The organism is Pseudomonas sp. FG-3G (assembly GCF_901007645.1).
GTDB classification, from domain to species: Bacteria; Pseudomonadota; Gammaproteobacteria; order Pseudomonadales; family Pseudomonadaceae; genus Aquipseudomonas; species Aquipseudomonas rhizophila.
The window spans coordinates 1-54,607 of the sequence record NZ_CAAKGZ010000037.1 but is presented as its reverse complement, the minus strand read 5'-3'; the positions used below and the strand labels follow the sequence as shown (position 1 = coordinate 54,607).

General features: G+C 61.1%; 53 protein-coding genes (1 of these 53 cut by a window edge). 29 read left to right on the top strand and 24 right to left on the bottom strand.

Features of this window, described 5'->3' with window-relative positions:
- From hrpB to PSEUDOMOFG3G_RS23885, 3 genes are all read left to right on the top strand, one after another.
- A protein-coding gene (gene hrpB / locus PSEUDOMOFG3G_RS23895) for an ATP-dependent helicase HrpB (protein ID WP_139051217.1) crosses the window boundary here: on the top strand, positions 1-1,673 show its 3' portion. Its footprint begins 844 nt before the window's first position; 1,673 of the gene's 2,517 nt are visible here — the last part of the coding sequence; its start codon lies off the left edge, out of view; it ends in the stop codon at positions 1,671-1,673.
- Between the two features lie 110 nt (positions 1,674-1,783).
- A complete protein-coding gene (locus PSEUDOMOFG3G_RS23890; protein ID WP_139051216.1) occupies positions 1,784-2,836 on the top strand; it encodes a LacI family DNA-binding transcriptional regulator in 1,053 nt (350 codons plus the stop codon).
- A gap of 162 nt (positions 2,837-2,998) precedes the next feature.
- On the top strand, positions 2,999-4,159 hold the full coding sequence (locus PSEUDOMOFG3G_RS23885) for a mandelate racemase/muconate lactonizing enzyme family protein (RefSeq protein ID WP_139051215.1): 1,161 nt from the start codon (positions 2,999-3,001) through the stop codon (positions 4,157-4,159).
- A gap of 59 nt (positions 4,160-4,218) precedes the next feature.
- Here the strand turns inward: PSEUDOMOFG3G_RS23885 and PSEUDOMOFG3G_RS23880 are convergent, their stop codons facing one another.
- Entirely contained in the window at positions 4,219-5,298 is a 1,080-nt protein-coding gene (locus PSEUDOMOFG3G_RS23880; RefSeq protein ID WP_139051214.1) for an endonuclease/exonuclease/phosphatase family protein, read from the bottom strand.
- Between the two features lie 91 nt (positions 5,299-5,389).
- Positions 5,390-6,052 (bottom strand): hypothetical protein, encoded by a 663-nt coding sequence (locus PSEUDOMOFG3G_RS23875; protein ID WP_076386444.1) that lies wholly within the window; start codon positions 6,050-6,052, stop codon positions 5,390-5,392.
- Between the two features lie 178 nt (positions 6,053-6,230).
- Here PSEUDOMOFG3G_RS23875 and PSEUDOMOFG3G_RS23870 point away from each other — a divergent pair, with 178 nt between their 5' ends.
- The 3 genes from PSEUDOMOFG3G_RS23870 to PSEUDOMOFG3G_RS23860 all read left to right on the top strand — a co-directional run bounded on the left by PSEUDOMOFG3G_RS23870 (position 6,231) and on the right by PSEUDOMOFG3G_RS23860 (position 8,231).
- Positions 6,231-6,992 (top strand): DUF2076 domain-containing protein, encoded by a 762-nt coding sequence (locus PSEUDOMOFG3G_RS23870; protein WP_139051213.1) that lies wholly within the window; start codon positions 6,231-6,233, stop codon positions 6,990-6,992.
- A gap of 125 nt (positions 6,993-7,117) precedes the next feature.
- Positions 7,118-7,597: an NYN domain-containing protein gene (locus tag PSEUDOMOFG3G_RS23865; RefSeq protein ID WP_003185707.1), complete on the top strand. Its 480-nt coding sequence runs from the start codon at positions 7,118-7,120 to the stop codon at positions 7,595-7,597.
- Positions 7,598-7,619: 22 nt separating this feature from the next.
- Entirely contained in the window at positions 7,620-8,231 is a 612-nt protein-coding gene (locus PSEUDOMOFG3G_RS23860) for a PolC-type DNA polymerase III (RefSeq protein WP_139051212.1), read from the top strand.
- Between the two features lie 123 nt (positions 8,232-8,354).
- On the opposite strand, the gene PSEUDOMOFG3G_RS23855 is transcribed toward PSEUDOMOFG3G_RS23860, so the two are convergent.
- A complete protein-coding gene (locus tag PSEUDOMOFG3G_RS23855) occupies positions 8,355-8,807 on the bottom strand; it encodes an Lrp/AsnC family transcriptional regulator (RefSeq protein ID WP_047229544.1) in 453 nt (150 codons plus the stop codon).
- Between the two features lie 161 nt (positions 8,808-8,968).
- Here PSEUDOMOFG3G_RS23855 and yedA point away from each other — a divergent pair, with 161 nt between their 5' ends.
- A complete protein-coding gene (gene yedA, locus PSEUDOMOFG3G_RS23850) occupies positions 8,969-9,871 on the top strand; it encodes a drug/metabolite exporter YedA (RefSeq protein WP_076386438.1) in 903 nt (300 codons plus the stop codon).
- 57 nt (positions 9,872-9,928) lie between these two features.
- The gene (locus PSEUDOMOFG3G_RS23845; RefSeq protein WP_139051211.1) at positions 9,929-11,266 is read left to right on the top strand and encodes a DEAD/DEAH box helicase; all 1,338 of its coding nucleotides are present in this window, start codon (positions 9,929-9,931) and stop codon (positions 11,264-11,266) included.
- A 112-nt stretch (positions 11,267-11,378) separates the two neighbouring features.
- Here the strand turns inward: PSEUDOMOFG3G_RS23845 and PSEUDOMOFG3G_RS23840 are convergent, their stop codons facing one another.
- The 7 genes from PSEUDOMOFG3G_RS23840 to PSEUDOMOFG3G_RS23810 form a co-directional block, all read right to left on the bottom strand.
- On the bottom strand, positions 11,379-12,620 hold the full coding sequence (locus tag PSEUDOMOFG3G_RS23840) for a TIGR03862 family flavoprotein (protein ID WP_139051210.1): 1,242 nt from the start codon (positions 12,618-12,620) through the stop codon (positions 11,379-11,381).
- 161 nt (positions 12,621-12,781) lie between these two features.
- On the bottom strand, positions 12,782-14,020 hold the full coding sequence (locus PSEUDOMOFG3G_RS23835) for an OprD family porin (protein ID WP_076386434.1): 1,239 nt from the start codon (positions 14,018-14,020) through the stop codon (positions 12,782-12,784).
- 152 nt (positions 14,021-14,172) lie between these two features.
- Positions 14,173-15,912, bottom strand: coding sequence for a biotin carboxylase N-terminal domain-containing protein (locus tag PSEUDOMOFG3G_RS23830; protein WP_139051209.1), 1,740 nt, complete (start codon positions 15,910-15,912; stop codon positions 14,173-14,175).
- Positions 15,909-17,525 carry a 5-oxoprolinase/urea amidolyase family protein gene (locus PSEUDOMOFG3G_RS23825; RefSeq protein WP_139051208.1) on the bottom strand — a complete coding sequence of 539 codons (1,617 nt, stop codon included), beginning with the start codon at positions 17,523-17,525 and terminating at the stop codon, positions 15,909-15,911. The genes PSEUDOMOFG3G_RS23830 and PSEUDOMOFG3G_RS23825 overlap by 4 nt, the downstream gene beginning before the upstream one ends.
- Positions 17,526-17,534: 9 nt before the next feature.
- Positions 17,535-18,341, bottom strand: a complete 807-nt coding sequence (locus tag PSEUDOMOFG3G_RS23820) for a putative hydro-lyase (protein ID WP_076386428.1) — start codon at positions 18,339-18,341, stop codon at positions 17,535-17,537.
- Positions 18,338-19,108, bottom strand: a complete 771-nt coding sequence (locus PSEUDOMOFG3G_RS23815; RefSeq protein ID WP_076386426.1) for a LamB/YcsF family protein — start codon at positions 19,106-19,108, stop codon at positions 18,338-18,340. Before PSEUDOMOFG3G_RS23815 ends, PSEUDOMOFG3G_RS23820 begins: the two co-directional genes overlap by 4 nt.
- Positions 19,109-19,136: 28 nt before the next feature.
- Positions 19,137-20,369: an NRAMP family divalent metal transporter gene (locus tag PSEUDOMOFG3G_RS23810; RefSeq protein ID WP_047229583.1), complete on the bottom strand. Its 1,233-nt coding sequence runs from the start codon at positions 20,367-20,369 to the stop codon at positions 19,137-19,139.
- 276 nt (positions 20,370-20,645) lie between these two features.
- Between PSEUDOMOFG3G_RS23810 and PSEUDOMOFG3G_RS23805 the strand changes: the two genes are divergently transcribed.
- The 4 genes from PSEUDOMOFG3G_RS23805 to PSEUDOMOFG3G_RS23790 all read left to right on the top strand — a co-directional run bounded on the left by PSEUDOMOFG3G_RS23805 (position 20,646) and on the right by PSEUDOMOFG3G_RS23790 (position 23,643).
- Positions 20,646-21,311, top strand: a complete 666-nt coding sequence (locus PSEUDOMOFG3G_RS23805) for a GntR family transcriptional regulator (RefSeq protein WP_139051207.1) — start codon at positions 20,646-20,648, stop codon at positions 21,309-21,311.
- Between the two features lie 200 nt (positions 21,312-21,511).
- Entirely contained in the window at positions 21,512-22,081 is a 570-nt protein-coding gene (locus PSEUDOMOFG3G_RS23800) for a GNAT family N-acetyltransferase (RefSeq protein WP_047229555.1), read from the top strand.
- Positions 22,082-22,183: 102 nt separating this feature from the next.
- Entirely contained in the window at positions 22,184-23,053 is an 870-nt protein-coding gene (gene tesB / locus PSEUDOMOFG3G_RS23795) for an acyl-CoA thioesterase II (RefSeq protein WP_047229556.1), read from the top strand.
- Complete coding sequence (locus PSEUDOMOFG3G_RS23790) at positions 23,050-23,643, top strand: HAD family hydrolase (RefSeq protein ID WP_139051206.1); 594 nt, start codon at positions 23,050-23,052, stop codon at positions 23,641-23,643. Before tesB ends, PSEUDOMOFG3G_RS23790 begins: the two co-directional genes overlap by 4 nt.
- A 144-nt stretch (positions 23,644-23,787) precedes the next feature.
- Here the strand turns inward: PSEUDOMOFG3G_RS23790 and PSEUDOMOFG3G_RS23785 are convergent, their stop codons facing one another.
- A complete protein-coding gene (locus PSEUDOMOFG3G_RS23785) occupies positions 23,788-24,735 on the bottom strand; it encodes an alpha/beta hydrolase (protein ID WP_107322971.1) in 948 nt (315 codons plus the stop codon).
- Positions 24,735-25,622: a neutral zinc metallopeptidase gene (locus tag PSEUDOMOFG3G_RS23780; protein ID WP_047229559.1), complete on the bottom strand. Its 888-nt coding sequence runs from the start codon at positions 25,620-25,622 to the stop codon at positions 24,735-24,737. Before PSEUDOMOFG3G_RS23780 ends, PSEUDOMOFG3G_RS23785 begins: the two co-directional genes overlap by 1 nt.
- A 233-nt stretch (positions 25,623-25,855) precedes the next feature.
- Between PSEUDOMOFG3G_RS23780 and PSEUDOMOFG3G_RS23775 the strand changes: the two genes are divergently transcribed.
- Together PSEUDOMOFG3G_RS23775 and PSEUDOMOFG3G_RS23770 are read left to right on the top strand one after the other, a co-directional pair.
- Positions 25,856-26,632 carry an IclR family transcriptional regulator gene (locus PSEUDOMOFG3G_RS23775; RefSeq protein WP_047229560.1) on the top strand — a complete coding sequence of 259 codons (777 nt, stop codon included), beginning with the start codon at positions 25,856-25,858 and terminating at the stop codon, positions 26,630-26,632.
- 51 nt (positions 26,633-26,683) lie between these two features.
- Complete coding sequence (locus PSEUDOMOFG3G_RS23770) at positions 26,684-27,562, top strand: DMT family transporter (protein ID WP_047229561.1); 879 nt, start codon at positions 26,684-26,686, stop codon at positions 27,560-27,562.
- A 136-nt stretch (positions 27,563-27,698) separates the two neighbouring features.
- On the opposite strand, the gene PSEUDOMOFG3G_RS23765 is transcribed toward PSEUDOMOFG3G_RS23770, so the two are convergent.
- The gene (locus PSEUDOMOFG3G_RS23765; protein WP_107322969.1) at positions 27,699-29,036 is read right to left on the bottom strand and encodes an MFS transporter; all 1,338 of its coding nucleotides are present in this window, start codon (positions 29,034-29,036) and stop codon (positions 27,699-27,701) included.
- A 272-nt stretch (positions 29,037-29,308) separates the two neighbouring features.
- Here PSEUDOMOFG3G_RS23765 and quiC point away from each other — a divergent pair, with 272 nt between their 5' ends.
- Both quiC and PSEUDOMOFG3G_RS23755 read left to right on the top strand, forming a co-directional pair.
- On the top strand, positions 29,309-31,210 hold the full coding sequence (quiC, locus tag PSEUDOMOFG3G_RS23760; RefSeq protein ID WP_139051205.1) for a 3-dehydroshikimate dehydratase QuiC: 1,902 nt from the start codon (positions 29,309-29,311) through the stop codon (positions 31,208-31,210).
- 104 nt (positions 31,211-31,314) lie between these two features.
- A complete protein-coding gene (locus PSEUDOMOFG3G_RS23755) occupies positions 31,315-31,992 on the top strand; it encodes a TetR/AcrR family transcriptional regulator (protein WP_047229564.1) in 678 nt (225 codons plus the stop codon).
- A 110-nt stretch (positions 31,993-32,102) separates the two neighbouring features.
- Here the strand turns inward: PSEUDOMOFG3G_RS23755 and PSEUDOMOFG3G_RS23750 are convergent, their stop codons facing one another.
- The 4 genes from PSEUDOMOFG3G_RS23750 to PSEUDOMOFG3G_RS23735 form a co-directional block, all read right to left on the bottom strand.
- Positions 32,103-32,954, bottom strand: a complete 852-nt coding sequence (locus PSEUDOMOFG3G_RS23750; RefSeq protein WP_370695173.1) for a shikimate dehydrogenase — start codon at positions 32,952-32,954, stop codon at positions 32,103-32,105.
- A gap of 5 nt (positions 32,955-32,959) precedes the next feature.
- On the bottom strand, positions 32,960-33,400 hold the full coding sequence (aroQ, locus tag PSEUDOMOFG3G_RS23745) for a type II 3-dehydroquinate dehydratase (RefSeq protein ID WP_139051204.1): 441 nt from the start codon (positions 33,398-33,400) through the stop codon (positions 32,960-32,962).
- 295 nt (positions 33,401-33,695) lie between these two features.
- Entirely contained in the window at positions 33,696-34,775 is a 1,080-nt protein-coding gene (gene trmA, locus PSEUDOMOFG3G_RS23740; protein WP_139051203.1) for a tRNA (uridine(54)-C5)-methyltransferase TrmA, read from the bottom strand.
- Positions 34,772-36,067, bottom strand: a complete 1,296-nt coding sequence (locus PSEUDOMOFG3G_RS23735) for an NCS2 family permease (RefSeq protein WP_047229568.1) — start codon at positions 36,065-36,067, stop codon at positions 34,772-34,774. Before PSEUDOMOFG3G_RS23735 ends, trmA begins: the two co-directional genes overlap by 4 nt.
- 204 nt (positions 36,068-36,271) lie before the next feature.
- Here PSEUDOMOFG3G_RS23735 and PSEUDOMOFG3G_RS23730 point away from each other — a divergent pair, with 204 nt between their 5' ends.
- On the top strand, positions 36,272-36,727 hold the full coding sequence (locus PSEUDOMOFG3G_RS23730) for a DUF4879 domain-containing protein (RefSeq protein ID WP_076386416.1): 456 nt from the start codon (positions 36,272-36,274) through the stop codon (positions 36,725-36,727).
- Positions 36,728-36,802: 75 nt separating this feature from the next.
- Positions 36,803-37,369, top strand: coding sequence for a DJ-1 family glyoxalase III (locus PSEUDOMOFG3G_RS23725; protein WP_139051202.1), 567 nt, complete (start codon positions 36,803-36,805; stop codon positions 37,367-37,369).
- A 6-nt stretch (positions 37,370-37,375) separates the two neighbouring features.
- On the opposite strand, the gene PSEUDOMOFG3G_RS23720 is transcribed toward PSEUDOMOFG3G_RS23725, so the two are convergent.
- Together PSEUDOMOFG3G_RS23720 and PSEUDOMOFG3G_RS23715 are read right to left on the bottom strand one after the other, a co-directional pair.
- The gene (locus tag PSEUDOMOFG3G_RS23720; RefSeq protein WP_139051201.1) at positions 37,376-37,663 is read right to left on the bottom strand and encodes a HigA family addiction module antitoxin; all 288 of its coding nucleotides are present in this window, start codon (positions 37,661-37,663) and stop codon (positions 37,376-37,378) included.
- 14 nt (positions 37,664-37,677) lie between these two features.
- Positions 37,678-37,956: a type II toxin-antitoxin system RelE/ParE family toxin gene (locus PSEUDOMOFG3G_RS23715; protein ID WP_139051229.1), complete on the bottom strand. Its 279-nt coding sequence runs from the start codon at positions 37,954-37,956 to the stop codon at positions 37,678-37,680.
- A gap of 203 nt (positions 37,957-38,159) precedes the next feature.
- Here PSEUDOMOFG3G_RS23715 and PSEUDOMOFG3G_RS23710 point away from each other — a divergent pair, with 203 nt between their 5' ends.
- Genes PSEUDOMOFG3G_RS23710 through PSEUDOMOFG3G_RS23700 form a run of 3 tightly spaced genes read left to right on the top strand, consistent with a single transcriptional unit; the run spans position 38,160 to position 41,868 of the window.
- On the top strand, positions 38,160-38,681 hold the full coding sequence (locus PSEUDOMOFG3G_RS23710; RefSeq protein WP_047229571.1) for a (2Fe-2S)-binding protein: 522 nt from the start codon (positions 38,160-38,162) through the stop codon (positions 38,679-38,681).
- Complete coding sequence (locus tag PSEUDOMOFG3G_RS23705) at positions 38,678-39,667, top strand: xanthine dehydrogenase family protein subunit M (RefSeq protein WP_047229572.1); 990 nt, start codon at positions 38,678-38,680, stop codon at positions 39,665-39,667. The genes PSEUDOMOFG3G_RS23710 and PSEUDOMOFG3G_RS23705 overlap by 4 nt, the downstream gene beginning before the upstream one ends.
- Positions 39,667-41,868 carry a xanthine dehydrogenase family protein molybdopterin-binding subunit gene (locus PSEUDOMOFG3G_RS23700; protein WP_139051200.1) on the top strand — a complete coding sequence of 734 codons (2,202 nt, stop codon included), beginning with the start codon at positions 39,667-39,669 and terminating at the stop codon, positions 41,866-41,868. Before PSEUDOMOFG3G_RS23705 ends, PSEUDOMOFG3G_RS23700 begins: the two co-directional genes overlap by 1 nt.
- Here the strand turns inward: PSEUDOMOFG3G_RS23700 and PSEUDOMOFG3G_RS23695 are convergent.
- Positions 41,865-43,103 (bottom strand): MFS transporter, encoded by a 1,239-nt coding sequence (locus PSEUDOMOFG3G_RS23695; RefSeq protein WP_047229574.1) that lies wholly within the window; start codon positions 43,101-43,103, stop codon positions 41,865-41,867. The genes PSEUDOMOFG3G_RS23700 and PSEUDOMOFG3G_RS23695 overlap by 4 nt on opposite strands.
- Before the next feature lie 504 nt (positions 43,104-43,607).
- Here PSEUDOMOFG3G_RS23695 and PSEUDOMOFG3G_RS23690 point away from each other — a divergent pair.
- Genes PSEUDOMOFG3G_RS23690 through PSEUDOMOFG3G_RS23680 form a run of 3 tightly spaced genes read left to right on the top strand, consistent with a single transcriptional unit; the run spans position 43,608 to position 46,244 of the window.
- A complete protein-coding gene (locus tag PSEUDOMOFG3G_RS23690; protein WP_047229575.1) occupies positions 43,608-45,047 on the top strand; it encodes a cytochrome ubiquinol oxidase subunit I in 1,440 nt (479 codons plus the stop codon).
- Positions 45,048-45,050: 3 nt separating this feature from the next.
- Positions 45,051-46,058 carry a cytochrome d ubiquinol oxidase subunit II gene (gene cydB / locus PSEUDOMOFG3G_RS23685; protein ID WP_047229576.1) on the top strand — a complete coding sequence of 336 codons (1,008 nt, stop codon included), beginning with the start codon at positions 45,051-45,053 and terminating at the stop codon, positions 46,056-46,058.
- 21 nt (positions 46,059-46,079) lie between these two features.
- Positions 46,080-46,244 (top strand): DUF2474 domain-containing protein, encoded by a 165-nt coding sequence (locus PSEUDOMOFG3G_RS23680; protein WP_076386412.1) that lies wholly within the window; start codon positions 46,080-46,082, stop codon positions 46,242-46,244.
- Positions 46,245-46,264: 20 nt separating this feature from the next.
- On the opposite strand, the gene PSEUDOMOFG3G_RS23675 is transcribed toward PSEUDOMOFG3G_RS23680, so the two are convergent.
- Both PSEUDOMOFG3G_RS23675 and PSEUDOMOFG3G_RS23670 read right to left on the bottom strand, forming a co-directional pair.
- Positions 46,265-47,404, bottom strand: coding sequence for a class I SAM-dependent methyltransferase (locus PSEUDOMOFG3G_RS23675; protein ID WP_139051199.1), 1,140 nt, complete (start codon positions 47,402-47,404; stop codon positions 46,265-46,267).
- Between the two features lie 182 nt (positions 47,405-47,586).
- A complete protein-coding gene (locus tag PSEUDOMOFG3G_RS23670; RefSeq protein WP_047229578.1) occupies positions 47,587-48,300 on the bottom strand; it encodes an autoinducer binding domain-containing protein in 714 nt (237 codons plus the stop codon).
- A 291-nt stretch (positions 48,301-48,591) separates the two neighbouring features.
- On the opposite strand from PSEUDOMOFG3G_RS23670, the gene PSEUDOMOFG3G_RS23665 reads away from it, so the two are divergent.
- Positions 48,592-49,368 carry a ferredoxin--NADP reductase gene (locus tag PSEUDOMOFG3G_RS23665; protein WP_047229579.1) on the top strand — a complete coding sequence of 259 codons (777 nt, stop codon included), beginning with the start codon at positions 48,592-48,594 and terminating at the stop codon, positions 49,366-49,368.
- A 56-nt stretch (positions 49,369-49,424) separates the two neighbouring features.
- Here PSEUDOMOFG3G_RS23665 and mscL read toward each other — a convergent pair whose 3' ends face one another.
- A complete protein-coding gene (gene mscL / locus PSEUDOMOFG3G_RS23660) occupies positions 49,425-49,838 on the bottom strand; it encodes a large-conductance mechanosensitive channel protein MscL (RefSeq protein WP_047229580.1) in 414 nt (137 codons plus the stop codon).
- Between the two features lie 282 nt (positions 49,839-50,120).
- Between mscL and katB the strand changes: the two genes are divergently transcribed.
- The 3 genes from katB (at position 50,121) to radA (ending at position 53,773) form a co-directional block, all read left to right on the top strand.
- Complete coding sequence (gene katB, locus PSEUDOMOFG3G_RS23655; protein WP_047229581.1) at positions 50,121-51,662, top strand: catalase KatB; 1,542 nt, start codon at positions 50,121-50,123, stop codon at positions 51,660-51,662.
- Positions 51,663-51,810: 148 nt separating this feature from the next.
- Positions 51,811-52,362, top strand: a complete 552-nt coding sequence (locus PSEUDOMOFG3G_RS23650) for an ankyrin repeat domain-containing protein (RefSeq protein ID WP_373685104.1) — start codon at positions 51,811-51,813, stop codon at positions 52,360-52,362.
- Between the two features lie 43 nt (positions 52,363-52,405).
- Positions 52,406-53,773, top strand: a complete 1,368-nt coding sequence (gene radA, locus PSEUDOMOFG3G_RS23645) for a DNA repair protein RadA (protein ID WP_030140305.1) — start codon at positions 52,406-52,408, stop codon at positions 53,771-53,773.
- Positions 53,774-53,804: 31 nt separating this feature from the next.
- Here the strand turns inward: radA and PSEUDOMOFG3G_RS23640 are convergent, their stop codons facing one another.
- On the bottom strand, positions 53,805-54,173 hold the full coding sequence (locus PSEUDOMOFG3G_RS23640; protein ID WP_107322961.1) for a PilZ domain-containing protein: 369 nt from the start codon (positions 54,171-54,173) through the stop codon (positions 53,805-53,807).
- Positions 54,174-54,333: 160 nt separating this feature from the next.
- Between PSEUDOMOFG3G_RS23640 and PSEUDOMOFG3G_RS23635 the strand changes: the two genes are divergently transcribed.
- Positions 54,334-54,607 (top strand): carbon starvation CstA family protein (locus PSEUDOMOFG3G_RS23635; RefSeq protein WP_306670308.1); only part of this gene is annotated, 274 nt, incomplete at its 3' end.

Genomic DNA, 54,607 nt, shown 5'->3' with positions numbered 1-54,607 from the left:
AAACCAGCCTGACCATCAATGGCGTGCGGGTGGTGATCGATGCCGGATTGGCGCGAGTGCCACGTTTCGATCCGGGCAGCGGCATGACCCGCCTCGACACCCAGCGGATTTCCCGGGCCAGCGCCACTCAGCGGGCCGGGCGGGCCGGGCGTCTGGAGCCGGGGGTGTGCTATCGGTTGTGGTCCGAAGACCAGCACGAACAACTGGCCGCTTATGGCAGCGCAGAGATTCTTTCGGCGGACCTGGCCGGGCTGGCTCTGCAATTGGGGCGTTGGGGCGTGACGCCGCAGCAATTGGTCTGGCTCGACATCCCGCCCACCGCCGCTTATGCCCAGGCGCAGGAGCTGCTGCAACGCCTGAGCGCGCTGGACGGCGAGCAACTGACCCGTCATGGCCAAGCCATGGCCGAACTGCCGGCTCACCCGCGCATCGCGCATTTGTTGCTGCGCGGGCAGTCGCTGGGGCTGGCGGACATGGCGTGCAACGTCGCGGCGCTGTTGGGTGAGCGAGACATTCTGCGTGGCGCCGGGGCGGACCTGCACACGCGCCTGGCGTTGCTGTCCGGTGAAGAGCGGGCGGCCCGTGGCGCCCAGGGCGGGGTACAGCGGGCGCGGCAACTGGCCCGGCAATATCGCGGTTACCTGCGGGGCAAAGCCGAAGACGCCGTCGCCGACCCCGAACATCCGCGCTGGCTGGGCGCTTTACTGGCGTTGGCCTACCCGGATCGCGTCGCTCAACAGCGGCGGCCCGGCGGGGCGGAGTATCGCCTGGCCAACGGCCGTGCAGCGTTGTTTGCCGAAGCGGACAGCCTGATGAAACAGCCGTGGCTGGTGATCGCCGACCTGGGCAGCCGACAGGGGCAGCGGGAAGAGCGAATCTACCTGGCGACGGATTTCGAGCCGGCGCTGTTTGATTCGGTGTTGGCCGAACAGGTGCGCACGGTGGATCAACTGGATTGGGACGAGCGTGAAGGCGTGCTGCGGGCCGAGCGCCAGCGCAAGGTCGGCGAACTGGTGCTCAGCCGTGAGCCACTGACCGGCCTGGATGAGTCGGCGCGCAGCCAGGCGCTGGTGAACCTGGTACGGCGCAAGGGACTGGAGTTGCTGCCCTGGACGCCGGAGCTGCGGCAATGGCAGGCGCGGGTGGCACTGTTGCGCCGGCTCGACCTGGAGGCCAAGAGCGAGAGTGATTGGCCAGATGTCAGCGACGGAGCGCTACTGAACACGCTTGAGCAATGGTTGATACCGTACCTGGGACGCGTGTCACGTCTCAGCCATTTCGCCAACCTGGACCTGTCGAGTATTGTCCACAACCTGCTGCCCTGGCCCTTGCCGCAACGGCTGGATGAATGGGCACCCCATCATCTGAGCGTGCCCTCGGGCTCGTCGATTCGCCTGGACTACAGCGAACACCCGCCGATTCTCGCGGTACGCTTGCAGGAACTGTTCGGCCTGGCCGACACCCCACGCATTGCCGGCGGCCGACAGGTCGTCAAACTGCACCTGTTGTCACCGGCGCGGCGACCGGTGCAGGTGACCCAGGATCTGGCGAATTTCTGGCGCAGCACCTATGCCGAAGTAAAGAAAGACCTCAAGGGACGTTATCCCAAGCATTACTGGCCGGACGATCCGCTGGTGGCCGAAGCCACGGCCCGGATCAAACCCCGCAAGTGATAAACCGCCGGTTTGGCCCGCCAGCACGGGGGCGCAAATGGTAGATTCACCGACCCATCAACTGCTTTATACGCAGTCCCGGTTACTTGGCTTCAGATTCGGAACAGTTCATGGCAAAGAAACCAGCAGCGCCCACCTCCCAGGCACCGATGACCTTGGCCACCAGGGGTTCGAGCCTGACGTTGATCGATGTGGCAAAGATTGCAGGCGTCTCGCCAATGACCGTTTCCAGGGCTTTGCATCGCCCGGAACTGGTGAGCGAGAACACGCGGGAGAAGGTCCGCGAAGCGGTGCGCCAATCGGGCTATGTGCCGAACATGCTGGCGGGTAGCCTGGCGAGCAACAAAAGTCGTCTGGTGGCGATTTTCCTTCCAACCATCGCTAACTCCATTTTTGCAGACACCGTGCAATCGCTGATGGACCGCCTGACCCAAGCGGGCTATCAAACCCTGCTCGGTCTGACCGGCTACAGCGCGGAGCAGGAAGAGAAACTGCTTGAAGCCGTACTCGGTCGTCGTCCGGACGGCATCGTATTGACCGGTACGCTCCATACCGAATCAAGTCGCTTGCGACTCGCCCAGGCGGGAATTCCCGTGGTCGAGGCCTGGGATCTGAGTGAAGACCCTTTGGACATGCTGGTTGGCTTCTCCCATGAAAAAGTCGGGCAAGAGACCGCGCGACATTTGCTTGAAAAGGGTTACCAGCGCTTTTCCGTGGTGACCATCAGCGACCCGCGTGGCCTGCGTCGCTGCAACAGTCTTATCGCCGAGCTGCAGCGCCAGGGCATTGAAGAGGTGCCCATGGAAGTCCTGGCGCCCCCCGCCACGCTGGAGGTGGGGCGCGAGGGGCTGCGGCGGCTGCTGGATCTGCCGGTGCGCCCCGACATCGTGGTGTGCAGCTCCGATACCGTGGCTCAAGGTGTGTTGGCGCAAGCCGCCAGCCTTGGCTTGAAGGTGCCCGCTGAGCTGGCCGTCATGGGCTTCGGGGATCTCAGCAGCGCGGCGCAGGTTTACCCGGCACTGTCGACCGTCAGCGTCGATGGCGGCAAGATTGGCCTGCAAGTGGCTGAGGCACTGCTTGAACGATTCGACAATCCCGGCGCCCATCTCAAACCCGTGCGAATTGACACCGGCTTCACGTTCATCGACCGCGCCAGTACCTGAGCCTGGCAGTCGATTTTCCGGGGATTTACGGGATTGAATGATTGCGCAATCAGTGTAGTATCGAGGCAAGAGACCTTCTGAAGCATCGACGAAGGTCTTTTTTATGTCTCGTGATGATTGCGCAATCATCGTCGCCTTCAGAGCCTGTCCAAGGAGAGCCCCATGCTCGTACAAGAACAATCGCTCAAGTCCTCCGATGACGACCGAATCGCCTGGGTTCGTGTCGCTTCGGTCATCCTGCCGCTGGCCAATCCCATCAGTGATGCCAAGGTCCTTACCGGACGGCAAAAGCCGATGACTGAAATCGCCATCCTGTTTGCCGAAATCGAGACCGTCGATGGGCATCAGGGCCTGGGTTTCAGTTACTCCAAACGTGCCGGCGGGCCGGGACAATTCGCTCATGCCAAGGAAATCGCCCCGGCGCTGATCGGGGAAAACCCCAGTGACATTGCCAAACTCTGGACCAAGCTGTGTTGGGCTGGCGCGTCGGTGGGCCGCAGCGGTATGTCGACCCAGGCCATCGGGGCGTTCGACGTGGCGTTGTGGGATCTGAAGGCCAAGCGCGCCAACCTGTCGCTGGCGCGCTTGCTCGGTGCTCAACGTGACTCGGTGCGTTGCTACAACACTTCCGGTGGCTTCCTTCACACCCCGCTTGATCAGTTGATGAAGAACACTGACCTCTCGCGAGAAAAGGGAATTGGCGGCATCAAGTTGAAGGTCGGGCAACCGGATTGCGCCATCGACATTGAACGGGTCAGTGCGGTGCGCAAGCACTTGGGTGACAACTTCCCGTTGATGGTGGATGCCAACCAGCAATGGGATCGCCCGACGGCCCAGCGCATGTGTCGGCAATTTGAAGCGTACAACCTGATCTGGATTGAAGAGCCGCTGGACTGCTATGACGCTGAAGGCCATGCCGCGTTGGCGCAGCAGTTCGATACACCGATTGCCACGGGTGAAATGCTCACCAGCGTTGCTGAACATGCCGAGTTCATCAAGCAGCGCGGCGCTGATTTCCTGATGCCCGACGCGCCACGAGTAGGCGGCATCACCCCTTACCTGAAGGTCGCATCAATGGCCGAGCAGGCGGGCCTGATGCTGGCTCCCCATTTCGCCATGGAACTGCACGTTCACCTGGCAGCCGCTTATCCGACCGAGCCCTGGGTCGAGCATTTCGAATGGCTTGAGCCGCTGTTCAACGAGCGTCTGGAAACCCGCGACGGTCGGATGTTGGTGCCCACTCGCCCCGGTTTGGGACTGACGCTGAGCGAACAAGTCAAACCCTGGACGGTTCAGGAAGCCGAGACAGGTACTCGTCCCTGATCAAGCGTGGGTGATTCGGACCAGCGCCACACTCGTCTGACGGCGAATGTGGCTTGGCATCACGGCGTGGCCGGCAACAGGAATCGGGCAATCACCGGCAAATGATCGGAGATACGCAAGGTATCGTCTTGCCGCACCCGAGCCTCGACCCGCTTGATCCGAGGGCTGTAGAACAGGTAGTCGACAGTGCGGTCAGGGCCGTTGAGGCCGGGGTCGTTCGGGTAGTGGGTCAGCCAGTGGCTGCGATCGATGCCGCTGGCTTCGTTGTTGGTGGGGATCATCGGGTATTTGTCCCACAGCAGGTGCAGAGGGCTGTCGGCGGAGTAGGGCGTGCGCTGCGCGGCTGGCAGGCGCCGGTATTGGCCCAGGGGTAGCAGATTGAAGTCGCCACCGATCAGCCAGGGTTTGCCTCGCGATTCAAGTTTGTCCAGTACCTTGCTCACGGCCTTGACCTGGTTCGGCAGGGTTTCATCCGGCTGCGTGGCCCGTTCCAGGTGGGTGTTGAGCACGACCAGGTGGCCACCACTGCTCAGCGGCAGGTGACTGACCAACAAAGCGTTTTTCGGCTGGAACTGACGGCTGATGAAATTGGCCCCGGCCACCGGCAACTGCACCCGTTCCGCTTGATCGATGCGGTAACGGCTCAACGTCGCCAACTGCCGGCCGACGCTGCCGAAGATATGCGGGTCGGGGATGAAATCGGCTTTCCAGTCAAAGGCGCTGGTGCTGCACGGATACAGGTCGGTCAATCGTTCCTGCAACAACTTGAGCTGGTTCTGGTAGTCGCTGGCCTTGGCGCCGTCGTCCAGTTCCTGGAGCAACACGACGTCCGGTTGCTCGTCGCGAATGACCCTTGCCACTTCGTCGAGGCTGAAGGCCATGTCTTCGAGGGTCGGGCTTTCATCGTCACCCTGGGCCAGGTCGTGCCAGAACACGTAGCGCTTGCCGGCCAGGAACTGGACGTTCCAGGTCATCACCTTCAAGGCCTGGCCAGGCACGAGCGTTGCGGTGTTGGCGGGGCAACTGACCGGCAGTGCTTCCCGGGATTGTGGGCGCCAGGTCAGGCTATAGATCGACAGGGCGGCCAGGCTGAGAATCAACAACAGGCCCAGCAAGGTGTAGCGCAATAGACGGGTCATGGCTCGACTTAAATGGGCAATACGCAAAAGTGATCCCGAGCATAACCGAGAGCAGTCGCCGAGCCCAAGCCCGTAACCTGCGCAGCAGTCGTCAACGGCTGTCAGGTTTTTCCGCGACCAGCATGAACATCCGGAACAGCACCACGGTGGTGAACAGCTGCAGGAAACTGTGAACGCTGTCGATCAGCAAGGTGATCAACGGGTTCTGGGGCGGCGGGTACACCGACAGGCTGGCGCCCTTGAGCAGCCAGAGCGGGACCATCACGCAAAGAATGCACAACAGGATGCGCCAGAAACTGCCGCGGCTCAGGCGCAGGCTTTCCTTCATTGCTGCCAGCGGAGTCAGGCCGCGCAGCACCAGCAGGTATTCGCCAAAGGCCAGGACCACCATCAGCCAAAGGCCCGGCAGGAAGTACAACGAAATGCCCACCAGAATCAGCAACGTATTGAGTGCGGTCAGCAGGGCAAAGCGTGGCCACAGGGTCAGGGCCGTGGCGAGAAGGTCACGGGGACGGGGCGATTCACCGCGACTGCGAGCGTCGAGAAACAGAATCAGCGCGGCGGTGTAGAGCGGGTATATCAGCAGCCCGACGATCAGGCTGTAGCCGGAAAAACCTTCGGGGCCCACGGCGCTGTCCACGCCTTGTTGCAGCACGGCCTCGAGGATCACCAGCGGCAGGCACAGCTGGGCGATCCGGCCAAGATGGCGTTTGAAGAAATACAAAGAGTCGCGCAGCACGTCAAACGGATTCATGAGTCGGTATCGCAGGTCAAAAAGCGGTCCGACACTTTAACCGATCAGGCGCCTGCACAAGCAAACGTAAACATCAGGTAAAGACCATTGAAACCTCTGTGCCCAGCCCCATTACTGGCTGGCATCGGTCCTGTAGGGCCGGCATGGTTTTTCTACCCGGCAATCTGATGAGGTCGCCATGAACAGCGAAGAACAAACCCTGATCGATGGACTGTTTTCACGGCTGCAACAGGCCGAAAAGGATGCAGCCCCGCGCGATGTCCAGGCCGAGGCGCGGATCAAGGAACATATGACCCGCCAGCCCGCGGCGGGCTATTTCATGACCCAGGCGATTCTGGTGCAAGAGACGGCGCTCAAAAGCCTCGACGAGCAGAACAGGCAACTGACCCAGCAGATCGAGCAGTTGCAAGCGGACCTGCAACAGGCCCGGCAACAGCCTCCAGCGCCCAGCGGTGGTGGTTTTCTCTCGAGTATTTTCGGTGGCAGCTCGCGCGACCCACGGCCAACGTCCGCTCCAGGCGCTTCGCCCGCCAGCGGTGGCGGCTGGCGCGAACCGGCGCGGCCTGGCTTCAATGCGCCACCCCAGCAGAACTACGCCGCGCCGCCCGCTAACTACGGCGCCGCGCAACAGCAGGCTCCAGGGGCCGGCAGCTTCATGAGCGGCGCGCTGAAAACCGCGGCTGGCGTGGCCGGGGGCGTGATGCTGGCCCAGGGCATCAGCAGTCTGTTCCACGGTGCCCAGCAGCCTCAGGAAGTCGTCGAGGTCATCGAGCCAGAGCCGGCCCAACCGGTCAACGACACGGCAAGCAGTGACAGCGGCTGGGGCAATGACTCAAACGTCGCTGGTAGCGATGCCTATGGCAACGACCAGAGCGGTTTCGCCGACGCCGACTACAGCGACGATTCATCCTTCTTCGGCGATGACGACTCCTTCGTCTGACCTGCCATTCGTCCGGGGCGCCCAGGTGCCTCGGACCGATTATTCGCGGAACATTCCTCTGGGCTGGCATACTGGGCAACTTTTCGGGCCCGCTCTGCCGGCTTGTGCATTCAAGAGGAAACGCGGTGAAAAAAATCGCAGTGTTCGCCGATGTCCAGAACCTCTACTACACCGTGCGCCAGGCTTATGGTTGCCATTTCAACTACGCGGCCTTGTGGGCCGATGTCAGCAAGCAGGGGCAGATCGTCGAGGCCTACGCGTATGCGATCGATCGCGGCGACAGCAAGCAGCAGCAATTCCAGCAGATCCTGCGCAACCTGGGGTTTGTCGTGAAGCTCAAGCCTTACATCCAGCGCAGCGACGGCTCGGCCAAGGGTGACTGGGATGTGGGCATCACCCTGGACATCATGGACGCCGCTGATCACGTTGACGAAGTGGTGTTGGCCTCCGGTGATGGCGATTTCGACATGCTGCTCGAACGCATCATCAGCAAACACGGGGTCCAGGCGGTGGCTTATGGCGTACCGGGGCTGACGGCCAACTCGCTGATTCGCGCCGCCAGCCGCTACGTGCCGATCGAAGGCGCGTTGCTGCTCAAGAATTGATTTTTACGGAGTTCAGACAGGTTTGGAACGCATCGCAGTCATCGACTTTGAAACCACCGGCATCACGCCGAGCAGCAGTTGCCGGGCCACCGAAATCGCCGTGGTGATTCTCGAACAGGGCCGGATTGTGGATCGCTATCAGAGCCTGATGAACGCCGGTGTGCGCGTGCCTGCGTTCATCGAGCAACTGACCGGCATCAGCAACGCCATGCTGCGCAGCGCCCCGCCGGCGGAAAAGGTGATGAACGAGGTCAACGAGTTCGTCGGCATCACGCCGCTGCTGGCCCACAACGCCGCATTCGACCAGAAGTTCTGGGATTTCGAGCTAGGCCGGATCAAACGCACCCGCTTGCAGAATTTTGCCTGTTCACTGCTGCTGGCCCGGCGCCTGATGCCGATGGCGCCGAACCACAAGCTCGGCACGCTCAACACCTTCGCCGGCCTGCCCCACACCGGCCAGGCTCACCGGGCCATGGCCGACGCCGAAATGGCCGCCAACCTCACCGCGCACCTGGCGACGCAACTGCGGCAACAGCACGGGCTGCGGGAGTTGTCCCACGATTTGCTGTGCAGTTTGCAGAAAGTGCCGGCGGCGAAGATCAACGAGCACCTCAAGCGGCATCGCGGGTTCTAAACACACCACAAAACAAAAACTGTGGGAGCGAGCTTGCTCGCGATTGCGGTGTGTCAGTCAACATGAATGTTGGCTGATCCAAAGCTATCGCGAGCAAGCTCGCTCCCACAGTTTCGATCAGTGTTACTTCCCGTTGCCTTCCAACTGCCCCAACGGCACCCGCTTTTCAATCGCGCTGGACAGCACGATCGAGGTCTTGCTGAAACCGAACTTGGCGATGCGGTTGATCAGCTCTTCCAGTTCCGGCATCGAGCCGACCGCCGCCTGCATGATCACGCACGGGTCGCCCGTCACCCGGTGGCATTCGGTCAGTTGCGGGATCCTGCACAGTTCATCGTAAGTCTTCTGGTTGCCGTGCTGGTTCATGCGCAGTTCGATGACGCACTGCACCGGCAAGCCGATCTTCGCCATGTCGACTTTCGCCTGGTAGCCGGTGATCACGCCGCTGGTTTCCAGCTTGCTGACCCGCTCGGCCACGGCCGGGGCCGACAGGTTCACTTTGCGGGCCAGTTCGGCATAGGACGCACGACCGTTTTCCAACAGGGCGCTGAGCAGCATGCGGTCGTATTTATCCACGGTTCGGGCTCCCAAGGGGCTGACTTTCGAAAGTACGGTTTATAACGCTGATCTCCGTGTTTTTAAAAGTGTACGGTTCGGATAAACAGGTTTTGTAACTTATTTTCCGCCTGTCGCCTTTCTAGAATAGCGTCTTTCATTGTCCTAACTTCGAGCTGACCATGCCTGGCCCACGCCGTTTCCCCTTGCCATTGATCGCTGCATTTTTTGCCTTGTACGTCATCTGGGGGTCGACCTACCTGGTGATTCGCATCGGTGTGGAGCATTGGCCGCCGCTGCTGCTGGCCGGGATTCGCTTCGTGATCGCCGGCTCGCTGATGTACGGTTTCCTGCGCTGGCGCGGGGCGCCGGCACCGACTTGGGCGCAGTGGAAGGCGGGGGCTGTCATCGGCGTGTTGTTGCTCAGTTTCGGCAATGGTGCGGTCAGTGTCGCTGAACACACGGGTGTGGCGTCCGGGGTGGCGGCGCTGGCCGTGGCGACGGTGCCGTTGTTTACCTTGCTCTGCGGATATTTCTGGGGCGCCCGTAATACCCGTCTGGAGTGGGCGGGGATTGTGCTGGGGTTGATCGGCATTGCCATGCTCAACCTCGGTTCCAACCTGCAATCGAGCCCATTGGGCGCGACCTTGCTGCTGTTCGCGGCGGCGTCCTGGGCCTTCGGTTCGGTGCTGAGCAAGCACTTGCCGCTGCCGGCGGGGGCGATGGCCAGTGCCGTGGAAATGCTGGTGGGCGGTGTGGTGCTATTGATCGGCAGCGTGGCCAGCGGCGAACACCTGGACAGCATGCCGCCGCTGGAAGGCTGGATCGCGCTGGCTTACCTGACCTGCTTCGGTTCGATCATTGCCTTCAACGCCTACATGTACCTGCTCAAGCACGTACGTCCGGCGGCGGCCACCAGCTATGCCTACGTCAACCCGGCGGTGGCGGTGTTGCTGGGCATTGTGTTCGCCGGTGAAACCATCGGGATCGAAGAGGCCCTGGCGATGTTGGTGATCATCAGTGCCGTGGTGTTGATTGGATTGCCCCAGTGGCGCAAACCCAAGCCTGCGCCGGCCGAATCCTGATTTAGGGTAAACTGCCGCGCATTGCACACCTTGCGCTGATTTTCCTACGGTACTTCCATGACTTTCGCCACCCTTGGCCTGATCGAACCCTTGCTGCGCGCCCTCGAGACGCTCGGCTACCAGACCCCAACCCCGGTGCAGGCCCAAGCCATGCCGGCGGTGTTGGCCGGTCGCGACCTGATGGCCGCGGCCCAGACCGGCACCGGCAAGACCGCCGGTTTCGCCGTGCCGCTGTTGCAGTTGCTGACTACCGAGGGGCCGAAGGTCAGCGCCAACTCGGTACGGGCGCTGATTCTGGTGCCGACCCGTGAACTGGCCGAGCAGGTCCACGAAAGCGTGCGCCAATACGCGCAAAACCTGCCGTTGAGCACCTATGCGGTGTACGGCGGTGTCAGCATCAACCCGCAGATGATGAAGCTGCGCAAAGGGGTTGATCTGCTGGTTGCCACGCCGGGACGCTTGCTCGACCTGTTCCGCCAGAGCGCGCTGAAGTTCAATCAGCTGCAGACCCTGGTGCTGGACGAAGCCGATCGCATGCTCGACCTGGGCTTCTCCGAGGAACTGGCGAGTATCTACAAAGCGCTGCCGAAGAAGCGCCAGACGCTGCTGTTCTCGGCAACCTTCTCCGACGCGATCCGCTTGCTGGCCGGGCAAATGCTCAACGACCCGTTGAGCATCGAAGTGAGCCCGCGCAACGTGGCCGCCAACACCGTCAAGCAATGGGTGGTGACGGTGGACAAGAAGCGCAAGCCAGAGTTGTTTGTGCACCTGATGCGCAAGAACAAGTGGAAACAGGTGCTGGTATTTGCCAAGACCCGCAACGGTGTCGATGCGCTGGTGGAAAAACTCCAGGGCATGAGTGTCAATGCCGACGGCATCCATGGCGATAAACCCCAGGCCACCCGCCAGCGCGCGCTGGACCGTTTCAAGGCCAGTGAGATCCAGATCCTGGTGGCCACCGACGTCGCCGCTCGTGGGCTGGATATCGAAGACTTGCCGCTGGTGGTGAATTTCGATTTGCCGATCGTCGCTGAGGATTACATCCACCGTATCGGTCGTACTGGCCGGGCGGGTTCCACCGGGGAAGCGATTTCCCTGGTCTGCGCCGATGAAGTGAATCTGCTGTCAGCCATCGAAACCCTGACCCGTCAGACGTTGCCACGGCAGATGGAACAGGACTTCGAGCCTGAACACCGGGTGCCGGAGACCGATGCCAGCGGCCAGGTTATCAAGAAGCCGAAAAAACCGAAGAAACCGAAAGCCTCGGGCGGTGGCGGCAAGCGCAACCTGGGCAAGTGGGTCGACAGCGGCGACGCATCACCCGTGGAACCGTCGGTCAAGCCTGTGCGTAAAGTGCCGGTGTTCAATACCGGGCCGCGCAAGCGTAAGCCTTGATGACCCGCAGCGTTTGATAGGCCGCCATCGCGAGCAGGCTCGCTCCCACATTTGATTTGTGTATACCGTCAATGTGGGAGCGAGCCTGCTCGCGATGGCCGCGCTTGGGTTTTCAAACCTTGCGCTGTAACCACTCCAACATTCCCAGCCCAGCCGCCCGGCCGCTGGCAAAGCAGGCCGTGAGCAGATAGCCGCCGGTCGGCGCTTCCCAGTCGAGCATTTCCCCGGCGCAGAACACGCCAGGCATCTGCTTGAGCATCAGGCGTTCGTCCAGGGCTTCGAAGGTCACGCCACCGGCACTGCTGATGGCTTCGTCCAGCGGGCGGGGTTTCACCAGGGTGATGGGCAAGGCCTTGATTGCCTGGGCCAGCCGCGCCGGGTCGCTAAAACAATCGGCGGGCGTGAGTTCGCGTAACAGCGCGGCCTTGACCCCGTCGATCCCCAACTGGCTGTGCAAGTGCTTGGCCATTGAGCGTGAACCGCGTGGCTTGCTCAGGGCTTGCTGGATTTTATCCACAGGCCGGCCCGGCAGCAGGTCCAGATGGATCGTCGCGCTACCGTGCTGGTTGATGGCTTCGCGAATCGGCGCCGACAGGGCATAGATCAGGCTGCCTTCGATGCCGGTGGCGGTGATCACGCATTCACCGAGGCGCGGTACATCGTCATTCAGGCCGATGGCGATATTTTTCAGCGGGGCGCCGGCGAATTTGCTGACCATCAGATCGCTCCAGGCCGGCACTTCGAATCCGCAATTGCTCGGCTGCAAGGGCGCAAGGCCTACACCGCGCTGTTCCAGTGGCAGCATCCAGGCACCATCGGAGCCCAGGCGTGACCAACTGCCACCGCCCAGTGCCAGCAATGTCGCAGTGGGGCGCAGTGTTTTTTCGCCGTCCGCAGCGGCGACTAGCAAGCTGCCGTCGGGGTTCCAGCCCAGCCAGCGATGGCGGGTATGGATCATCACGCCGGCATCGCGCAGGCGTTTGAGCCAGGCGCGCAGCAGCGGGGCGGCTTTCATGTCGGTAGGAAATACCCGCCCGGAACTGCCGACAAAGGTCTCGATGCCCAATCCGTGAATCCATTGGCATAACTCGTTGGCGCCGAATGCCCGCAGCAGCGGGGCGATATTGGGCGCGCGCTCGCCGTAGCGGGACAGGAACGGCGAGAAGTCTTCCGAGTGGGTGATGTTCATGCCGCCGACACCGGCCAGCAGGAATTTTCTGCCCACCGAAGGCATGCCGTCGTACAGGTCGACCTGTATCCCGGCCTGGCTCAACACCTCGGCCGCCATCAGGCCGGCTGGGCCGCCGCCGATGATGGCGACATTTGGGATATGGGGGCAGACGGTTGGGGTCATGGCGTGAGCTGCGGAGGACGGGAATAAGCGGGGTATTCTATCAGCACAGATCCCTGTGGGAGCGAGCTTGCTCGCGATAGCGATCTGTCAGCCAACATCCATGCAGGCTGATCAGCCGCCATCGCGAGCAGGCTCGCTCCCACAGGGGGATGCGGTGATTCTTAGAGCGCTAATGTGTAACTGACGATCAGGCGGGTTTCATCCAGGTCATTGCTGAAGTTCGAACGAACCGTAGCGTTTCTGAGTTTGACCCCGAGGTTTTTCAGCGAACCGCTTTGGACCACGTAACCGATATCCGTATCGCGCTCCCACTCTTTGCCCGTATTACTGCCCCCGACCAACGCGTTGTCACCCTGGACATAACGACTCATGAACGTCAGCCCGGGAATGCCCAGCGCGGCGAAGTTGTAGTCATAACGCAGCTGCCAGGAGCGCTCTTGGGTGTTGGCAAAGTCATTGATCTGGACGAAGTTGACCAGGTAAGGGTCGCTATTGGCAATGTACGGGAAGGGATCGTCACCGCTCATGCGCTGATAGGCGGCGGTGAACACGTTGGCGCCCAGGGTGTAGGCAACCAGTCCGTTCGCGGCGCGGTTATCGAGGGGGCGGAAGTTACCGTCATCGGTACTTTTCGAATAACGTAGATCGAACTTCAGCGACTGCTGCGCGGCAAGAGGGATTTCATAGACGACGCCGCCAAAGAACTGTCGGTAGACATTTTCCAGATTGCCGTAGAACAGACTTGTGCTAAGGGCCTTGTTGAAACTGTAAGTACCGCCGGCAAAGCGGAAGTCATCACTGACACCGCCGATGCGGTTACCCGTGAAGTCCTGATAGTTCGAGGAACTGTTGAACTTGATTTGCTCCAGCTTGCCGCCTTGCAGGACCAACTGATCAATGTCCTTGGAGGTCAGTAGCGCGCCTTCGAAGGTGGAGGGCAACAGGCGTGTGTCATTGCTCGATACCACGGGCGTACGGAAGGCGAGTGAGCCAACCTTTAGAGCGGTTTCCGACACCTTCGCCTTGGCCGTCAACTCAAGTTTGGAATATTCGTCCTGTGAGCCGCGGCCGTTTTTCGAACTAAGGTCAGCCGGCAACAGGCCCGTGCCACCGGAACCATCACCGCCGTCAAGCTTGAGGCCGAGCATGCCAACCGCGTCGATGCCCAGGCCCACGGTGCCGGCGGTATAACCTGACTCGAATCGCAACATGGCGCCCTGGGCCCATTCTTTTGCCGAGTCCCGCTGGGCCGTGGGAGGACCGTTGCGAAAGTCACGATTGAAGTAGAAGTTACGCAGTTCCACACTGGCCTTACTGTCGGCAATAAAATCTGCAGATGCCGTAAAAGGGAAAATCAACGCGCAAGTACCCGCAATAGCCAAAGTCTTATTGATTGACATGCTCTTTATGCTCCAGATAACAGCAGATTTATGTGTTGGGTTTTATCGTTATTTTGATTGCAAAGTTACATCTACAGTTTTCTGCGGGCAGCACGCGGCAACCGGGTTATTACCCCGTTGCGCGTACTGACTGCGAAAAGAAAAGTTTTAAATCAGAGAGCTGTTTTGATGCGGCCAATGACGGAGCCGGCTTCAAAATAGTCGCCGGCCTGTTTGGCGATCTGCACCTGGCCTTCACAAGGTGCGAGGACCGAGGTTTCCATTTTCATGGCTTCTACAACCGCGATCACTTGCCCGGTGCTCACCGACTCGCCGTCTTCGACGACCCAGGTATGCAGATTACCCGCCACGGGCGTCAGTACCGCCTGCGGATCAGTGACCTCGGAGGGGGCTGTGCTTTCGCTGGCGGTACCCGCTGCGTTCAGGCTGACGCCTCGCAGCAGCGCAGCCGGAAGGCCCAGTTCGTGGCGCTTGCCGTCGATCTCGACAAACGTGCGCAGGATGCCTGGGTCGGCCGATACCGCGGTACGTGGGGCGAGCGTGATCTGTTCGGCGAAATCGGTTTCGATCCAGCGCGTATGCACGGCGAATTTATCGGCACCGGTGAAGTCGTCATGGTCCATCACGGCCCGGTGGAACGGCAGCACCGAGGCAATGCCTTCAATGTTGAATTCCGCCAAGGCGCGTCGGGCGCGGACAATAGCCTGTTCGCGGGTGGCGCCGGTGACGATCAGTTTGGCCATCATCGAGTCGAAGGTGCTGGGCACTCGCGAGCCGCTTATCACGCCGCTGTCCAGGCGCACACCCGGGCCAGACGGTGGCAGGAAATCGGTGATCTGACCGGGGGTGGGCAGGAAGCCCTTGCCTGGGTCTTCCGCATTGATGCGAAATTCGAAGCTATGGCCACGTGGGGTCGGCGTCTCACTGAAGGACAACGGCAAACCGTCGGCGATCCGCAGTTGTTCGATCACCAGATCCACCCCAGTGGTCTCTTCGGTCACCGGGTGCTCGACCTGCAAGCGGGTATTGACCTCAAGGAACGACAGGGTGCCATCCTGGCTGAGCAGGAACTCCACCGTGCCGGCACCGACGTAGCCGGCTTTGGCGCAGATATCCTGAGCGGATTGATGAATACGCTGGCGCTGTTCGTCGCTGATAAAGGGCGCCGGCGCTTCCTCCACCAGCTTCTGATTGCGCCGCTGCAAGGAGCAGTCACGCGTGCCGATGACGACGACCTTGCCGTGTTTGTCGGCGAGGATCTGCGCTTCGATGTGCCGAGGGCGGTCGAGGAACTGCTCGACATAGCACTCGCCACGACCAAAGGCCGCTTGCGCTTCGCGCACGGCGGAGGCGAACAATTCAGCCACTTCATCCATGCGCCAGGCGACTTTCATGCCGCGTCCACCGCCGCCAAAGGCAGCCTTGATGGCAATTGGCAGGCCGTGCTGTTCGGCAAAGGCCAATACTTCGGCGGCGCTTTCGACCGGGCCAGGCGTACCGGCTACCAGAGGCGCCCCGACCAGTTGGGCAATTTTTCGCGCCTCGACCTTGTCGCCGAGCACGTCGATGGTCTGCGGGTTGGGACCGATCCAGATCAACCCTGCGTCGATCACCGCCCGGGCGAAATCGGCCCGTTCAGACAGAAAACCATAGCCGGGGTGCACGGCATCGGCGCCGCTGCGTTTGGCCACGGCAATCAGTTTGCCGATATCCAGGTAGGTTTCGGCCGGGCGCTGGCCATTCAGTGAGTAGGCTTCGTCGGCCTGGCGCACGTGCAGGGCGTCGATGTCCGCGTCGGCATAGACCGCGACAGACTGCACGCCGTAGTCGCGGCAGGCGCGGGCGATGCGGACGGCAATTTCACCACGGTTGGCAATCAGTAATTTTTTCATGGAATTTTTTTCACATCGGCAGTTGAAGAAGCTTGCGTAACGGGTTGAATCTCTTTGAAGCCGTCCACAGGGTTGAAGCGAATCTGCGCATTGATAGGGATCTGGCCAGCCAGGTCGAGATGGTAGCTGGCGACTGCGGCGATCACTGGATAGCCACCGGTCAACGGGTGATCGGCGAGAAACAGAACCGGTTGGCCGCTGGCCGGGACCTGAATGGCGCCCACGGAGGTGCCTTCGCTGGGCAACTCATGGTGGTTGCTGCGCGCTAGCGGTATTTCACCGGCCAGACGAATACCGACGCGGTTGGACTGTGAGGTGACGCGCCAGAGCTGGCTGCTCAGACGCTGGATGGCGTCTTCGGTGAACCAGTCGGTACGCGGTCCCATGACCACGTCAAGGGTGACGATGTTGGTAGCAGTAGGCAGCTCAAAGACTGGGGCTTCGTTCAGCGATACGCTGGTTCCCGTTGTCAGTGTCGTAAAGCCCAATAGGTCGCCGGCGGCGAGCGCCGGGGGGCCGACCTGGGCCAGGGTGTCTGTGGACAGGCTGCCCAGCACCGGAGTGACGTCAAAGCCGCCGCGAATCGCCAGGTAGCTGCGCAGCCCCGCGAGGGGGGAACCCAGGCTGACGCGGTCACCCGCGTCCAGCTCGATGGGCTGGTAGTGACTTGCCTGCCATTGCAGGCCACTGGTGTTGGTGATTGTGACCGGGGTTTGCGCACCGGTGACGGCGATCACGGCACGGCCATGGCAAACGAAGCTCAGGCCGCCGAGTACCGATTCCACACAGGCCATGTCCGAGCGGTTGCCGACCGCGCGGTTGGCTGCCCGCAGCGCGCCCAGGTCCAGCGCGCCGGAACGGGATACGCCTTGGCCGGTCTGGCCGGGACGGCCCATATCCTGCAATACGCTGTGCAAACCGGGGGTGATGATTTCCAGATAGGCGCCGCTGGGCGCGGCGGCACTTGCCGGTACCGTGGGGGCGGGCAGGCCACCCGCCGGGAGCGGGCCAGCATCGGTGAAGCGCACTTTATAGCCTGGACGCAGCAAGGCCGATTCAGCGCGGTTCAGGTCCCACATCTGCAAAGGCGTGACGCCGATGATCTGCCATCCGCCGGGGCTGGCTTGGGGATAAACACCGCTGAACTCCCCCGCCAGGGCAACCGCACCCGCGGGTATGCGGGTGCGTGGAGTTTGTCGGCGAGGCACCTGGAAACCCGCACCGCCGGTGAGGTAGGCGAAGCCCGGCGCGAATCCGCAGAAGGCCACGCTGTAGTCATGGGCGGTGTGGCGTTGGATCACCTCGGCGCGGCTGATCCCCAGCAGCGTGGCGACCTCGTCGAGGTCTTCGCCATTGTAATGGACGGGAATTTCCACCCGGCGATGCTCGATCGCGCGGCGCTGGCTCAGGTCTTGGCTAGCGATACGATTGACGAGCGCCTGCTGCGCAATGGCGCTGGGGCGAAATTGGATCAGCAGCGTTCGTGCGGCAGGAATGATCTCCTCCACGCCAGCAATCGGCTCGGCCATCAGGGCGTCGAACAACGCCAGTGTCTCGTCGAGGTCTTTCAATTCGACGAGCAGGGCGTCCAGGTTGACCGGTAGAAAACGCACGGGAGACTCCTAGACGTGGTAGGTGCTGTCAGGCACATCGGTGATGAACATATGGCCCGGCGAATGGGTGATGGCGAAGGGCACGCCCGAGGCCATGACCGCGGCCTGGGGAGTGACGCCGCAGGCCCAGAACACCGGGATCTCGCCGGGTTCGATGCGTACGGCATCGCCGAAATCGGGGCGCCCCAGGTCTTGGATGCCGAGCAGCGCGGGTTCGCCGATGTGCACCGGGGCGCCATGGACTGAGGGATAGCGTCCGGAAATAGTGCTCGCCTCAGCCACGCGATCGGCGGGGATCGGTCGCATCGATACCACCATTTCACCCTGTAGACGTCCGGCCGGGCGGCAGGCACGGTTGGTCCGGTACATCGGTACGTTGCAACCATCGGTGATATGCCGCACTTCGATGCCGGCCTCTTGCAGGGCGGTTTCAAAGGTGAAGCTGCAGCCGATCAAAAAGGCCACCATGTCGTCGTGTTCAGCCCAGGCCTGAGTGGCATCGCTGACTTCCTCGGCCAGCTTTCCATCACGCCAGATGCGGTACAGCGGGATGTCAGTGCGCAGGTCCGCCCCTTCAGCCAGCAGCGTACTCGGGCTGCCGGCGTCGCTGACGTCAAGGATCGGGCAGGCTTTGGGATTGCGCTGGGCATACAGCAGGAAGTCGTACGCCCAGGCGCGCGGCAGGGCGATCAGGTTGGCCTGGGTCATGCCCGGCGCGATACCCGCCGTGGGGGCGACCCGGCCGTTACGGTAAGTGCTGCGTGCATCCCGGGCAGCGGCAATCGCCGCCTGGCGGGCGAGATCAAGGGCGTTCATGGGCGTGCTCCGGCAAAGGGCTGCAAGGACATGTGCGCCTGTTCCAATACCCGGCGCAGCTCGCGGGCCATTTCCACCGCTGCGGGGCTGTCGCCATGGACACAGATCGAGTCGGCCTGGATTTTGGTCAGGCTGCCATCGATCGCTTCGAGGCAGCCGTCTTCAACGAGGCGCAGCATACGTTGGGCGACGAGCTTGGGATCGTGCAGCACCGCGCCTGGTTCGCGGCGAGAGACGAGTGTGCCCTGTGGCGTATAGGCACGGTCAGCGAAGGCTTCGGCGATACACTGCAAACCCTCGTTACGGGCCAGTTCAATCAGGCTTGAGCCGGCCAGGGCAACCAATATGAGGTTGGAGTCGATCGCGCGGATGGCTTCGATCACGGCCAGCGCCTGACGGCGATCGTGAGCAATGGTGTTGTACAAGGCGCCGTGGGGTTTTACGTAGCGCACCGACGTGCCGGCGGCCTTGGCCAGGCCTTGCAGCGCGCCGATCTGGTAGATCACGTCGGCCGTCAGCTCATCGCTGGCCACGTCCATGTTTCGGCGGCCAAAGCCCACTTTGTCCGGGTAAGCGACATGGGCACCAATGGTGACATTTTTGGCCGCCGCCGCTTTCAGTGTCCGCAGGATGCCGGCCGGGTCGCCGGCGTGGAAACCGCAGGCGACATTGGCGCTGGTCACGACATCGAGCATCGCGGCATCGTCGCCCATGTGCCAGGCGCCAAAGCTTTCGCCCAGGTCGCTATTGATATCTATGGTTGGCATTCACGTGACTCCTTGTTCGTTATCGGGCTCAGGCAACGTTGAGGAAGGCGAAGATCGGCCCAACGGATTTGATTGCCATGTACCAGGTCAGCAGGCAGGTCAGGGCGCCCAGCACCAACAGCCAGCGTGGGTAATGGTAACCGCCCATGAGGTCGGACCGGCGCCAGCCGACGTAGATAAAGATGCTCAGGCCGATTGGCAGTATCAGGCCATTGAAACCGCCCGCGAAGAGCAGCAGTGCGGCGGGAGCCGTTCCCATCAGGGCAAAGATCAGCAGCGACAGAGCGATGAACACGGTGGTGGCGCGGTTGCGCCCCTGCTCAGTGATGTCCGGCTTGAACACGGTGACAAAGGAAATGGAGGTGTAAGCGGCGCCGATCACGCTGGTGATACTGGCGGCCCAGAGGATGAGACCGAAGACGCGCAGGCCGAACTGCCCGGCTGCTGCCTGGAAGGCTTGTGCGGCCGGATTGGCGCCCTGGCCCGAAGTGTCGATGACTACGCCGCTGGCAACGACGCCGAGGATGGCGAGAAACAGGATGTAGCGCATGAGGCCGGTGACCATGATGCCGCCCAAGGCTGCCTTGGTCACTGCCTGGAGGTTTTCTACCCCGGTAGTCCCGCGGTCCAGCAGTTTGTGAGCCCCCGCATAAGTGATGTAACCGCCGACCGTACCGCCGACAATGGTGGTAATGGTGGCGAAGTTGATCTGGTCCGGAAGGACGGTTTGATAGAGGGCTTCGCCCAGTGGCGGGTTGGAAGCGAAGGCTACGAACAGAGTCAGGGCGATCATTACCAGTCCCAGCACGACGATCAGCCGGTCGACGGCCACTCCGGCGCGGTGGGAAAGGAAGATGCCGATAGCCAGCAAGGCGCTGAGACCGCCGCCCCATTTTGCATCAAGCCCCATCAACGCGTTCAGGCCCAGCCCGGCACCGGCGATGTTGCCGACGTTGAACACCAGCCCGCCGAAAATCACCAGCACCGCCAGCAGGTAACCACTGCCTGGAATCGCGTTGTTGGCCACGTCTGCGGCACGCATTCGGGTCAGGGTGACGATACGCCAGACGTTAAGTTGAACCACGAAGTCGATCAGAATCGACGCCAGGATACCGAACGCAAATGCCGCACCCATTTTGGCCGTGAACGTGGCGGTCTGGGTGATGAAGCCAGGGCCGATGGCGGACGTCGCCATCATGAAAATTGCTGCGATCAGGGAAGCGCGTCGCGTCTTTGTAAAATCTTGAGCGGTCTGTGTCACGGCTGTCTGTGTCACGGCATCAATTCCTACGGTGGGAGATATTTTTTATTGAGCAACGAGCGTGCCAGGACTCAAACATCGGCCTAGAAGTGTTGATCTATAGCGTCTGAATTGTTCAACAATCAGTTTAGTGTAAGGCTACAATTCGCACCAAATTGTAACCTTGTCACTCGTGGGTGTTACTTAATGATGCAGGCGACACCCTTGCTCCTTGCCATGGGCGGGGCTCTCATGGAACATCAAAGTGACTTCTCTTATTCTTATTCTGGATTGCACATGAACGACGTTTCACCTTCCCTTCCTCGCTCGCTGGGAGAATCCATTACCCAGGAGGTCCGCAGAATGCTGGTCGAAGGTGAACTGGTTCCGGGCCAACGATTGTCCGAAGCGGCCCTGGCCGAAAGCCTGCAGATTTCCCGCAACACCTTGAGGGAAGCGTTCAGGGTCCTGACCCGCGAGAGGTTGCTCAAACATGAGCCCAATCGCGGGGTGAGCGTGGCGGTGCCCGATATGGCGTCGATCATCGACATCTATCGTGTCCGTCGCTTTATCGAATGCAAGGCCATTGCCCAGGGTTACCCGCTGCATCCGGGAACGCTGCATATGCGTGAGGCGGTGGAGGCGGGCATGCGAGCGCGTGAAGTCAAGGACTGGAAGGCTGTCGGCACCGCCAACATGATGTTCCACAAGGCTATCGTCGAACTCGCCGACAGCCCGCGATTGGTGGTGTTCTACGGTCAGATATCAGCCGAGCTGCGGCTGGCATTCGGCCTGCTCAAAGATCCGGAGTTCCTGCATATGCCCTATGTCGATATGAACGTTTCAATCCTGCGTTGTATCGAAGAAGGGCGATCAGAGGAGGCAACCCGGCTGCTTGAAGCCTATCTGGTGCAGTCGGAGCGCACCGTTCTGGCCGCTTACGAACGCAGTCTGAACCGGTAGCACCCTACGAGCGCGACGAACTCCTCGCCAGCCAAGCCAAGCCTGTCGATAATTGATACCTGGCGCAGCCGCGTGGCTCACTCGATCAAGCTGGGCACGTCGCCTGCGTCTCCCACCTTGATCCCGGCAGCGGCCGTGGGCCGTTTATTTGGGCGTGGCGATTTCGCTTGAGTAGGCGTTGGGGCATGGAGAGGAAGCAAATGGAGCCGATACTGGAACTGCAAAGCGCGCGGTTGATACTGCGCCAGTGGCGCGACGCGGACTTGCCGGAGTTTGCCGCCATGTCTGCCGATGCGCAGGTGATGCGTTATTTTCCGGCGCCCCTGAGCCGCCTGGAAAGCGCCGCACTGATCGGGCGCGTGCGGGGGCATTTTGCCGAGCATGGCTTTGGTTTGTGGGCCCTGCAGCGCAAGGACACCGGGGCCTTTATCGGCTTTACCGGCCTGGGCGTGGTCGGATTCGACGCGCACTTCACTCCGGCGATCGAGATCGGCTGGCGTCTGGCCCGGGAGCATTGGGGCCTGGGTTATGCCAGCGAAGCCGCATGGACGGCCTTGCGGTGTGCGTTCGATCGCCTGGGGCTGGATGAGGTGGTGGCGTTCGCCGCCGTCGATAACCTGCCATCGCAGAAAGTCATGCAAGCCATCGGCATGCATCATGACCCGGCCGATGACTTTGAACACCCAAAGCTCGCCGTCGGTCATCCATTGCGTCAACATGTGCTCTATCGTATCAACCGTGAACAGTGGCTACAGACCCTGCACGGTTAGCCGACACGGACGTTTACAATGCCCGCCACAATGGCCCGGGCCAACAATCGATCCACCGTCGCAGCACCGACTGCGCGGTTGAGCTGTGTGAGGAAAGTCTGAATGAGCCACGTGTTGGAAGATCTGGTCGACCTGCTGACCCTGGAACCCATCGAAGAGAACCTGTTTCGCGGTCGCAGCCAGGACCTGGGGTTTCGCCAGTTGTTCGGCGGCCAGGTGCTGGGCCAGTCACTGTCGGCGGCTAGCCAGACCGTGGAAGAGGCCCGTCATGTGCATTCGATGCACGGCTACTTCCTGCGTCCGGGCGATGCGGCCTTGCCGGTGGTCTATCAGGTGGACCGGGTGCGTGACGGCGGCAGTTTCAGCACCCGCCGGGTCACGGCGATCCAGAAGGGCAACCCGATTTTCACGTGCAGCGCTTCGTTTCAATACGACGAGCAGGGTTTTGAGCACCAGAACTCCATGCCCCAGGTGGTCGGGCCGGAGAACCTGCCTTCGGAGCTGGAACTGACCCAGCAGCGGGCGCACCTGCTGCCCGAGCACATGCGGGAAAAACTGCTGTGTCCCAAACCGATCGAGGTGCGCCCGGTCACCGAGAAAGATCCCTACAATCCGCAGCCGGCCGATCCGGTCAAGTACGTGTGGTTCCGGGCCGATGGTGCCCTGGCGGACTCGCCGGCCCTGCATAAGTACCTGCTGGCCTACGCCTCGGATTTCGGTCTGCTGACCACCTCGATGTTGCCCCACGGCAAATCGGTTTGGCAAAAGGACATGCAGGTCGCCAGCCTCGACCACGCCTTGTGGTTCCACGCCGACCTGCGTGCCGATGACTGGTTGCTCTATGCGATGGACAGCCCGTGGGCCGGCAACTCCCGTGGGTTCTCTCGTGGCAGCGTGTTCAATCGCGCCGGACAACTGGTGGCGTCGGTGACCCAGGAAGGCCTGATTCGCCACCGCAAGGACTGGGCATGAGTCTGGCCGATGTGCGGCACTGGGTGTTCGACATGGACGGTACGCTGACCATCGCCGTGCATGATTTTGCGGCGATTCGCGTGGCCCTGGCGATCCCGGCCGAAGACGACATTCTGACCCACCTGGCGGCATTGCCGGCCGACGAAGCCGCAGCCAAGCATGCCTGGTTGCTGGAACACGAGCGGGACCTGGCGCTGGGCTCCCGGCCTGCGCCGGGAGCGGTCGAGCTGGTACGCGAGCTGGCGCAGCGGGGTTACCGCCTGGGGATCCTGACGCGCAACGCCCGCGAACTGGCCCACGTGACCCTGCAAACTATCGGTCTGGCGGACTGTTTCGCAGTGGAAGATGTGCTGGGCCGCGACGAAGCGCCGCCCAAGCCTCATCCCGGCGGCCTGTTGAAACTGGCCGAGGCCTGGAGTGTGGCGCCTGAGGCGATGGTGATGGTGGGTGACTACCGTTTCGACCTGGACTGCGGCCGTGCGGCGGGTGCGCGGACGGTGCTGGTGAACCTGCCGGACAATCCTTGGCCGGAGCTGGCGGATTGGCATGCGCGCGATTGCGGGGAGTTGCGGCGGATGCTGTCGGCTTGAAAGAGGGGTTGGCTGATAGATAGCTATCGCGAGCAGGCTCGCTCCCACAAGGGGATCTGAGTCGATCAAAAAGTGTGTGTCCACCGCAGATCTACTGTGGGAGCGAGCCTGCTCGCGATGAGGCCCTGTCTACCCCTACAGAACTCACTGACCAAACAGCGCCTTCTGCCCCTCAGCCGAATTGAACATCCCATCCCCGTTATGCCCCACCCCCGGCACTTCGATCAGCCGCTGGTTCAGCCCCTCGGGATGACGCCGGGTCAGGTAGTCGAAAAAGAACTGCCCGCGCAGTAACCGATACGGCCCTTGGGTCTGCGCTTCACAGCCTTTATCCAGCGCAGGGTGCTCAGGGTCGATGTCCTGTTGCCCAAGCAGATAAACGATGTCGCGTTTGATGTAGTTGTCTTCCAGTTGAGCGGGGGGTTGCCCGGCGGCATAGGCGGGCAGGTTCTGCAGGCCGTACTTCCAATGGTTGAAGCCGGGACAACCGGCCGGGTCGAAGGCCATGGGGCGCTGCGCATCGAAATAGGCATAGGAGGACGGGTTGGCGATGACGAATCTGGGGGCGATCCGGGTTTGACCGCGAGCGAGCAAGGCGTAGCGCTGCGCGACCTGCGCGCCGCCGGAATGGCCCGCGATGACGATCTCTTTCACCTCGGGAAATTGCTGCCGGTCACTGACCCGGGCGACGATGTCGTCGATGACCTGAAAGGAACTGACCGCCTTGGGCCCCGTGGATAAGCCGCCGGCCATCCAGTCGTTGCCTTGCCAGCGCAACAGGTCATTGGGCAACTGATGGCGGGCAACGTCATGTTCGTTGAGAAACTGCGGGGCGATGATCAGGGTCGTGGTCAGTTGACCGGCGTGTGCGGCGGCCTTTTCGGCGCTGTGCAGATAGGTCTGGGCGTTGCGCAGCCGGCCATGGAGGATGATCAACACGCGCTGGATAGACGCCGGGGGGGGACTCACGCCGACGACCATGGCGCCGCCCTTGAGCTGCAGTCGCCCTTGAGCGACCACGCCCACGCCCTGTTCGTCCGCCTGGGTAAAAGTGCAGCACAGCAGCAGGCTGAGGAGGGCGCCCCACTTCATTACAGATTTTTTGCCGCGAAGGTGTCGCATTGGCTGACCTGACCCTGGGCAAACCCGGTCTTGAACCAGCGCACCCGTTGCGCCGAGGTGCCGTGGGTAAAGGAGTCCGGCACTACCCGGCCCTGGCCCTGCTGCTGAAGGCGGTCATCACCGATGGCGTTGGCGGCGGTCAAGGCCTCTTCAATGTCTCCCGGCTCCAGCCAGTTCAGGCGCTTCTGTGCATGGTTGGCCCAGACGCCCGCCAGGCAGTCGGCCTGTAATTCCTGACGGACCAGCAGACCACCATCGCCTTCCATCTGGCGGCCCTGACGGCGAGCCTCCTGGATTTTTGCCGACACCCCGAGCAGGGTCTGGACGTGATGCCCGACCTCATGGGCGATGACGTAGGCCTGGGCGAAATCCCCAGCGGCGGAGAACCGTTGGGACATTTCCTGGAAGAAACTCATGTCCAGGTAGACCTGTTTATCGGCCGGGCAATAGAACGGGCCGGTGGCTGATGAAGCGAGGCCGCAGGCCGAGTTGACCCGACCGCTGAACAGCACCAGTTTGGGTTGCTGGTACTGGCGCCCGGCCTGCTGGAAGACCTGGCCCCAGGTGTCTTCGGTATCACCCAGGATTGAGCGCACGAACTCGGCCTGTTCATCGTTCGCGGGCGGCGCCTGCCGGGTTTGGGAGGAGGCGGGGGCCGAGGTCTGGTCCATCTGCCCGGCCAGTTGCCCGAGAATCTGCATGGGGTCCTGGCCGGTGATCCAGCCGATACCGACGATCAGGACAATGGCCGTCAGGCTCAGCCCCTTGCCGCCACCGAAACGCATCCCACCACCGCCGCCACCGTCACCGCGGGCGTCCACCACGTTGTCACTGCGGCGACCTTTTTTCCATAACATGTGGGAAATCCTCTGATTGACCGTGTGAAGAGTGTTGCCGCTGAGTGGGGTTGCCGCCAGTTCACGGACAGACATTCGCAGTGAGTCTAGCGTTTGAAGGCGCAGGCTGTACGCCTGAGCTCTCAGGCAATCGCCACGGGTTTTGGTTCATCCGTCAACAATGAATGTCGGGTTCCAGAATTTGCATTACACTTCGCATATTTTGGAATCAGCCTCTCTCCTCTGGATTTTTCATGGCCGGCAGTCAAATCGAACGGGTTTTCAATGTGCTGGAAAGTCTCGCCAGCGATCCCCACGGCTGGGCTCTGCAAGGGTTGGCCGAACAATTACAGATTCCCAAGAGCGCCACGCACCGCCTGCTTGCTGAACTGACGCGCCTGGGTTACGTGCGCCAGAATCCCGAGAACCTGCGTTATCACTTGTCGACCCGCCTGGTCGCCCTGGGCTTTCGCTACCTGTCGCGCAGTGGTGCCGACATCGTGCAGCCGGTGCTCGATCGTCTGGCTCGGGAAAGCGGTGAACTGGTGCGCCTGGGTGTGATCGAGGGTGATCGCCAGACCTGGATTGCCAAGTCCCAGGGCGCTCGCTCCGGGTTGCGCTACGACCCTGACATGGGCCGCGAGACGCCATTGGTCTATACCGCGTCGGGCCATGCCTGGCTGGCGTGCATGAGCGATGCCGAGGCGCTGTCGCTGGTGGACCGCCAGGCCCTGAAAATGCCGGCGGACGTGGGCCCCAACGCGCCGCGTGACAGCGTTGAACTGCTTCAATACCTGCGTCAGGCCCGGGAGCAGGGCTATGCCTGTGTCGAGGAAAGTTCGGCGGTCGGCACCTCTGCCATTGCAGCCGTGGTGCGTCATCCGCTGGATGGCCGGGTCTTGGGCGTGCTCAGCATCGCCGGCCCCACCGCCCGGATGACGCGATCGAGGCTGCATGAGCTGGCGCCGACCTTGCTTGCGTTTACCGAGGAATTGTCGCACGCCAGCCAGGCATCGGAGTTGTTCAGCTGAATCGCCGTCGCAGACATCGGCTCCCTACATCAAGCAACACAGGATTCCTACATGACCGTCAGCACTCCGCTTTCCGGCGTCAATCAGGCCTTCAAGGGCATCCTGTTGATACTCTGCGCGACGTTCCTGTTCTCCAGCCATGACGCCTTGTCCAAATACCTTTCAGGGTTCTATCCGATCATCATGGTGGTGTGGGCGCGTTATGTCGTGCACACGCTGTTGATGGCCGGGATTTTCCTGCCGCGTTCGGGGCTGAGGGTGCTGCGTACCAAGCGTCCGTTATGGCAGTTGGCGCGTGCGTTGTGTCTGTTGGGCACCAGCCTGTTCTTCACCACGGCGCTGCTATACATCCCTTTGGCGGAGGCGACCGCGGTCAACTTCCTGGCGCCCGTGCTGGTCACTGCATTGTCGGTGCCTTTGCTGGGCGAACACGTGACGCGCGGCCAGTGGATCGCGGTGATCTTCGGCTTTATCGGGGTGTTGATCATTGTCCATCCGGGCGGTGACCTGTTCACGCCAGCGGTGTTATTGCCGTTCTGTTCGGCGCTGTTTTTCTGTTTCTATCAACTGCTCACTCGCAAGCTCAGTGAGATTGACAGCCCGACCACCAGCAACTTCTTCGCCGGCTTGTGCAATACGTTGGTGATGAGCGCCCTGGTGCCGTTCTTCTGGCAGGTGCCAAGCCTGGTGCATGGGGCAATGATGCTTGCGTTGGGAGCGTGTGGGATGACGGCGCACCTGATGCTGACCCAGGCCTTCCGCTTCGCCGCCCCGGCGCTGTTGGCACCGTTCGGGTATTGCCAGATCGTATTTGCCGGCCTGCTGGGCTGGTTGCTGTTCAGCCATACGCCGACGTTGACCACGGTGTTCGGCATCGTGCTGATCTGCCTCAGCGGGCTGGCGGCGGCGTGGCAACAGCGGCGGAGCTAACGCGCACCGTGGTGGGATCGATTGTGGGAGCAAGGCTTGCCCGCGATGAAGACGATACGGTCCTGAGTGAACCGAGGTGCCTGCATCGGGGGTAAGCCGTGCTCCCACATGGGGATGAATCCCGGGCTGACTGGTATCAGCTTTCCAGCGTCGGCACCTTGCGCGGTGCCATGAAGTACAACCAGATCAGGGCAATGAAGTACATCGCCGGGATCAGGGTGAACAGTACGGTGTAGTTGTTGTGGGTCACCGTGAGGATGTGGCCCACCAACTGGGTCATGAACATCCCGCCGACGGCGGCGCACATGCCGCCAAAGCCGAACACCGTGCTCATCATGTGCTTGGGCGTGTAGTCCATCACCAGGCTCCAGATGTTGGCGGTCCAGGCCTGGTGCGCGCCGATGGCCAGGGAGATGGCAAACACCGCCATCCACAGGCTGCTGGAACCGGCGGCCAGGATCACGCCGATGATGCAGCAGGCGAACAGCAACATGGAAATCAGCCGTGCCTTGATCGGGTTCAGGCCGCGGCCGATCAGGAATGAGGACAGAATCCCGCCGCCCACGCTGCCGAAATCGGCGGTGAGGTAAATGATGATCAGCGGGATGCCCATCTGGGTCACGTTGATGCCCAGGTTGTATTGCTGGTTCAGGAACGGCGGCAACCAGTAGAGGTAGAACCAGAACACCGGTGCGGTGATCGAGTAGGCCAGGGCGAACGCCCAGGTGCCGCGCATGCGCAGGATACGGGAGAAGGGCACGCGGACCTGATCGGGTTCGTCTTGGGCCTGGATGTAGTCCAGTTCCGCCTGTTTGACGCTGGGATGATCCTCCGGGTTGAAGTATTTCAGGCCCCAGAACACCAGCCAGATCCCGCCCAGCGCGGCCATGCACAGGAACGCAGCCTGCCAGCCCCACACCTGCAGGACCAGCGGCAGCAGCATTGGCGTGAACATCGCGCCAACGTTGGTTCCGGCGTTGAAAATACCGGTCGCCACGGCCCGTTCACCGGCCGGGAACCATAGCCGTGTGGTCTTCACGCAGGCCGGGTAGTTGGCGGCTTCGGTCAGGCCCAGGATGAATCGGCAGACCATGAAGCCCACCGCCGACGTGGCCAGGCCATGGGCGCCGGTCGCCAGGCTCCAGAGCAGTACGGCGCAAAAGAACACGCGCTTGACGCCGATCCGGTCGATCAGTCGGCCTTGCAGCACGAAACCGATGGCATAACCAACTTGGAACCAGAAGTTGATGTTGGCGTAATCCATCGCCGTCCAGCTCATTTCCTTGGCGAGAATGGGCTGCATCACGCCCAGTGCGGCGCGGTCGATGTAGTTCAGGGTGGTGGCGAAAAACACCAGGGCGAGCATGCCCCAACGGGTTTTGCCCACGGCCAGGGCGCCGCGGATCTTGTCACCGACGCCAGCGGTTGTGGCACCCAGGACGGGGGGCAGGCGGGAGCTTTGGGAAGGAATCATAGCGTGTACCCGTTTTTGAAATTCTTATGGTGTGGTCTGGGTCTGTTCAAAGGTGCCGACGATCAGGGCAGCTTCAATGAGGCGCCGATGGTGCGCAGTGAGCAAAAAACCGTCAATTCGTTGATCGGGCATTGTGTTCGATAATCGCCCAAAAAACTAACCGGATGGTACATATTAAATTGCTGAAACAAACCTCCAGCTCAATAATCGGCTCACTCTTTCAAAAGCGGCACACCTGTGTGTAGCCGATGCCTGTCCCGGGAGCCGAAGTCATGCAGCGTTCCATTGCCACCGTGTCCTTGAGCGGTACCCTGCCGGAGAAACTTGAAGCCATTGCCGCCGCCGGTTTCGACGGCGTGGAGATCTTCGAGAACGACCTTCTCTATTACGATGGCAGCCCTCGGGAAATCAGGCAGATGTGCGCCGACCTGGGCATCGCCATCACGCTTTTCCAACCGTTTCGGGATTTTGAAGGTTGCCGTCGCGAACGCCTTGCGCGCAATCTGGAGCGGGCCGAGCGCAAGTTCGACCTGATGCAGGAGCTGGGCACCGACCTGGTGCTGGTGTGCAGTAATGCCTCGGCCGACAGCCTGGGTGATGAGCAGATTTTGGTGGATGACCTGCGATTGCTGGCCGAACGAGCCGGGGCGCGAGGCTTGCGCATCGGTTACGAGGCGCTGGCCTGGGGCCGGCACGTCAACACTTATCAACAGGTCTGGAACATCGTGCGCCAGGCCGACCACCCCAGTCTGGGGGTGTTGCTCGACAGCTTCCATACCTTGTCCCTCAAGGGCGATCCGAGTGCGATTGCCCAGATCCCCGGTGACAAGATTTTCTTCGTGCAAATGGCCGATGCGCCGATCCTGGCGATGGATGTCCTGGAATGGAGCCGGCATTTCCGTTGCTTCCCAGGCCAGGGCGAGTTCGATCTGCCGGGCTTCCTGGCGCCGATCATCAAGAGTGGCTACACCGGGCCATTGTCGCTGGAGATTTTCAACGACGGTTTCCGCGCCGCGCCACCACGGGCCAATGCCGCCGACGGCCTGCGTTCGTTGCTGTACCTGGAGGAGAAGACCCGCCAGCGGCTGGCCGAAGAGGCCGAACCAGCAAGCAATGCTGACATCCTGTTCGCCACACCACCGGCCAGCGAATACAACGGTATCGAATTCCTTGAGTTTGCCGTGGACGACAGTCTTGGCGCGAAGCTGTCCCATTGGCTGGAACGGTTGGGGTTCGTCAAGGCCGGCCAGCATCGCTCCAAGAACGTGAGCCTGTTGCGCCAGGGCGACATCAACCTGATCCTCAATTGCGAACCCTATTCGTTTGCCCACAGCTTTTTCGAAGCTCACGGGCCATCGCTGTGCGCCACCGCCGTGCGGGTCAAAAACAGCGCCAGCGCCCTGGAGCGGGCCGTGGCCTACAAGGGCCAGCCTTATCGCGGCCTGGTGGGGCCCAACGAGTTGGAGTTGGCGGCGGTGCGTGCACCGGACGGCAGCCTGATTTACCTGGTGGATCAGGACGCCGACGTCTACGGCACCGATTTCAACCTGCAACCGGGCGCTGTCATCGGTGCCGGACTCAAGCGCATCGACCACATGGCAATGGCGCTGCCGGCCGATAGCCTCGACAGCTGGGTGCTGTTCTACAAGAGCCTGCTGGATTTCGAAGCCGACGACGAAGTGGTGCTGCCCGACCCGTATGGCCTGGTAAAGAGTCGCGCCCTGCGTAGCCGTTGCAGTTCGATCCGCTTACCGCTCAATATTTCCGAGAACCGTAACACCGCGATCTCCCATGCGCTGTCCAGTTATCGCGGCTCCGGCGTGCACCACATCGCCTTCGACTGCGATGACATCTTTGCCCAGGTCAGCCGCGCCAAAGAGGCCGGTGTGCCGCTGCTGGACATTCCGCTCAACTATTACGATGACCTCGCGGCGCGTTTCGATTTCGATGATGAGTTTCTCAGCGAGCTGGCTTATTTCAACGTGTTGTACGACCGAGATGCCCAGGGCGGTGAATTGTTTCACGTCTACACCGAGCCGTTCGAAGGGCGCTTCTTCTTTGAAATCATCCAGCGCAAGAACGGCTATGCCGGCTACGGCGCCGCCAATGTCGCGGTAAGGCTGGCAGCCATGGCCAAGTCCCGCAGCGGTGGCTTGCGGCACGCCAAGTTGTAGGCAAATCGTAAACGCGGCGGTAAAGGGCAACCCCGTGGCTTGGCTTGACTGCGCGGTGCGGCCCATAATCGCCAACCTGTGCAGTGATGGCCGTGAGCCCCGCAATGACTACGAATTCAGAGCTTTCCGCAGACCTCGACGAACCTGTCGTCGAGCCGCGCAAGAGTCGCAAGAACAACCCGGAGAAAACCCGGGAAAACATTCTTCAGGAAGCCATCGTCGAGTTCGTCCAGCAGGGCCTGTCCGGCGCTCGGGTCGACGCCATTGCTGAGCGCATCCACACCTCCAAGCGCATGATCTACTACTACTTCGGCAGCAAGGAGCAGTTGTACGTCGAGGTGCTGGAAAAACTCTACGGCGATATCCGCAACACTGAGAGCCGCCTGCACTTGGCGGAACTGGCCCCGGTCGATGCGATCCGGCGCCTGGTGGAATTCACCTTCGACCACCATGACCGCAATGTGGATTTCGTGCGCATCGTCTGCATCGAAAACATTCACAACGCCGAGTACGTCAAGCAATCGGGCGCCATCAAGGCAATGACCAATACCATCCTTGATTCCCTGGGCGTGATCCTGCGCCGAGGTGCCGAAGAGGGGGTGTTCCGCGCCGGCCTGGAACCGCTGGATGTGCATCTGCTGATCAGTTCGTTCTGCTTTTACCGCGTGTCCAACCGCCACACATTCGGTGAGATTTTTCAGATCGATTTGCCGGACGAAGCGATCAAGCAGCGTCATCGCCAGATGATTTGTGAGTCGGTGTTGCGGTATCTGCAGGCCTGACCTTGAAACCTTTGTGGGAGCGAGCCTGCTCGCGATGGCGGTATGTCAGTCACATCAACACTGACTGATTCACCGCTATCGCGAGCAGGCTCGCTCCCACAAGGGTGGTTTCAGTGATTCATGCTCTGGAAATGCTCCAGCATCCGCTGCGCATCCGGCGCCACGCCGCTGAACAACTCGAACGCCTTCACCGCCTGGAACACGGCCATGTTGCCGCCATCCAGCGTGCGGCAACCCAGGGCGCGGGCGTTGCGCAGCAGTTCGGTTTCCAGGGGGAAGTAGACAATTTCCGCGACCCACAATTGGCCCCGCAGCAGCTCCACCGGCACCGGCATGCCCGGCAGTTTCGCCATGCCCATGGGCGTGGTATTCACCAGGCCGTCCGCCTCGGCCATCGCTGTAGGCAAATCATGCCCGGCCCGGGCGCGGCCAGGACCGAAGTGTTGATTCAGGTTGTTTGCCAGTGCTTCGGCACGGCTGACTTCAACATCAAAAATGCTCAGCGTCTGTATGCCTTCTGCCAACAGCGCGTGGGCCACCGCCGCGCCTGCGCCGCCAGCACCCATCTGGACCACGTGCTTGCGCGCCACTTCACCCAGGCCGCGGCGAAACCCTTCGGCGAACCCCAGGCAGTCGGTGTTGTGGCCGATGCGTTTGCCCTCCTTGAACACCACGGTATTCACCGCGCCAATGCCCCTGGCCTCGGGCGACAGCTCGTCGAGCAACGGGATGATCGCCTGTTTGCAGGGAAAGGTGATGTTCAGGCCGGTGAAGTTCATGCGCTCGGCGGCCTTGAGCAAATCGGGCAGGGCGCCGCTGTCGAGTCCCAGGGCGTCCAGGTCGATCAGTCGATAGAGGTAACGCATGCCCTGGGCATCGCCCTCGCGCTCATGGAGCGCAGGGGTGCGCGACGCCTGGATGCCCGCACCAATCAGGCCGGCAAGCACGGTGATATTCGACATGCTCATCAACCCTTCAACCGCTGACTGAAATGCTCCAGCGCCAGGCGATAACCATGGCTGCCAAACCCGCACATCACACCGATGGCGACCGATGAAACAAAGGAGTGATGACGGAACGTTTCGCGGGCGTGAACGTTGGACAGGTGCACCTCGATCACCGGGACTTCGCTGGCGACCAGCGCATCACGGATCGCTACCGAGGTGTGGGTCCAGGCTGCCGGGTTGATGACGATGCCGGCACACCGACCGCGGGCGCCATGCACCCAGTCGAGCAATTCGCCTTCCTGATTGGTCTGGCGAAACTCCACCGCCAGGCCTAATTCTTCAGCGGCGCGGCCGCACAGTGCGGAGATGTCCGCCAGGGTTTCGTGGCCATAAGTCGCCGGCTCGCGGGTGCCGAGCAGGTTCAGGTTCGGGCCGTTGAGCACCAGAACGATCGGAGGCATCGCAATTTCTCCACAATTTTTATTGTTGATGTCGGCGGATTTCAGCCGGTGGAGATAAATTGTACTAGATGGTTAATTTGGTCAAACAAAGCCGATGGCATCGGGCAATAAGTGTTCGATGATCGAACATGATCTTGGTCGGGAGGTGAGGGAGGGCAATGGTGGCGAGGGGATTTATCTGTGGGAGCGAGGCTTGCCCGCGATACAGGCGGCTCAAATTCTGAACGACCGCATTGCCTGTATCGCGGGCAAGCCTTGCTCCCACATAGCTTTGCCCTGTCCAGCCCCGCAGCGTCTAGCGCCGAGTCAACAACACCCCGGATTCCATGTGATGGGTCCAAGGGAATTGATCGAACATCGCGCAGCGCGTGATGTGGTGGGTGTCGTGCAGTTGCGCGATGTTGGCGGCGAGGGTTTCCGGGTTGCACGAGATGTAGAGGATGTTCTCGAAACGCCGGGTCAGTTCGCAGGTGTCCGGGTCCATGCCGGCGCGGGGCGGGTCGACGAAGACACTGCCGAATGCGTAGCTCTTGAGGTCGATGCCGTGCAAGCGACGGAACGGGCGGACTTCGTTCAAGGCTTCGGTCAGTTCTTCAGCGGACAGGCGCACCAGAGTCACGTTATCCACAGCGTTTTCGCTGAGGTTGCTCAGCGCGGCGTTCACCGACGTCTTGCTGATTTCGGTCGCCAGCACTTTGCGCACGCGGGTGGCCAAAGGCAGGGTGAAGTTGCCGTTGCCGCAGTACAACTCCAGCAGATCGTCGCTGCGATCGCCCAAGGCCTCGTAGGCCCAGTTGAGCATCTTCTGGTTCACGGTGCCGTTGGGCTGGGTGAAGGCGCCTTCAGGTTGGCGATAGCTGAAAGTGCGGCCACCGACGTCGAGTTTCTCCACCACGTAATCATGGCCGATCACTTCCCGTTTGCCTTTGGAGCGACCGATGATGCTCACACCGAGGTCGCTCGCCAGTTTCGTGGCCGCTGCGTGCCAGTGCTCATCCAGCGGGCGGTGGTAACACAGGGTGATCATCGCATCGCCGGCCAGGGTGGTCAGGAACTCCACCTGGAACAGCTTGTGACTCAGCGGCGCGCTGGCTTGCCAGGCCGCCTTGAGTTGCGGCATCAACTGGTTGATGCGCAGGCTGGCGATGGGAAACTGCTCGATGAGGATCGGCGTGCGCTTGTCGTCCTGGGAGAACATCGCGTAATGCCGTTCGCCGGCCTCGCGCCACAGGCGGAATTCGGCCCGCAGGCGGAAGTGCTCCAGCGGTGAATCGAACACCGCTGGCTCCGGCGCATCGAACGGGGCCAGCAGGTCACGCAAGCGGCTGACCTTGTCCTGGAGCTGAGTGGCGTAGGCCTGGGAATCAAAAGTCATGCGTTGAACCAACCCAACTTGATCACGAACAGAATCGACAGGATGACCAGCGCCGGGTTCAGCTCACGGCCACGGCCAGACACCAGTTTGATGGCGGTCCAGGCGATGAAGCCGAAGGCAATGCCGTTGGCGATGGAATAGGTGAACGGCATCGCCAGCGCGGTAATCACCACGGGAGCGGCCACGGTGATGTCGTCCCAGTCGATTTCCGCCAGGCCTGAGGTCATCAGCACGGCGACGAACAACAGCGCCGGTGCGGTGGCGAAGGCCGGGACACTGGAGGCCAGTGGCGAGAAGAACAGCGCCAGCAGAAACAGGATCGCCACGACGATGGCGGTCAGGCCGGTGCGGCCGCCGGCGCTGACGCCCGCCGCCGACTCGATGTAGCTGGTGGTGGTGGAGGTGCCCAGCAGCGAACCGGCCATGGCGGCGGTGCTGTCGGCGATCAGTGCCCGCCCCATCTTCGGCATGTGGCCGTCCTTGCCCATCAGTCCGGCGCGCTTGGCGACGCCGATCAGGGTGCCGGAATTGTCGAACAGGTCGACGAACAGGAAGGCGAAAATAACGCTCACCAGACCGATGTCCAGGGCGCCCTTGATGTCCAGTTGCAGGAAGGTCGGCGCCAGGGACGGCGGCATCGACATCACGCCGCCGAACGGGGTGAAGCCCATCAGGATCGAAACGACGGTGACCGCCAGGATGCCGATGAGCACGGCACCGCGCACTTTCAGCGCTTCGAGGGCGACGATCAGGACGAAGCCGAGGGTAGCGAGGATCGGCGCGGGTTGTTTCAAATCACCGAGGCCGACCATGGTTGCCGGGTTTTTCACCACGATGCCGGCGTTATTCAGGGCGATCAGCGCCAGGAACAGGCCGATACCGGCGGCGATGGCCGAGCGCAGGGGCAGCGGGATGCTGTTGATGATCCACTCGCGGATACGAAAGATCGACAGCAGGAAGAACAACACGGCGGAAATGAACACCGCACCCAGCGCCACCTGCCAGGTATGGCCCATGTGCAGGACCACGGTGTAGGTGAAAAACGCATTCAGGCCCATGCCCGGCGCGAGGGCGATCGGGTAGTTGGCGATCAGGCCCATGGTGGTGGAGCCGATGGCCGCCGCCAGGCAGGTGGCGACGAACAACGCACCTTTGTCCATGCCGGTTTCGCCGAGGATGCTCGGGTTGACGAACAGAATGTAGGCCATGGCCAGGAAGGTGGTGACGCCCGCCAGAATCTCGGTCCGCACGTTGGTGTTGTGTGCCTTGAGTTGAAACAGCCTTTCCAGCATGTCTGCTCCCCGTGGCGCGCCGGGCGCCGTGAATGTATCGACCTCAACAGCAAAGCACAGACCGCCAGGGGCGCTCGGGAATTTTCTGTGGGTCGGAAAAAGCCGCGCATCATACCAGCAGCGTGGCGCTGTGGCTGCGATCGTCGTCGATGTTTTGCCCAAGCGCCAAGTCGGCCATACTGCGCGCGGTTCCGGGAGGTCTTTATGCATCGTATGAAAAAACACCTATTGGTCGCATGGGGGTGTGCGCTGGGCCTGGGGTTACCCGGGCAGGCCGTCAATGCCGCTTCGGCGCCGCCCCTGAGCGAGGTCAAGGTGCTCAAGGTCGAGTCGCCCGCCTGCGGCTTCGAGGACATCGCCCAAGGGCAAGAACAGACCCGTTGCAATCACAGCGGCCCGAGTATCAAGGTCTATGTGCTGGAGGTGGGGTATGGCCGTCAGCCTCACGTCACGCTGGACGGCTTTGAAGTCGATGGCACCCGCTCGCCGGTCTGTGCGTTCAGCAATGGCAACCTGAATGATTGTTCCGTGCGGAGCAAAACGGTTGGCTATTTGTATGTCTTCGATCTGAAGGGCAAGCAGGAAGGCACCTTCAGCTTCAGCAACCAGTCGATCAACGCACCAGGCAACCGGATGTCGACCCAGCTGTACATCAAATGACCTTCCAGCCTGACAAGCCGCACGCGGCCCGGCAAACCTGACTAGGCTTCATAAACCACCCAGCGGAGAACACCGATGATGCCTGGAACCAAGATCCCCCGAGCCCTGATAGCCGTCGCCGAAGGTGTCGACGACTTGCAGACCGTTACGCTGATCGACGTGCTGCGTCGAGCTCAGGTCGAAGTGGTGGTGGCAAGTATCGAAGGGCGGCGGATGCTCACCTGTGCCCGCGGCACGCGCCTGACCGCCGACGGTATGCTGGTGGACTTGTTGGCGCAGGACTTTGATCTGATCGTCCTGCCCGGCGGCATCATCGGCGCCCAACACCTGGCGGCCCATCAGCCACTGCGACAACTGATCAAGGACCAGGCCGCCACTGGACGTTTCTTCGCCGCCATCGCCGAAGCCCCGGCCCTTGCCTTGCAGGCGTTCGGCGTACTGCGCCAGCGCCGCATGACCTGCCTGCCCGCCGTGAGCCAGCAACTGTCCGGTTGCAGTTTTGTCGATCAGCCGGTGGTGGTGGACGGCAACTGCATCACCGCCCAAGGCTCGGCTGCCGCGCTGGCGTTTGCCTTGACGCTGGTGGAACAGCTCTGTGGCAAGGGCGTGAGGGGCGTGGTGGCGGCGGAGTTGCTGGCCTGACAGGCATCAGGCGTGGTGAGGTAAGCGTTCGATCAAAGGTTGTTCACGCTGCTCGGCTTGCCACAGATCATAGTCCGTCTGAACACCCAGCCAGACCCTGGCCTTGCCGATCCCGGCCCGTTCCAGGCGCACCGCCAGATCGGGGCTGACGGGGGCATGGCCGTGCAATACCCGAGAGAGATGCGGTCGGGCGAAGCCCAAATGCCGCGCCAGCTCGGTGACTGTGATGCCCAGTTCGGGCAACACATCCATCAGTAGCGTTTCGCCAGGGTGTGGCGGATTGTGCATGGGCATGTTCCAGCCTCCTGTCAGTGGTAGTCCAGATAATCGACCAGTTCGATATCCGATCCGCTAAAACGAAAAATAATCCGCCAGTTTCCCGAAACACTCAGCGACCAGTATTCAACCAGCTCACCTCTGAGTGGATGCAGTCGCCATCCGGGGATATCCACGTCGTCAGGCGACTGCGCCCGGTCCATGAACTGGAGCATGCGAGCCAGGCGGTTTCCATGGTCAGCCCGGATTCCACGGGTCGAACCCGTTTCATAGAAGATCCTGAGGCCTTTGTGTCGGAAGGATTTAATCATGGAATCGAGTGTAAGGCGATACATTACACTCGGTGCGGTACATATATACCGCACATGCCAGGCAAATCTGTGTGTCCTGCGATGGCCAAGGCTTTTTCGGCGCGTCGAAATTGCCTTGAACGCTCACCCCACCCCGAAGTCGTACCCCTTATGACGGCGGTTTGCGAAAACGCCGCGAGTGTACGACCAACCGTGAGGTGTTTATGAGCGCGACCCTGTCCGAAGCGACACCGGCGTCCTTCGTCCGCCATCCGATCCGCCTGACGCTCAATGGTCAGGCGCGCGAACTGCACGTGCTGCCCTGGACCACGCTGCTGGACCTGCTGCGTGAGCAACTGGATCTGGTGGGCAGCAAGAAAGGTTGCGACCACGGTCAATGTGGTGCCTGTACGGTGCTGCGCGATGGCAAGCGGATCAACGCCTGCCTGACCCTGGCGGTGATGTGCGACGGCGCTGAGCTGACCACCATCGAGGGGTTGGCCAACGGTGATCAGTTGCATCCCATGCAGCAGGCTTTCATCAAGCACGACGCCTTCCAGTGCGGTTACTGCACGCCTGGGCAGATCTGTTCCGCGGTGGGATTGGCCAATGAAGGCCGGGCACAGACTGGGGCGCAGATCAGCGAACTGATGAGCGGCAATCTCTGCCGGTGCGGCGCCTACAACAACATTCGTGACGCTATCGAAGAGGCATTGCCGCTCTGTCAGCAGGGAGGTGATCAATGAACCCTTTCCAATACAGCAAGCCCGACACTGTGCAGGCCGCCGTCGACTTGTCGAGCCCGGTTTCACGCTTCATTGCCGGTGGCACCAACCTGCTGGACCTGATGAAAGAAAACCTCACCCGTCCCGAGCACCTGATCGACATTACCGGGCTGCCCCTGGCGGACCTCAGCGAAACCCCTTCCGGCGGGGTGATGATCGGCGCGTTGGTGAGCAATGCCGATCTGGCTTGGCATCCCTGGATCCAGCGCCGCTATCCGCTGCTTTCCCAGGCAATCCTGGCGGGCGCCTCGCCGCAGTTGCGCAACATGGCCAGCACCGGCGGTAACCTCCTGCAACGCACCCGCTGTTATTACTTCTATGACGCCAACGTGCCGTGCAACAAGCGACGGCCAGGCAGCGGCTGTCCGGCTCGGGACGGCTTGAACCGTATGCACGCGATATTCGGCGCCAGTGATCAATGTGTCGCCACGCACCCTTCCGACATGTGCGTGGCACTGGCTGCCTTGGAGGCCGTGGTGCATGTTATCGGTCGGGGCGGGGCACGGACCATCGAGTTCGCTGACTTTCACCGTCTGCCCGGCGATGCCCCGGAACGGGACAACCAACTGGCCGATGATGAACTGATCACCGCCATTGAGTTGCCTGCCGCCGGTTTCGCTGAACACAGCCATTACTTGAAAATTCGGGACCGGGCCTCCTACGCCTTTGCGCTGGTTTCGGTAGCGGCGGCGCTCGAGCTGGACGGGCCGGTGATCCGCCAGGCGCGCCTGGCCCTCGGCGGCGTGGCCCACAAACCCTGGCGCGACCGGGCCGTGGAGAGCTGGCTGACCGGCCAGACCGTCAGCCGCGAAACCTTCACTGCTGCCGCTGACGCGCTGTTGCAAAACGCCGAGCCGCTGGAACATAACGGCTTCAAGGTCAGACTGGCGCGCCGGGCAGTGGTCCGCGCCTTGAGCGATGCCGCACTGGTGGGAGGACAAGCCTGATGAATGCTTCGAGCAAATCCATAGGGCAACCACTTGACCGGGTCGATGGCCTGCTCAAGGTCACCGGCCAGGCCCGATATGCCGGCGAATACCCCGAGGACGGTTTGCTGCACGGCAGCGTCGTCTCCAGCAGCATCGCTCGTGGCCGCGTGCTGCGCATCGATGCCACCCGAGCGTTGGCGTTGCCCGGGGTGGTCACGGTGATCGACCACACCAACCGCCCCAGGATCGCCAGCTACGACGAGCCTTACGAGGACGCCGATGCGGCAGAGGGTTCGCCGTTCCGACCGCTGTACAACGATCAGGTACTCTACAGCGGCCAGCCGTTGGCCTTGGTGGTCGCTGAAAACCTCGAGCTGGCCCGCCACGCCGGTTCGCTTATTGAAATCGAATATGAAGCCCGGGACCATCAGACCGATCTGGCAATCCTGCAAAACCAAGCCCATCCGGCGCCGGCAGAATTGCCCAAGCCCCGTGGGAATTTTCAGGGCGAGTACGCCAGTTCGGCCCTCAGTGTGGACGTGTCCTACAGCACACCGATCGAACACCACAACCCGATGGAGCCTCATGCCTCCACCGTGCTGTATCAGCCTGACGGCAGCCTGCACATCCACGACAAGACCCAAGGCACGCAAAACTGCCAGGCCTATGTGCAAAAGGTCTTCGGGCTTGAGAAAGAGCAGGTGCGAGTGTTTGCCGCCTATGTGGGCGGCGCCTTCGGTTCCGGGCTGCGGCCACAGTACCAACTGCCCCTGGCGGTGATGGCAGCGCTGACGCTCAAACGCTCGGTGCGGGTCAGTCTGACGCGCCAGCAGATGTTTACCTTTGGCTATCGACCACGGACCTTTCAGCGCCTGCAACTGGGGGCCGCGGCCAACGGGCGACTGTTGGCGGTGGCGCATACCGCCATCGGCCAGACCTCGCGCTTTGAAGATTTCACCGAGCATGTGGTGGAGTGGAGCGGCATGCTCTATCACTGCGACAACGTTGAATTGACCTACAAACTGGTGCCGTTGGACGTCTATACGCCGCTGGACATGCGCGCTCCCGGCGCTGCCCTGGGACTGATCGGCCTGGAGTGCGCCATGGATGAACTGGCCTGTGCCCTGGCGATCGATCCGGTTCAACTGCGGTTGCTCAACTATGCCGAGCGTAACGAGAACGAAGACAAGCCATATTCCAGCAAGGAGTTGCGTGAGTGCTATGCCCAAGGTGCCCGTCGTTTTGGCTGGGACAAGCGCAACCCGGAACCGCGCAGCATGCGTGAAGGTCGGCAGTTGGTCGGTTGGGGCATGGCGGGCGGTGTGTGGGAGGCCATGCAGCAGAAGGCCAGCGCTCGGGCCTCGCTGGATGCCAACGGTCAGTTGACCGTCAGCAGTGCCACCACTGACATCGGTACTGGCACCTACACAGTTATGACCCAGATCGCCGCCCAAGCGTCAGGCGTTTCCCTGGAAAACGTCACCTTTATCCTCGGTGATTCGTCGCTGCCGACTGCGCCGCTGCAGGGCGGCTCGTTCACCGTCTCGTCGGTGGGCACCGCTGTGCAGCAGGCCTGTGAAGCCCTGAAGGAAAAACTCCTGGCTGTGGCGCGGCAGAGCTGTCCGGCCTTTGCTGGTGCGACCCTTGAGCAAGTGACGTTTGCCGACGGTCAGCTACGGTTGGGCGAGGCCTGTGTCTCGTTGGCAGAGTTGGCGCAAAAAAGCGGCGAGACGCCCTTGCAGGTTCAGGTTACTGCCGAGCCGGAGGAAAAACGCCAAGCCTACGCTACGGCCACGCATTCGGCGGTGTTTGTCGAAGTGCTGGTGGATGAGGACTTGGGCACGGTGAAGGTCAATCGGGTGGTCAGCGCCATCGCCGCCGGACGGGTGATCAACCCGAAAACCGCGCGCAGCCAGATCCTCGGCGGCGTGGTCTGGGGCGTCGGCATGGCCTTGCACGAAGAAACCTTGACTGACCATGCGTTGGGCCGGCACATGAATCACAGCCTGGCGGAATACCATGTGCCGGTGAACGCCGACATCGGGGACATTGACGTGGTTTTTGTCGACGAGCACGACGAGATCGTCAATGCCCTCGGCTCCAAGGGCGTCGGTGAGATTGGCATCGTTGGTGTGGCGGCGGCCGTGGCCAATGCGATTTATCACGCCACCGGCAAACGGGTCCGGGACTTTCCCATCACGCTGGATAAATTGCTTTAGGTTTTCGCAGCGTCCACCGGTTCGTGCATCCGGTCACGGTTGGCCAGGGTCGGGAACAGTTTGATCCAGACCCCGGTCACCAGCAGTGTGCCGACACCGCCCATGACCACCGCCGGCACGGTGCCGAACCAGTGGGCGGTCAGGCCGGACTCGAACTCGCCCAACTGGTTCGAGGCACCGATGAACAGTCCGTTCACGGCGCTGACCCGGCCGCGCATTTCGTCTGGCGTTTCCAACTGCACGAAGGAGGCGCGGATCACCATGCTGATCATGTCCGCCGCGCCTAGCACCACCAGCACCGCCAGGGAAAACCAGAACGAAGTGGAGAGGCCGAAGGCAATGGTGGCGACGCCGAACACGCCCACGGCGGTGAACATCACCCGACCGACCTTGCGCTCCACGGCAAACCGCGCCAGCCATAGCGACATCAGCAAGGCCCCCACCGCCGGAGCCGAGCGCAGCAGGCCCAGGCCCCAGGGACCGGTAAGCAGAATATCCTTGGCGAACACCGGCAACAGCGCGGTCGCGCCGCCCAGCAGTACCGCGAACAGGTCCAGGGAAATCGCCCCGAGAATGTCCGGGCGGCTGCGGATGAAGCGAATCCCGGCCAGCAACGAATCCATGGTTGCCTTGCCTTTGTTCAGCGGCGTCTGGCGGGCGGGCAGGTTGAGCATCAGGCAGCAGGCGATGACGTAGAGCAACACGGTCGGCCCATAGACCCAGACGCTGCCGAAGGCATAGAGCAGACCGCCCAGTGCCGGGGCGACGATGGTCGCGGACTGCTGGGCCGACTGCGCGGCGGCCACGGCGCGGGGAAACAGCGCGGCCGGCACGATGCTCGGCAGCAGCGCTTGGGTGGTCGGCATCTCAAAGGAGCGGGCGGCGCCCAGCAGGAAGGCGAGGATGAAGATCATCTCCCGGGTGACGTTATCGGTGGCGCTGCCGATGACCAGCGCCAGGGCAATCATCGCCTGCAACGACTGGCAGATCGCCGCGACCTTGCGGCGATCATAGCGGTCGGCCACATGCCCGGTGTGCAGCATGAACAGCACACGCGGAGCAAACTCCACCAACCCTACAAGACCCAGGTCCAATACGTTGCCGGTCAGTTGATAGAGGTTCCAGCCGATGGCCACGGTGAGCATCTGGAAGCCACTGGCGGTGAAAATCCGGGCCAGCCAGAAGGCGATGAAGGGGCGGTGGTGGCGGAGCAGCAATGGTGCTTGGCTGGGCATCTATGACGGGTCCGGTGATGAGGGCATCGAGATTATCACCGAGTTGTAACTGGAGGTTGCGGTTGCTGGAAAAATAGTTAGCCAAGCATCTACTTTTCACATAGCACGCTTTTTTTGTGGCGAGGGGATTTATCCCCGCTGGGGTGCGAAGCGGCCCCAAGCTTTTGCGAGCGCTGCGCACTCGAGCGGGGATAAATCCCCTCGCCACAACAGTGCACTCCTCAAGATTCAGAAATCTTGGCTTAGAGCAGGATTGCAGCACTGAGACAACCTGTCACGCGACAAAAGACCACGCCGTCCGGCGGCCATAATGCGACTACTCTTTGAGCATTGCTTGATCCAGGTCAATACCCTTCGGGGGCTTGGGCTGGCGGCCATCCGGCCACGTTCCTGCGTTGTGACGGTTTAAAAAAAGAACGATTTGAAAAGCATCGCACTCCATATCCCTGGAGGTTGCGATGCAAGCCCCGCCCGCAGCCGGTTTTACCTGACAGAGGAAGACTTATGTTCGGTTTGGAGGCGCTCGATCTCGCCCGAATCCAGTTCGCGTTCACCATCTCGTTCCATATCCTGTTCCCGGCCATCACCATCGGCCTGGCGAGTTACCTGGCGGTACTCGAGGGCTTGTGGCTCAAGACCCGCGACGACACCTACCGCGACCTGTACCACTTCTGGTCGAAGATCTTTGCCGTCAACTTCGGCATGGGTGTGGTATCCGGTTTGGTCATGGCCTATCAGTTCGGCACCAACTGGAGCCGTTTCTCTGACTTTGCCGGTGCGGTCACCGGGCCGCTGCTGACTTACGAGGTGCTCACGGCGTTCTTCCTCGAAGCCGGGTTCCTGGGGGTGATGCTGTTCGGTTGGAACCGCGTCGGGCGCGGTCTGCATTTCTTTTCCACAGTCATGGTAGCGATCGGCACGCTGATCTCGACGTTCTGGATCCTGTCCTCCAACAGCTGGATGCAGACTCCCCAGGGCTACGAAATCATCGATGGCCGGGTCATCCCGGTGGACTGGCTGGCGGTGGTGTTCAACCCCTCGTTCCCCTATCGGCTGTTGCACATGTCCACGGCAGCGTTTGTCGCCACGGCGTTTTTCGTCGGTTCGTCGGCGGCCTGGCACTTGTTGCGCGGTCGGGATACCCCGGCCATTCGCCGCATGCTCTCGATGGCGATGTGGATGGCGTTGCTGGTGGCGCCGATCCAGGCCGTCATTGGTGACTTCCATGGCCTCAACACCCTCAAGCATCAACCGGCCAAGATCGCGGCCATCGAAGGTCACTGGGAAAACGTCGGCAATGAGCCTACCCCGCTGATCCTGTTTGGCTGGCCGGACATGCAGGCGGAAAAGACCCGGTTCGCCGTGGAAATCCCCTACCTGGGCAGCCTGATCCTGACCCATAGCCTGGACAAGCAGGTGCCGGCCCTCAAGGAGTTTCCGCCTGAAGACCGACCGAATTCGACCATTGTGTTCTGGTCGTTCCGGATCATGGTGGGCCTGGGGCTGCTGATGATTTTCACCGGTCTGTGCAGTCTCTGGTTGCGCCGCAACGACCGGCTCTACCAGTCTCGACCGTTCCTTCACATGGTCTTGTGGATGGGGCCGTCCGGCCTGATCGCGATCCTGGCAGGCTGGTTCACCACCGAAATCGGTCGCCAGCCCTGGGTGGTCTACGGCCTGATGCGCACGGCCGATGCTTCCTCCGGCCACAGCTTTGCGCAGATGAGCATCACGCTTGTGCTGTTCGTCGTGGTGTATTTCGCGCTGTTCGGTGCGGGGCTGAGCTACATGATGCGCCTGGTGCGCAAAGGGCCGGAAGCCCATGAAGATGAGCCGGCCGACGGTGGCCCGGGTCAGAAACGTACCCCGGCCCGTCCATTGTCGGCCGCCGATGATGGCGACGACGAAGTGGACCATAACGACAGCTCGCACAAGGGGAATTGAGTCATGGGTATTGATCTTCCGCTGATCTGGGCCGTGGTCATCATCTTCGGCATCATGATGTACGTGATCATGGATGGCTTTGACCTGGGGATCGGCATTCTTTTCCCCTTCATCAAGGCTGAGCGTGATCGTGACGTGATGATGAACACCGTAGCGCCGGTCTGGGACGGTAACGAAACCTGGTTGGTGCTGGGTGGCGCGGGCCTGTTCGGGGCGTTTCCGCTGGCTTATTCGGTAGTGCTTTCGGCGCTGTACCTGCCGCTGATCCTGATGCTCATCGGGCTGATTTTCCGCGGCGTGGCCTTTGAGTTTCGCTTCAAGGCCAAGGCTCACAAGCGCCATCTGTGGGACAAGGCGTTCATCGGCGGTTCCCTGACGGCCACCTTCTTCCAGGGGGTGGCGTTGGGGGCGTTCATTGATGGATTCGAAGTGGTCGATCGCCAGTTCGCCGGCGGCTCCCTGGACTGGTTCACACCGTTCACCGTCTTCTGTGGCCTGGCCTTGATCGTCGCCTACGCCTTGCTCGGCTGCACTTGGCTGATCATGAAAACCGAAGGCAAGTTGCAGGAGCAGATGCATAACCTGGCCAGGCCGCTGGCGTTCGGGGTGCTGGCGGTGATCGGTATCGTCAGTATCTGGACTCCGCTGGCTCACGCCGATATCGCGGCGCGCTGGTTTACCCTGCCAAATCTGTTCTGGTTCCTGCCGGTGCCGATCCTGGTGCTGGTGACCATGTACGGGTTGTTTCGCGCCGTTGCCCGCAACGCCAACTACACGCCGTTCATTCTGACGCTGGCGCTGATCTTCCTCGGTTACAGCGGTCTGGGCATCAGCTTGTGGCCGAACATCGTGCCGCCATCCATCTCCATCTGGGACGCGGCGTCACCGCCACAGAGCCAGGGGTTCATGCTGGTCGGGACGCTGTTCATCATTCCTTTGATCCTGGTGTACACCTTCTGGAGCTACTACGTGTTCCGAGGCAAGGTGACCCATGACGACGGCTACCATTGATTGACCAGCGAGGCATTGAAAATGGCCAAGCCTGATTTGAAAGACATCGAAGCGGCTGAAAAGAAGCCGCTCTGGCAGCGACTTGGCTGGCTGGCGCTGATCTGGGCCGGCAGTGTGCTGGCGCTGTTTATCGTCGCCAGCCTGATGCGGATGTTCATGAACGCCGCAGGGCTGACCACCCACTGACGCTCCCGGGCAGGGTCAAATTATTTGCGGGCCTTGAGGATGACGAATTTCGGGGTTGCGGCCACTTGTTCGACCCCCCGGAACAACCGCGCCAGTTTGCTGTGGTAGCCCAGGTGCCGATTGCCGACGATGTACAGCGCGCCGCCGACCACCAGTGCTTCGCGCGCCTGCTGAAACATCCGCCAGGCGAGGAAGTCGCCCACCACCTGCTGTTGGTGGAAAGGCGGATTACACAGCACTACATCCAATGACTGCGCCTCTTGCCCGGCCAGACCGTCCCCAGCTCGTATGGTCACCTCACGCTCGCCCAGGGCGGCGCGCCAGTTCTCTGCGGCCGACTGCACGGCCATGTACGATTCATCCACCAGGGTGTAGTGGGCCTCGGGATTCTGCAGGGCGCTGGCGATTGCCAGTACACCGTTGCCGCACCCCAGGTCCGCGACGCGGGCGGTGCCCAGGTTCTTTGGCAGATGCGGCAGAAATGCCCGGGTGCCGATGTCCAGGCCTTCGCGACAGAACACGTTGGCGTGGTTGAGCAATTCGATCTTCGGCTCTTCCAGCCAATAGCGCGTGGGGTAGGGGGATGCGGCCGGCACTCGGGTTTCTGGCTGGAGCGCTTCTGGCGTGGCGATCAACAAGCGAGCTTTTTTCACTGCCAGCGAGGCCTGCACCGGGCCAACGTAGCGTTCCAGCAGGTCACCGGCGGCCCGTGGCAGATGCTTGACCATCGCAGCAGCAATCACCTGGGCACCGGGGGCCAATTGGCCTTGCAGGCGAATCAACTGTTCTTCCAGCAGGGCCAGGGTTTTTGGCACTTTGATCAGGACGCGGTCGAAAGGTCCGGTCAACGGTTCACTGGCCGGCAACGTCGGCACCGCATCAAAGGGCAGGCCGTTGCGCACCAGGTTTTTCTCCAGCGCCTGCAAGGCCAGGTACGAGTCGCTGCTGCTGATGACTTCAACCTTGCCGGCAAGGCTCGCCGCCAGGGCACCAAAGCCGTCATTGAGGACCAGGACCCGGGTATCGGCGAGCGGCTGTTGCTCGGCCAGATACGCGAGCAGGTATTCGTCGGCTGCGTCAAAGGCTTGCAGCGGCTCGTTCTGCTGTTCGGGTTGGCGGATCAGGTCAAGTTGGGCGAAGGGACTGTCGAGCAAGGGCATGGCTGGGACTCTGGAGATCAACGAATGTCCCGCTGCCCCGGGGCAGGTGTCTCAGCGGGACCGCCTGAATGAACTTCGTCGCGTACTGGGCGCGTCATCATTCAAGTGGAGCCGTAAATGGTACGTTTTTTTTCCAGGCATTACTCGCGGGTTTTTTCAGGTTGGTAAGTGCGCCGCACGGTTCAGATCACATGGATGTGGGCCGCCTTGGCTACCGCTGAGATTTTGTTGTTGACGTTCAGCTTTCGCATGCAACTGCACACATGGAAGTTCACGGTGCGCTCGGAGAGGCAGAGGATTCTGCCCACTTCCGAAGCCGTCTTGCCTTCGGCCGACCACCTCAATACTTCGATCTCTCTGGGTGATAAATGACATTTTTGTGGAGTCGCGGCAGCGTCAGCCAGTTTTTTGCTGGCCAGCGCATGCAATCTTTGACTGGCGAAAATGGCATAGCCCAGATTTGCGTAGTGCTCGTCGATATCGATGGGGCAATGAGTCCGGGCCAGGCTGAAAAGGCTGCAGTGTGCCCCCTGTTCATCATGAACGGCCTGGGTCCAGCCATACTTGAGTCCCTGTCGATTAAGTTCTCGCCACAACTTGGGGGCCTGAGCAAAAACAGTCTCATCCCACAAGATTGGAAGCGGTGATTGATTGCAATGTGCTACTAGTGGGTCGTTCGATGCATAGCCGTTCTGTTCATATAGTCTGTCCCATCCATAAGGGTAGTTATTCAGGTTTACCTTGTTGGTATGCTTGTCCGGGCTTCCGAGATAGGCTGAGAATGCACAATATTCAAATCCCTGATTGTTAAAGAAATTCAGGACTAGACGATAGGCCGTCTGTAAGTCCTTTTCACAGGATAACTTCCTCAACAGCAAGTCCTTCCACTTGTCCATCGCTCTCTCCTGGGTTGAGTTCGTCCATGCGGATCCAATCCATGATGCGAATTTTTAGTGTAGGACTATTCTTAAATTGCAGTGAGCTTTTTTTTGTTTGCTTACAGTTTGAAATGTTTAAGAAATAAACTTTTTGAGTATGATTTTACAGTTTGGATGGTTTTGTATAAGTCTGGTAGAGGATATGCTCGGCGACAGAGACGTTAGTAGCTAAAGTGCCACTACTCGTTGTCAGTGGTGAAGGGGCTCACTTTGCGGGACACTGTAAGTCTTGTCTCGTTGGAGTGGCTCATGATCGACAGCTCAGAGAAGTTCACCCGTCAAACCTTGCTCGATGTGCAGCCCGTGGCACCTCATTTGTTTACGTTGCGTACCACACGGGATCGCGGTTTTCGTTTTCGGGCGGGGCAGTTCGCCCGGCTCGGGGTCGCTAAAGCGGATGGCACCATCGTTTGGCGGGCATATTCCATGGTGTCTTCGCCGTTCGATGAATTCCTCGAGTTTTTTTCCATCGTGGTACCGGACGGCGAGTTCACCAGCGAACTGAGTCGGCTGCAGCCAGGCGACAGCCTGCTGGTTGATCGCCAGGCCTTTGGCTACCTGACGCTTGATCGTTTCGTTGACGGGCGCGATTTGTGGCTGCTGTCCACGGGAACGGGCGTCGCACCGTTCCTCTCGATTCTCCAGGATTTCGAAGCATGGGAAAAATTCGAGACGATCGTCCTGGTGTACAGCGTCCGCGAGGCACGGGAGCTGGCATATCAGGAGCTGATCAAAGGGTTGAGCCAGCGCGACTACCTGGCCGGCTACGCTCACAAGTTTCGTTTCATCGCGACCGTCACCCGTGAACAGCATCCCGGTGCGCTCAGCGGACGAATCACGACACTGATCGAAAATGGCGAGTTGGAAAGGGCGGCTGACATCGAGCTGACGCCGGAACACTCGCGGGTGATGTTGTGCGGCAATCCGCAGATGATCGATGACACGCGCAAGCTGCTCAAGGCCAGGGGCCTGCAACTGAGTCTCAGCCGTCGGCCAGGTCAGGTGGCCGTGGAAAACTATTGGTAGAAAAGGCGCCTGTGGCGAGGAGATAAAAAACCACGCCACAGGCGGCGAAGTGTGAGTCAGGGCCTCTCGTTCTGGGCCTTGAGCAGGTCGCGAATTTCGCTCAGCAACAGTTCTTCCTTGGTCGGAACCGGTGGCGCGCTGGGAGCAACGGCTTCTTCGCGCTTGAGGCGGTTGATGGCCTTGACGCCCATGAAAATGGCGAACGCCACAATGATGAAATCAATGGTGCTTTGAATGAATTTGCCATAGGCCAATACCACCGCCGGCGCATCGCCTTGTGCCGCCTTGAGTGTGATGGCCAGGTCGCTGAAGTCCACCCCGCCAATCAAAAGGCCGATCGGAGGCATGATGACGTCGCCAACGAAGGACGAAACGATTTTGCCGAAAGCAGCACCGATAATGATCCCGACGGCCATGTCGACGACATTGCCTTTGACCGCGAAGGCCTTGAACTCGTTAATCACGCCCATGAGTTGTTCCTTGTGACAGATGAAGTGGATGGTGGCAGTGTAAATCAGCCAAACGCGTCCTGCTCGAAACGCCTGCTTACAAAGCTTCAGTTATCGACTCGGGACAGGGGGAAAAGTTTACAAAGTGCCATCAATCGCGCGTGATACGCGGTCCCGAGCCGATTCCCTATAAGGATTTTTCTATCGGATCGGTGCGGCATTTCTATTTAGGTTTTTCTTTTTCGAGCACTAGCCTCTGCAAGGCGCACATGGATGCGCTCTATAACATCAGAGGAAACGCCTATGAACATTTCCCTTGGCGGCGGGACTTTTACCCCTCGCCGTGCTTTTTTTGTGCTCACCGCCAGCCTGTTGTCCTTGTCCGTTAACGCGGCCACCCTGACCCGCGATAACGGTGCGGCCGTGGGCGACAACCAGAACTCGCAAACAGCCGGTCCTAACGGGCCGACCTTGTTGCAAGACGTGCAACTGATCCAGAAACTCCAGCGCTTCGACCGCGAGCGCATCCCCGAGCGCGTGGTGCATGCACGAGGAACCGGCGCCCATGGCACATTTACAGTCACCGACGACCTCAGTGACCTGACCAAGGCCAAAGTCTTCGCCGCTGGCCAGGCCACGCCGGTGTTCGTGCGTTTTTCTGCTGTAGTGCATGGCAACCATTCGCCGGAAACCCTGCGTGACCCCCGTGGCTTTGCCACCAAGTTCTACACGGCCGAGGGTAACTGGGATCTGGTGGGTAACAACTTCCCGACCTTCTTCATTCGCGATGCCATCAAGTTTCCAGACATGGTCCATGCTTTCAAACCCGACCCTCGGACAAACTTGGATGATGACGCCCGCCGTTTCGATTTCTTTTCTCACGTGCCCGAAGCAACGCGCACGCTGACCGAGTTGTATTCCAATTCCGGCACGCCGGCCAGTTATCGTGAAATGGACGGTAACGGTGTGCATGCCTACAAGTTGGTGAATGCAAAGGGTGAAGTTCACTACGTAAAGTTTCATTGGAAAAGTTTGCAGGGCCTGAAAAATCTCGATCCGAAAGAAGTTGTGAAAGTTCAGGGGCAAGATTACAGCCATATGACTAACGATCTGGTGAGTCATATTAATAAGGGCGACTTCCCGAAATGGGACTTGTACGTTCAGGTGCTGAACCCGCAGGACCTTTCCACGTTTGATTTCGATCCTCTTGATGCGACAAAAATCTGGCCGGGTGTGCCTGAACGCAAAGTCGGGCAAATGGTTTTGAACCGTAACCCGGCGAATGTTTTCCAGGAAACCGAGCAAGTGGCGATGGCGCCGGCCAATCTTGTTCCGGGCATCGAGCCGTCGGAAGATCGACTGTTGCAGGGGCGGGTGTTCTCCTATGCCGATACGCAAATGTATCGAGTGGGACCCAACGCGCTTCAGTTGCCCATCAATGCGCCGAAGGTGGCGGTCAACAATGGCAACCAGGACGGCGCGATGAATTCGGGCGCCACCAGCACCGGCGTGAATTATCAGCCGAGCCGCCTGATGCCTCGCCAGGAACAGCCAACGGCACGCTACAGCCAGACCGCGCTGACTGGCAGTACCCAGCAGGCGAAGATCCAGCGTGAGCAGAACTTCAAGCAAGCCGGTGACCTGTACCGCTCGTTCAACCAGAAAGAGCGCAATGACCTGATCGAAAGCTTCGGCGGATCGCTGGCGACCACCGATGAGGAGAGCAAGCACATCATCCTGTCGTTCCTCTACAAGGCTGATCCTGAATACGGCACTGGTGTAGCCCGTGTCGCCAAAGGCGATCTGACCCGGGTCAAGGCGCTGGCGGAAAAACTCAGCGACTGATCCACAGCCTGGCACGTGCATAACCCGTGGGAGCAAAGCTTGCTCGCGAAGCAGGCGCTGCGGTCTGAAGCCAGACCGAGTCGTCTGCGTTGCGGGCAAGCCATGCTCCCGCAACCCTGCATCTACAGCCTTGCGCCAAGGAGACGTCATGCTGCGTAACTTCCTGTTTTCGATGCTCGCAATCGGGTCGTTGAGCGTATGGGCCGATCAGCCCATGCCCACCGACCCGGTGGTTGTACAAGAGCAGTTGCAAACTTATTACTTCGACGCCGCCCGGCGGGGCGACGTGCCGATGCTCGAGACCTTTATCGAGGCTGGTTACTCGCTCAACACCCAGGACGAAAAAGGCTACACCGCGCTGATCCTGGCCGCTTACCACGGCCATGGCGCGGCGGTGGAGCGGCTGCTGGCCGCTGGCGCCGATGCCTGCACCCAGGACAACCGGGGCAACACGGCGCTGATGGGCGCCATTTTCAAGGGCCAAGTGCAGATCGCGCGCCGTTTGTTGTCCACCGATTGCAACCCGGACCAGCGCAACGGCGCCGGACAGACCGCAGCGATGTACGCCGGCCTGTTCAAGCGCGTCGAGTTGCTCGACGCCTTGGCGGCCAAAGGGGCGGACCTGCAGGCCCAGGATCCGCTGGGCAATACCGCGGCGAACCTGGTCAACGGTGAAATCAGAATGCCGGCCCCGCGCTGACCCCCGCGTGGGCTATCATCGCGGTTTTTATCCCGGAGTTCAGATGGCCAAGGCAAAGCGCATGTATGGCTGCACCGAGTGCGGCTCGACCTTTCCCAAATGGGCCGGCCAGTGCAGTGAGTGCGGTGCCTGGAACACCTTGACCGAAACCATGGTCGAGAGTGGCGGTGCCGCAGCCCCCACCGGTCGCACGGGGTGGGCCGGTCAGCAGGCGCAAATCAAGACCCTCGCCGAAGTCAGCGTCGAGGAAATTCCACGGTTTTCCACCGCGTCCGGCGAGCTGGACCGCGTATTGGGCGGTGGCCTGGTGGACGGTTCGGTCGTGCTGATTGGCGGGGACCCGGGCATCGGCAAGTCCACCATCCTGTTGCAAACCTTGTGCAACCTGGCCACGCGCATGCCGGCGCTGTACGTCACTGGCGAGGAATCCCAGCAGCAAGTCGCCATGCGCGCCCGGCGTCTGGGGCTGCCCCAGGATCAACTGCGGGTCATGACCGAGACGTGCATCGAAACCATCATCGCCACGGCCCGCCTGGAAAAACCCAAGGTCATGGTGATCGACTCGATCCAGACGATTTTCACCGAACAACTGCAATCGGCGCCGGGCGGCGTGTCACAGGTGCGTGAAAGCGCGGCGTTGCTGGTGCGGTATGCCAAGCAGAGCGGTACGGCGATTTTCCTGGTGGGCCACGTCACCAAGGAAGGCGCGCTGGCAGGCCCGCGGGTGCTGGAGCACATGGTGGATACCGTGTTGTATTTCGAGGGCGAATCCGACGGTCGCCTGCGTTTGTTGCGGGCAGTGAAGAATCGCTTTGGCGCCGTCAATGAATTGGGTGTGTTCGGCATGACCGACAGAGGCTTGAAAGAAGTCTCGAATCCTTCGGCGATTTTTCTCACGCGCGCCCAGGAAGAAGTGCCGGGCAGTGTGGTCATGGCGACCTGGGAAGGCACCCGACCGATGCTGGTGGAGGTTCAGGCGCTGGTGGATGACAGCCATTTGGCGAACCCGCGTCGGGTCACCTTGGGGCTGGATCAGAATCGGCTCGCCATGTTGCTGGCGGTCCTGCATCGACACGGTGGCATTCCTACCCACGATCAGGATGTTTTCCTCAACGTGGTGGGCGGCGTCAAAGTATTGGAAACCGCGTCTGACCTGGCGTTGATGGCGGCGGTCATGTCCAGCTTGCGCAATCGGCCGCTGCCCCATGATCTGCTGGTGTTCGGTGAAGTGGGGCTGTCGGGGGAAGTCCGGCCGGTGCCCAGCGGACAGGAGCGGCTCAAGGAGGCGGCCAAGCACGGTTTCAAACGCGCCATCGTGCCCAAGGGCAACGCGCCGAAGGAAGCGCCTGCCGGGTTGCAGATCATTGCCGTGACCCGCCTGGAACAGGCGCTGGATGCATTGTTCGAATAACTCCGAGGCCTGCTGCGTGGTGCAGGGTTATTCAAATATGTACCAACGCCGCCAATTCCCGCTCAAGCTCAGCCTGATCGGCGAGGTTCAACTCCACCAGCCGGCGCAGATGGGCGATGGAGTCCAGGTCGATATGCTCGCAGACAAAGCCCAGATGGCCATGGTCGTCGTGGGTCAACCGAACCTCCATCTGCACTTCCACGTCGTTGCTCAAGTGAATGTCGGCTACGAAAGTCTTCTCGGGATTGCCAAGCCAGGGCTCGGGCTTTTTGATCAGCAGGCCCTTGAGAGACAGGTCCAGCAGTTCGACCGGCCAAGTCAGTTTGTCCTCGTCCTTGCCCTGACTCAGCTCGGTTCGGGCATGGAACTCGATTCGTACGAAGCGGCGGCGTTCGCTCATTACGTATTCCTTTCTGGAGATTGATTGACTATAGACCCAACTGGCGCGCCGTCGTCACCGTTGGGCTGCTGGGCAGACAAATGTCGGGGGTGGCCTTTGTTCTCGTTAGCGCTAAACTCCGATGGCTGTCTTTCTTGTCCACCCTGGCCGGAATATAAAAATGACAAATAATAATAGCCTGCTGCGCCACATACCCTGGCTACTGCTGGCCGTCTTGGGAGCGAGCGCCCTGGGCGTCGTGGCATTGCGTCGGGGAGAGGCGATCAACGCCCTCTGGATCGTCGTCGCAGCCGTGGCCATCTACCTGGTCGCCTACCGCTACTACAGCCTGTTCATCGCCAATAACGTGATGCAACTCGATGCGCGCCGGGCCACCCCCGCCGTGCTCAACAACGATGGCCTGGACTATGTCCCGACCAACAAACACATCCTGT

Excerpts from the sequence above, each read along its gene's own strand:
- PSEUDOMOFG3G_RS23890 (WP_139051216.1), top strand. The coding sequence starts at position 1,784 with ATGGCAAAGAAACCAGCAGCGCCCACCTCCCAGGCACCGATGACCTTG.
- PSEUDOMOFG3G_RS23885 (WP_139051215.1), top strand. The coding sequence starts at position 2,999 with ATGCTCGTACAAGAACAATCGCTCAAGTCCTCCGATGACGACCGAATC.
- PSEUDOMOFG3G_RS23880 (WP_139051214.1), bottom strand. The coding sequence starts at position 5,298 with ATGACCCGTCTATTGCGCTACACCTTGCTGGGCCTGTTGTTGATTCTC.
- PSEUDOMOFG3G_RS23875 (WP_076386444.1), bottom strand. The coding sequence starts at position 6,052 with ATGAATCCGTTTGACGTGCTGCGCGACTCTTTGTATTTCTTCAAACGC.
- PSEUDOMOFG3G_RS23870 (WP_139051213.1), top strand. The coding sequence starts at position 6,231 with ATGAACAGCGAAGAACAAACCCTGATCGATGGACTGTTTTCACGGCTG.
- yedA (WP_076386438.1), top strand. The coding sequence starts at position 8,969 with ATGCCTGGCCCACGCCGTTTCCCCTTGCCATTGATCGCTGCATTTTTT.
- PSEUDOMOFG3G_RS23845 (WP_139051211.1), top strand. The coding sequence starts at position 9,929 with ATGACTTTCGCCACCCTTGGCCTGATCGAACCCTTGCTGCGCGCCCTC.
- PSEUDOMOFG3G_RS23840 (WP_139051210.1), bottom strand. The coding sequence starts at position 12,620 with ATGACCCCAACCGTCTGCCCCCATATCCCAAATGTCGCCATCATCGGC.
- PSEUDOMOFG3G_RS23835 (WP_076386434.1), bottom strand. The coding sequence starts at position 14,020 with ATGTCAATCAATAAGACTTTGGCTATTGCGGGTACTTGCGCGTTGATT.
- PSEUDOMOFG3G_RS23830 (WP_139051209.1), bottom strand. The coding sequence starts at position 15,912 with ATGAAAAAATTACTGATTGCCAACCGTGGTGAAATTGCCGTCCGCATC.
- PSEUDOMOFG3G_RS23820 (WP_076386428.1), bottom strand. The coding sequence starts at position 18,341 with ATGAACGCCCTTGATCTCGCCCGCCAGGCGGCGATTGCCGCTGCCCGG.
- PSEUDOMOFG3G_RS23815 (WP_076386426.1), bottom strand. The coding sequence starts at position 19,108 with ATGCCAACCATAGATATCAATAGCGACCTGGGCGAAAGCTTTGGCGCC.
- PSEUDOMOFG3G_RS23805 (WP_139051207.1), top strand. The coding sequence starts at position 20,646 with ATGAACGACGTTTCACCTTCCCTTCCTCGCTCGCTGGGAGAATCCATT.
- PSEUDOMOFG3G_RS23800 (WP_047229555.1), top strand. The coding sequence starts at position 21,512 with ATGGAGCCGATACTGGAACTGCAAAGCGCGCGGTTGATACTGCGCCAG.
- tesB (WP_047229556.1), top strand. The coding sequence starts at position 22,184 with ATGAGCCACGTGTTGGAAGATCTGGTCGACCTGCTGACCCTGGAACCC.
- PSEUDOMOFG3G_RS23790 (WP_139051206.1), top strand. The coding sequence starts at position 23,050 with ATGAGTCTGGCCGATGTGCGGCACTGGGTGTTCGACATGGACGGTACG.
- PSEUDOMOFG3G_RS23785 (WP_107322971.1), bottom strand. The coding sequence starts at position 24,735 with ATGAAGTGGGGCGCCCTCCTCAGCCTGCTGCTGTGCTGCACTTTTACC.
- PSEUDOMOFG3G_RS23780 (WP_047229559.1), bottom strand. The coding sequence starts at position 25,622 with ATGTTATGGAAAAAAGGTCGCCGCAGTGACAACGTGGTGGACGCCCGC.
- PSEUDOMOFG3G_RS23775 (WP_047229560.1), top strand. The coding sequence starts at position 25,856 with ATGGCCGGCAGTCAAATCGAACGGGTTTTCAATGTGCTGGAAAGTCTC.
- PSEUDOMOFG3G_RS23770 (WP_047229561.1), top strand. The coding sequence starts at position 26,684 with ATGACCGTCAGCACTCCGCTTTCCGGCGTCAATCAGGCCTTCAAGGGC.
- PSEUDOMOFG3G_RS23765 (WP_107322969.1), bottom strand. The coding sequence starts at position 29,036 with ATGATTCCTTCCCAAAGCTCCCGCCTGCCCCCCGTCCTGGGTGCCACA.
- quiC (WP_139051205.1), top strand. The coding sequence starts at position 29,309 with ATGCAGCGTTCCATTGCCACCGTGTCCTTGAGCGGTACCCTGCCGGAG.
- PSEUDOMOFG3G_RS23755 (WP_047229564.1), top strand. The coding sequence starts at position 31,315 with ATGACTACGAATTCAGAGCTTTCCGCAGACCTCGACGAACCTGTCGTC.
- PSEUDOMOFG3G_RS23750 (WP_370695173.1), bottom strand. The coding sequence starts at position 32,954 with ATGTCGAATATCACCGTGCTTGCCGGCCTGATTGGTGCGGGCATCCAG.
- aroQ (WP_139051204.1), bottom strand. The coding sequence starts at position 33,400 with ATGCCTCCGATCGTTCTGGTGCTCAACGGCCCGAACCTGAACCTGCTC.
- trmA (WP_139051203.1), bottom strand. The coding sequence starts at position 34,775 with ATGACTTTTGATTCCCAGGCCTACGCCACTCAGCTCCAGGACAAGGTC.
- PSEUDOMOFG3G_RS23735 (WP_047229568.1), bottom strand. The coding sequence starts at position 36,067 with ATGCTGGAAAGGCTGTTTCAACTCAAGGCACACAACACCAACGTGCGG.
- PSEUDOMOFG3G_RS23730 (WP_076386416.1), top strand. The coding sequence starts at position 36,272 with ATGCATCGTATGAAAAAACACCTATTGGTCGCATGGGGGTGTGCGCTG.
- PSEUDOMOFG3G_RS23725 (WP_139051202.1), top strand. The coding sequence starts at position 36,803 with ATGATGCCTGGAACCAAGATCCCCCGAGCCCTGATAGCCGTCGCCGAA.
- PSEUDOMOFG3G_RS23720 (WP_139051201.1), bottom strand. The coding sequence starts at position 37,663 with ATGCCCATGCACAATCCGCCACACCCTGGCGAAACGCTACTGATGGAT.
- PSEUDOMOFG3G_RS23715 (WP_139051229.1), bottom strand. The coding sequence starts at position 37,956 with ATGATTAAATCCTTCCGACACAAAGGCCTCAGGATCTTCTATGAAACG.
- PSEUDOMOFG3G_RS23710 (WP_047229571.1), top strand. The coding sequence starts at position 38,160 with ATGAGCGCGACCCTGTCCGAAGCGACACCGGCGTCCTTCGTCCGCCAT.
- PSEUDOMOFG3G_RS23705 (WP_047229572.1), top strand. The coding sequence starts at position 38,678 with ATGAACCCTTTCCAATACAGCAAGCCCGACACTGTGCAGGCCGCCGTC.
- PSEUDOMOFG3G_RS23700 (WP_139051200.1), top strand. The coding sequence starts at position 39,667 with ATGAATGCTTCGAGCAAATCCATAGGGCAACCACTTGACCGGGTCGAT.
- PSEUDOMOFG3G_RS23695 (WP_047229574.1), bottom strand. The coding sequence starts at position 43,103 with ATGCCCAGCCAAGCACCATTGCTGCTCCGCCACCACCGCCCCTTCATC.
- PSEUDOMOFG3G_RS23690 (WP_047229575.1), top strand. The coding sequence starts at position 43,608 with ATGTTCGGTTTGGAGGCGCTCGATCTCGCCCGAATCCAGTTCGCGTTC.
- cydB (WP_047229576.1), top strand. The coding sequence starts at position 45,051 with ATGGGTATTGATCTTCCGCTGATCTGGGCCGTGGTCATCATCTTCGGC.
- PSEUDOMOFG3G_RS23680 (WP_076386412.1), top strand. The coding sequence starts at position 46,080 with ATGGCCAAGCCTGATTTGAAAGACATCGAAGCGGCTGAAAAGAAGCCG.
- PSEUDOMOFG3G_RS23675 (WP_139051199.1), bottom strand. The coding sequence starts at position 47,404 with ATGCCCTTGCTCGACAGTCCCTTCGCCCAACTTGACCTGATCCGCCAA.
- PSEUDOMOFG3G_RS23670 (WP_047229578.1), bottom strand. The coding sequence starts at position 48,300 with ATGGACAAGTGGAAGGACTTGCTGTTGAGGAAGTTATCCTGTGAAAAG.
- PSEUDOMOFG3G_RS23665 (WP_047229579.1), top strand. The coding sequence starts at position 48,592 with ATGATCGACAGCTCAGAGAAGTTCACCCGTCAAACCTTGCTCGATGTG.
- mscL (WP_047229580.1), bottom strand. The coding sequence starts at position 49,838 with ATGGGCGTGATTAACGAGTTCAAGGCCTTCGCGGTCAAAGGCAATGTC.
- katB (WP_047229581.1), top strand. The coding sequence starts at position 50,121 with ATGAACATTTCCCTTGGCGGCGGGACTTTTACCCCTCGCCGTGCTTTT.
- PSEUDOMOFG3G_RS23650 (WP_373685104.1), top strand. The coding sequence starts at position 51,811 with ATGCTGCGTAACTTCCTGTTTTCGATGCTCGCAATCGGGTCGTTGAGC.
- radA (WP_030140305.1), top strand. The coding sequence starts at position 52,406 with ATGGCCAAGGCAAAGCGCATGTATGGCTGCACCGAGTGCGGCTCGACC.
- PSEUDOMOFG3G_RS23640 (WP_107322961.1), bottom strand. The coding sequence starts at position 54,173 with ATGAGCGAACGCCGCCGCTTCGTACGAATCGAGTTCCATGCCCGAACC.